The organism is Aeromonas sp. ASNIH4, assembly GCF_002934425.1.
Taxonomy (GTDB): domain Bacteria; phylum Pseudomonadota; class Gammaproteobacteria; order Enterobacterales; family Aeromonadaceae; genus Aeromonas; species Aeromonas hydrophila.
In genome coordinates, this window is the sequence record NZ_CP026217.1 from 545001 (window position 1) to 600663 (window position 55663).

Genomic DNA, 55663 nt, shown 5'->3' on the forward strand with positions numbered 1-55663 from the left:
TGGAGCAGTTGGGAGTCGCAGTGACCAGATGGCTGGGACTGTTTATCAAAAACACAGCACTCTGCAAACACGAAAGTGGACGTATAGGGTGTGACACCTGCCCGGTGCCGGAAGGTTAATTGATGGGGTTAGCGCAAGCGAAGCTCTTGATCGAAGCCCCGGTAAACGGCGGCCGTAACTATAACGGTCCTAAGGTAGCGAAATTCCTTGTCGGGTAAGTTCCGACCTGCACGAATGGTGTAACCATGGCCATGCTGTCTCCACCCGAGACTCAGTGAAATCGAATTCGCCGTGAAGATGCGGTGTACCCGCGGCTAGACGGAAAGACCCCGTGAACCTTTACTACAGCTTGGCACTGAACATTGAACCTACATGTGTAGGATAGGTGGGAGGCTTTGAAGGCGTGACGCCAGTTGCGCTGGAGCCGTCCTTGAAATACCACCCTTGTATGTTTGATGTTCTAACGCAGGCCCATGAATCTGGGTCGCGGACAGTGCCTGGTGGGTAGTTTGACTGGGGCGGTCTCCTCCCAAAGAGTAACGGAGGAGCACGAAGGTTGGCTAATCCTGGTCGGACATCAGGAGGTTAGTGCAATGGCATAAGCCAGCTTAACTGCGAGACGGACAGGTCGAGCAGGTACGAAAGTAGGTCATAGTGATCCGGTGGTTCTGAATGGAAGGGCCATCGCTCAACGGATAAAAGGTACTCCGGGGATAACAGGCTGATACCGCCCAAGAGTTCATATCGACGGCGGTGTTTGGCACCTCGATGTCGGCTCATCACATCCTGGGGCTGAAGTCGGTCCCAAGGGTATGGCTGTTCGCCATTTAAAGTGGTACGCGAGCTGGGTTCAGAACGTCGTGAGACAGTTCGGTCCCTATCTGCCGTGGGCGTTGGATGATTGAAGGGAGTTGCTCCTAGTACGAGAGGACCGGAGTGAACGAACCTCTGGTGTTCGGGTTGTCACGCCAGTGGCACTGCCCGGTAGCTAAGTTCGGAATCGATAACCGCTGAAAGCATCTAAGCGGGAAGCGAGCCCTGAGATGAGTCATCCCTGACCCCTTGAGGGTCCTAAAGGGCCGTTGGAGACCACAACGTTGATAGGTGGGGTGTGTAAGCGCGGCGACGTGTTGAGCTAACCCATACTAATTACCCGTGAGGCTTAACCATACAACACCCAAGAAGTGTTCTAAGGCTTGTAGCAGATACCGAGAACGAACAACAAAATCAGCTTTCTTAGATTGAAGAATTTGCCTGGCGGCCATAGCGCCGTGGAACCACCTGAACCCATGCCGAACTCAGAAGTGAAACGCGGTAGCGCCGATGGTAGTGTGGCATTCGCCATGCGAGAGTAGGACACTGCCAGGCACCTAACACGAGAAACCCCGCTCATTTGAGCGGGGTTTTTTATTGCCTGAAATTCAGCGTGTTGCTGTCTTGGTGTCAGCTCTAATTATTGCTCCCCCTTTGTTGTGAATGCTTCAGTACCGCTGGATTGGTGTTGTTGAACACTCGATATCTCGCTGTTCATCTACTCATATTCAAATCTCACCATTCCCTCCAGCCACTGGATCTGAGCGCTTGTAGCGCTTGGGCTGTGCAGCTATTCCATTCGTCGATGATCACTATTGCTGCTGCGGGGGATGACAAGGAAGGCTGGATCCATAGACTGTCTCTTTCAGGCATAAGGAGCTGTGTATGTTGGGGATCCATGATCTGGCGTTGTTTGTCGTATCCGGTCTGCTGTTGAACATGATGCCGGGACCGGACTCCCTGCTCATCATGTTGCGCAGCGGTTCACAAGGCTGGCGGGCCGGCTCGGTGGCGGCGCTGGGAATAGGGACGGGCACCATGGTGCATGTGTTGGCGGCGGCGCTGGGACTGTCGGCTCTGCTGAGTGCTTCGGCCGAGCTGTTCACTGTCATCAAGTTGATAGGAGCGCTCTACCTGGTCTATCTGGGAGGATCGCTCCTGTGGCAAGGGGCTGACTCACCGGCTGTTTGCGAGCCTGCCGTGCGGCTGCCTGTGCTCTCCTACGGCCGGATCTTCCGGCAAGGGTTGCTGACCAATGTGCTCAACCCCAAGGTAGCCCTGTTCTTCCTCGCCTTTGTTCCCCAGTTTATCGCTCCCGATGCACCGCAGAAGGCGCTGGCCTTCATCGTGCTGGGTTGCATCTTCAATTTCAACGGCATGATCTGGTGCCATCTGCTGGCCTTCTCGACCGCCTATGCGAGCCGTAGGGTGGCCTTGCCTGGCTGGTTGGGCCGCTGGCTCAATCGCCTGATGGGAGGCTTGTTCGTGGGGCTTGGCATCAAGCTGGCCGTGGAGTGAGAGGGTAAACGCCGGGCATAGAAAAAGGCGTATCCCATTGCTGGGATACGCCTTCGTCTGCACTGCAGCAGGCTGACTGAAATCAGTTCATGCCGTATTATCGCACTACCTGTCTAATGCTGTTTTATGTTGTCTGTGAATTGTTCATATCTGATTGATTTATATCATTTAACTTTCCATTCTTGTCTAAAGCCATCTTAGGGGATATAAGACAGGTGTGGGTTCAGGTGTGGGTTCAGGTGTGGGTTCAAAATGGCAATCTCAGATTCAAAACTCAAGGCAATGCTACGTGGTCACGATGATGATACGCCCAGAAAGGTTGCAGACAGGGATGGGCTATCTGTTCTGTGGAGGAATAGCGGAAAAGTCAGCTTCGTGTACCGCTATCGAATTTTAGGCAAGGCAAAAAACCTAACTCTGGGCTCCTATACCGGCCAGGAGGGGGGGCTGTCGCTTTCCGAAGCAAGGAAAAAGGCGGCGCAATGTCGAGCTTGGTTGGAAGAGGGCAATGATCCCGCTTTGATGACGCGGATCGGGAAAGACGAAAGGCTGAAGCCTGTCACGGTTAAAGATGCACTCGAGTATTGGCTCTGCCATCACGCTGATAAGAAAAGGTCCAACAGTGAGAAGCATCGCCAGCAATTTGCTAAGTGGGTCTATCCCCGTATCGGAGATCTTCCTTTGTCAGATTGTGATACTCGTCACTGGTTAAGCGTCTTTGACGAGTACTCGAAGGTAGCACCTGTGGCTAGTGGGTATTGTTTCCAAAACTGTAAGCATGCTCTGAAGTTTTGCCGTGTCAGACAGTTTGCAGTGAGTAATGCGTTGGATGACTTGACTGTTGCTGATGTTGGGCAAAAAGCGAGTAAGCGAGATAGGGTTCTGACGCTAGAAGAACTGCGAACACTATGGGAGTGGGCTGAGAAGCTCGGTCCATATTGCTACTACGGAAATTTGGCCAAGATTCTGTTGTCGTTCGGTGCCAGAACTCAAGAAGCTCGGCTATCAGCACCCGAAGAATGGAATCTAGTCGAAGGTACATGGACAGTACCTGCGTCCAACTCAAAAACAGGTAATAAAATCGTGAGACCAATACCTGATTTTATTCGGCCGACGATAGATCTCTTGCTGAAAGCAGCCGCCGCACAGTCATCCTCATACTTGCTAGGGGAGCTCAAGCGACCAGAAGCGGTAAGTCAGTGGGGAAGGGGGATTTGGAAACGGATTGGGCATAGCGCCCCTTGGACATGGCACGATCTGCGAAGGAGCTTAGCGACCCGTCTTAACGAGGCTGGGATTGCCCCCCATGTCGTGGAGCAAATATTAGGTCATGCTCTGCCAGGTGTGATGGCTCACTATGTTCACACGGTTCGGTTACCGGAACAAAAAATGGCTTTGGAGCTGTGGGGAGGGATTTTAAAGCCATCACTAAAACAGGAAGATAATATCGTGCATCTAAAAGTGAGGTAGGGGAGCAACTGCACTTTTCATCAGTTAGATTCGTTTTGCAAGCTATGCGTCAGGAGGTTACACCAAGTGTAACCTCCATTTATTTTTTACCCATTCCGCACCGCTGAGGCCATTTTGCTAAACCAGTGCTCCGACAGCTTCTGAGCCTGCTTGACCTCGGGTTTGGTCATCATGGCCTCCAGTTCATCGCGGGCTTGCACGGCTTCTGGCATCCCCTCTGTTGCCGCCAGTGACAACCAGGCATAGGCATGTATCCAGTTACGTGGAGCACCCAAGCCTTCTTCCTCTCGCAGTGTTCCCATTCGGTATTGCGCCATGCGGTCACCTTGTTGCGCCGCCAGGCGATACTGCTTGAGAGCCAGCGCGTAATCCTCTTTGCCACCCAGCCCCAAACGAAGCATTTCACCGAAGGTGTACTGCGCGGCAATGTGTCCTTGTTGGGCGGCCTTGGCATAGCTGGCTCTGGCCTGCTCCAGTTCACCTTGCTCCTGCTGTAACTCCGCCAGTGCGAACAACGCGTGGGTTACGCCACCGTCAGCTGCCTTCTCTAACCAGTAGACCTGCTGCTTCTGGTCTACCTGCTGCAAGCTCAGTTGGTACTCTGCTTCGTGGGAACCATGACCAGCAGCAAGCTCCAGCCAGTAACGTCCCAAGGCAGGATCTGTGGGAACCTGTTTCCCTGCCAGATAAGCCTTACCTAGCCAGAGTTCAGCTTCGGCAGAGCCCGCATTGGCTGCTCGTTGATAGGCCGCGAAAGCAATGGCGGGGGGGGGCCTGTTTGGCTTGCAGTAACGAAGCTTCCGGTTGCTGCTGGGCAGCAGCCTTGTCATTCCAGCCTTGGGCGAGATCTGGGCGTTTAGCAACCCCTTTACCTTGCGCATATCGCTCACCCAGCAGGTACTGGGCATCACGGTTACCCAGTTCTGCCGCCTTCTCGAGCCACTTGATGGCATCAGTATCTGCGCCCGGTTGTTTACCGTACCACTTGGCCAGGATCAACTGAGCTTCGGCATGATCCCGCTTGGCAGCTTGCTCGAACCAGTCGAGACATTCACTCACCAACTTGCCTTCATGCTGATCTTGGCACATAAGGCCCAGCCGATAGCTGGCATTGATGTTGCCAAGGCGAGCCGAGCGCTGCCACCACTGTGTAGCGAGCGCCGGATTTTTGGGCTCACCGAGCCCAGCCTGATACCAGTCACCTACTTGTCACGCGGCGCTGGCACGGATCTGCTGATCGGCGGCCAAAGGGCCCGACTGCTCTGCCGCTTGCTGCATCCAGTGCATGGCGTTGGGGTAATCAGGTTGCTTGGCTAGGCGCTTGGCCAGCTCATATTTAGCTCGGCCATCCCCCTGCTTTGCTGCTTGGGATAGCTCGGCGTCAGTGAGTGACGTAGTGGAAGTACAGGCTGCAAGTATGCTGGTCGCCAGCACTAGCCATAAGGCACGGTATCGCACACTGCTGGATGAACACTTCCGTATCAAGGGGAGAACGACCTGGTATGAGTCGGTAGAACAGATGCAGACAGACCTGGATAGCTACCTGGAACACTACAACACCCAGCGGCCACATCAGGGCAGGATGATGGAGGGTCAGACCCCCTACAGCATGTTCAAGAAGGGTCTGAAATTGATACCGAAGGAAGTGCGCACTAAAGTAGCGTAAACAAGACACCGGTTTGAGGCCGGTGTCAGGTGATAACTAAATAACCGTTCCGAAATGTAGATCACTTATCCGGGAAAGAAGGGAACTCGGCGTCGTTTGTGCGATCTGATTAATCGCCAAACCAATCAAACGACAAACGAGCCGAGCCCGAAATGATACTAACACTCCCCGACCATGATGAGCGACGCCGGATCATCAACAAGATGCACCGGACCAAAGATAAAGATCTCTGCCGGAGGCTCAACGCCATCTTGCTCCTTGCTGACGGGCACAGTGTCTCGGCTGTTTCTCGGCTCACAGCCGCCGCCCGGTCATCGATCAATCGCTGGGTGAACTGGTACCCCATCAGCGGCATCATTCAGCTCGATGATGTCTACTGGGGTGGCGAGCGCCGTGGTGGCAAACGGGGTCGGGGCGCGGCAGGCAAGACGCCGTTTGTGGCAGCAGTGGCCCTGAACAAGGAAGGACATCCAATCAAGATGCGGATGACGGTGGTCGATGGTTTCAAAACCAAGTCCGTTGCTGATTGGGCAAAACGGCATATTGCCAGTGGTAGCGCGGTGATATCCGATGGATTGGCCTGTTTCAAAGCGGTCAAGGAGGCCAATTGTGAGCACCTGGGTGTTGTCACCGGGGGCAACCTGGACTGGCTGGATCATCCGGCATTCAACTGGGTAAACACGATGATAGGAAATGTGAAAAACTCGCTGCGGGGCAGTTGCCATACGCTCGGAGCGAAACATTTACCAAGGCATCTTGCGGAATACTGCTTCCGGTTTAATCATCGTTTTGACCTCAAGAGCATGTTGGTTGAATTGGGGCATGCAGTCGTGGCAAGCCCTCCGATGCCATATCGGCTCTTGACGCTGGCTGAGGGTCATGGGTAATCAGGTAAAAATAAGGTCGAAGCCGCCTATCATCGCACTGACTTGCTGGTTCAGCGTCGGCCCATGATGGATGCTTGGGCGGAGTTTGTTACGGGGTCTTCAGTGGATAAATAAGAGGGTGGCCTATTAGGCCACCTATATTTAGTGTGAATATTGTCGCTGATATTCTTGATCGATCATATCTTCTACAACCTGATAGATCCGGCGGTTTGAATCCTTTGCAATCCTCTTTAGCATTTCTTTCCGTTCTTCGGAAAGTGGAATGCTCATAGACTTACGATTTTCTGAGTTGATGCGATTTTTTTGCACAGTTCCACTCTTTCTTATCGAGGCCATTAATATGGTGCGATGATCTATCGATAACAGATCGTAAAGCGTAATCATAGCTTGTTTTGCTTTGTCATTTTTATTTACCCCTGATAAATCAAGCCAAGCAGGAGCTGTGAATGCAAGGTAAGTTTTGAATGTATAATTCCAAGCCCACTCTGCCATCCCCTCATTTTTTATTAACCAATCCTCCATCTTGGATTTATTTTTAATTTCACCCCAAACGTTTACAAAATACTGAAGTTGCCGCTCTTTATCTTGTCGAGAGACCATCCATAGATCAAAGAAATAAATTATACACTCCCTCTTTTCTCGGCTATTAGTTAAGTGAACTGGCAATTTAAGATCAAAGTAGACGCTCTCATTCAGACCAAGCGAAGGCAATACATCAACCATCAGTTTGTTTTTATCATCAATAATAAGTGATTGATTGCATCGAAGGATGCCATCTCTCCTGCCTTTAGTGGCGACTCGCAGATAGGACCAAACAAAATTGCATAACCGTTCATTATCAGGATCAATCCAATCAAAGTTTTTCGTGCCCAGACAATGTTCATTGAACATATCCAGCATCAGTTTTTTTACTGTATTTTCTTCTTCAAACTCCTCCTGATAAGGAGATATACCAATATTATCTAATTCTTTTGCCAATAGCCTTCTTTCTTCTCTTTCATTTATATCAGCAACAACATCACTTATAAACAATTCCAGCCTATTTGCCTGTTCTTCAATATTTGGCACTGAAATTTCTCTGCGGCGCCGATTATCGTCATAAAAAAACAAATGATAGAGAAAGGTGATTTCTCTTTCTTCCTTTTTGGGATGCCATGTCACTTTTGCCATTTGAACCTCGCCGTAAATCAAGCCTGCATTTTAGCTCTGTAAGAGTCTCAACCTGAGAGAACCACATCATGAGGAAGGGGAACTCAGTCCTCTGAAATAAAGATTACTATGTAGATTTTACGCTAAAGAGAGGCGATTTTTCGTTGATTTAGGATAGAAAAGTAGATTGTTTTATGTTGATTTCAGGCTGATTTTATGCTCATGAAAAAACTTGGGTGTCACAACAACCTTGCCTCAGAGAGGTCCGGCTCCCTTTTTTGCGCGCCGAGCTCGTTCGACCAAAAGACGAGCCACCCTCCTTGCTCCTGTTATCGGAAAGCCAACCAAGTATCTGAGTTCGTATAGGCTTACAGATACATTGACGTTTTGATGCTGCTATATAGGCTTATTACTGCCTCTGTAAGCCTATTTTACAAGATGCCTCTGTTGAAATCTGTTTTTTTTAACTGGCCCGCCCTTCTGATGAAACAACCCACCACATCATCAGGAGCACACCATGAACAACACCATCAAAGTCCTGCGCACCAAAGACCTCATCGCCAAGATTGGCATGGCACGTTCTACCATATACGACTGGCTTGATCCAAAGTCACCTCGCCATGACAACACCTTTCCCAAACCGTTCAAGATTGGCAAATCTTCCATCGGCTGGTTTGAGCATGATGTGGACAGTTGGCTCATCCTTCGGAGTCAGTCCTAAGCCAATATATTTTTCACAGCAATTAGGCTCCTTAACTTCCTGTCATCATACGAACCACTTTACTGCTAATGAGACAGTAAAATAGGCTATCTCTTCTTATATTTACTTTTCACTGTCAGCCACCCTTCATGGTAAGTATAGAGTTTAGGTTTATATATTATTTAATACCATTTATTACCATGCACACTAAGTACGCTACGCATCACCACTCAACGCCATGGATACCCCAGCATCCTATTGCTACACCCGCATACCACTACACCCGTATATATAACCACATTCCACTATGAGCAACCATACCCGCTTATACGCGTGTGTCTATCACACCGCGTAGGGGTAACGCTGCCTAAGCGAGACCATCATGTTTAATACCGTTAGACTCTTGGATATCCTGACCCTATCACGCAAACTCCAGCATACGACTTTCCCAGTCGTCATCGTGGCATATACTCCTATCCGCGAGCTGCATATAGATTTAGATTATTCGAATGGACCATTATCGACTTGCCTCTTTAACGTATTGGATACCGTGTGTGATTATTTCTACTGTCACACCGAGATATCATCAGCCCACCCTACCATCGAGCTATTCCTGACTTATATGCGAGCAGTACCAAGGCTACACCTCGCCAAGATGGTTTCTCTCAATAGTCAGACTGCTCATAGACTGGCAGATGCTATCAATAACGCCTTGGAAGCCTTCCTAAGCGAGTTAAAGAGTCAGTCGCACCGTAAGCGTCTCAATAACCTTCGACGCGTTGAGAAACGCAATCAGCGCAGCATAGCGACCTATATCAACAGCCTATTCGCTCAACATGCAAAGCTATTATTCATTCGTTTGGATATTGGGTATCGCGAGGCCCACTATCATCGATTAACCGTGGATAACACCTCCGATAACCTGCGTCATTACCTGAGCGTAATACAACGACGATTCAAACACCTTGTGGGATATATCTGGAAGATAGAATATGGTGCCGACCGGCGTTTCCATTTTCACCTCACCTTTATCTTCAACGGGGCTGAGCATCAGCAGGATATCTCATTGGGGCGATTGCTGGGGGAGCAGTGGGAGACCATCACCGATGGGCAGGGGAACTATTACAACTGCAATAGCAGGCGAGTCCAGTACCAAGAATGGGGGACCGATGGGATTGGTATGGTGCATTACGCAGATACCGGCAAACAGGATCTACTACTGAGTGCTCTTGGTTATCTGACCAAACCCGATGAGCAGATATTGGCTACCCTCCCAGCAGGTCGCCGAACCTTTGGTCGCATGGAGATCTCGGTAGCCCGTCCTCGCGGGGGGAGGCCACGGAGCGTGAGCTATGGAACTGGGGCTATTCAGTTGGCCAACTGATACAGCCCTCAAGGAATCTTGGATTCAGATTGCACTGAGAATGGTGGGAATGTGATGTTTCGCACCCTATAACTGCATGATATTCAATAATCTGGAAGTGATCGCCGACGGAGATAGTTGGGCGACTTTAAAAATGGTTAATAACAATGGAGGTTACATGTTCCTAAACGCTGAACGGAAAAAAGCACTGCAAGACCTTGAAACTGCTGAAACGCGCTGCAAAGCCTACGTTGTGCTGGCCCAGCGAGAGATCACTGCTCTCTATGAGTGGCGCGCCAAATGCAGTAAAGAGTTGATCACTCGAGTTGAGAGTTATATCAACAGAATGAAGAATACCCCCATCGAATTCGATAAATCATTTGCAGAATTCAAAGCTGAAATCGTTGAGTTTGATGACGTCGTCGAAAAGCTTGAGATGGAATATAACAAATCACATGTTGGTAAGGGTACTGCCGCTGTTGGGATTGCTGCAGGTGCTGGCTTCGCAGCTTTTGCACCCACAGCTGCTTTGGCCGTAGCAACTACATTTGGTACAGCATCTACAGGGACTGCTATCGCAACGCTAAGTGGTGCAGCGGCAACTAACGCGGCCCTGGCTTGGTTGGGAGGTGGCGCCCTTGCTGCAGGTGGTGGTGGCATGTCTGCTGGCGGAGCATTGCTGGCACTTGCTGGGCCACTGGGGTGGGGAATAGGTGCGGCTGGCATAGCTGGCGGCGCGTTACTAGCTCGTAACAAAAACAGCAAGATTATTGAAGATACTCGAAGCGAAGAGCGCAAACTACTTGCTCAATGTAGTGAGCTCAATGTTGTCCAGACCACCGTTAAAAAAATGGTTTCGCTTACCTCCGAGCATTATCACGGTACGGAAAGCATTATCGACGTGCTAAGCAAGACTGCGCCTCACGACTACAAAGACTTTGCCCCTGGCCAAAAGCAACAACTTGCCTCACTGATCAATCACATCAACTCGCTGTCTCAGCTAATCAACAAAAAGGTTAAGTAATGGTAGTGAAGCATGCTGAACCAGTGAAGGATCAAGTCACAGGAATTGTTGTTGATCAGCTTAATCAAATGAATCAACAAGCCATGAATATCCAACTTGACGCACAGCACATTGCCTTTGAGGTGGCCACTGAGCAGATGCAGAAGGTGCGGGATTTCATTGCCAATCCCAGTGGCATTCTTGGCTCGATGTCCACTAAGCATGGTGAAATTGCCGAGCAGGTCGAGGTAGGTGTGCGCAATGCTCGCCAAGCTATTGAGGAACGACTGCAAGACGAGTCATTGCTTAAAGCTACGTTCGAGGGGGTGGGTCGCACCGCCCCTGTGGACTACATGATCGATAACGTTGCTGTGCAGTCGAAATTCATAAACGGTGCCAAAGACAATCTCGATCATGTCCTCAGACACCTCGACAAGTACCCAGAATTTGGCCGCAAGGATGAGATTTATCACATACCAAAAGACCACTGGAAAACCATTCGTGATGTTCTGGATGGTAAGCCAGTTGATAACTTAAATGAAAAATCTATCAGGGCAATCCAAGAAAAAGTCGCGGCCATGGAGCAGGCCACTGGACGCTCGTTTGATGACCTAGTCCGCCCTGGAATATCCGATTATCGTGACGTGCAACTAGGGCGGATTGATGACACGCTGGATAAGTATGATCAGGAACTTGCGGATCAAAATCAGGAAAAGAAAACCGAGATTGTTGATGACCACCGGCCATCACTCCAGGGAGCTGCGAATGCTGCAATGATGGGAGCCGCAGTAGCTGGCGCAGTGACTTTGGGTACAGGGATCTACAAGAAATACCGTGAAGGAAGGAACATATTCAAAGGTGAGCTCACAAAGAACGATTGGCAAGAGCTTGGTATGGATACGGCCAATGGTGCTCTAATCGGAGGAGTGTCTGCGGGAGCAATCTACACGCTGACAAACTTTGCCGGTATGGGAGCTCCTTTTGCCAGCGCTCTGGTCACAGCGGCCAAAGGTGTTGGAAGTCTCACCCTGTCACTACAAAGGGGGGAAATTGATATAGAGCAGTTCACCGATCTGGGCATGATTGTGTGTGCAGAAGCAGCTGTTGTTGGCGCCATGACTGTAGCTGGCCAAACAGTCATCCCGATCCCAGTGCTCGGCGCTCTCATCGGTTCAATCTCAGGAAAGATGCTGGTCACTGTTGCCAAAGGTATGAGCGACAAAATGATCGCTGAAATGAATCACAAAAAAGAAGCCTTTATTAAACGGCTAAGCGAGATTGAACAACAGGCTTTGGCACGCATTATGGCTGAGTTTGACGCGCTGGGTGATTTGACAAAGGCCGCATTCAATATACAGACCAACCAACAACTCCTGCTGGCTAGCGTCGAACTGGCCAGAGCTTATGGAGTCAATGAAGCACTCATCATTGCAAGTGAGGACGAGCTCGATAGCTTCATGAATGCCTAACTAATGGGCCACCAAGAAGAGTGGCCCTATTTATTACCGTGAGGTAAGTGCCAGTTGGCTGGCAATCCAATCGTGAATCTGGCCTGGGGTAGTGATTGCGGTTTCTAGCGCAAAGCGTTTACTGCAACACTCTACCTCTGGGTATTCCTGCGCTTGGCCGGTCCAAACTTCATGATCAGCCCAGGGGTAGTCGTGCTCGATAGAGCCCCAGTTATACATGGCATGCTTGGTAAAGCGATATAGATGTACCTCGAGTGAAGAACTGCCGGTGTGAGGGTCGTAATCTATCACCTCTGGTGCCGCTTCGATGAATGCATCATCAATGTTCAAGCGAAAGTAGAGTGCAATATCCCCTTTCTGAGAATTTTCAGATCCACGACTAAGTTGGTAGGGTAATCCCCCCATTTTTAGGGGCATTCAAAAGTAGAGGTCATGCGGCCTGTGCCAGACGCTGTTTCGGCGTGTAGCCACCCAGCGCCATATTGGGCCGCTCATGGTTATAAACCCACAGCCAGTTCGTGGCAAACTCCTGTAGTTCATTCAGTGACTCAAACAGGTAATGGCCCAGCCAGTCGTAGCGCACCGTGCGGTTAAACCGTTCGATGTAGGCATTCTGCTGCGGATTTCCTGGCTGGATATAGCCCAGGGTTATCCCCTCCTGTTTCGCCCATCGCTTGAGCTCTTCGCTGATGTATTCCGGGCCATTGTCACATCGGATAATGGCGGGCTTACCTCGCCACGTGATCACCTGCTCCAGCGCCCGTTTGACTCGTGAGGCGGGTAAGGAGAAATCCACCTCGATGCACAGCGCTTCACGATTGAAGTCATCGATCACATTAAACAGCCGCACCGAGCGGCCATCGCTGAGCTGGTCATGCATAAAGTCCATCGACCAGCACTGATTAGGCTGGTCGGGAACCGCCAACGGCTCTGGCTTAGCCCGAACCAACCGTTTCCTGGGTTTTATCCGCAGATTGAGCTCCAGCGCCCGATAGATCCGGTATACCCGTTTGTGATTCCAGCCAAAGCCTTGGACGTTGCGCAGGTACAAAAAGCATAACCCGAAGCCCCAGTTGCGCTGGCTGGCCGTGATACGTAGCAGCCAATCGGCAATTTCCTGGTTTTCATCGACCAGCACGGGCTGATAGCGATAGCAGCTTTCACTGACCTTGAAGATCCGGCAAGCCAGACGGATGGATATGGCGTAGTGAGTCACGGCTTTGGTCGCCATCTCCCGGCGGGCAGATGGCGTTACCACTTTTTTGCCATGGCCTCGGTGATGATCTCTGCCTTGAGGCGCTCCTCGGCGTACATCTTCTTGAGGCGGCGGTTTTCGTCCTCCAGCTCCTTGAGTCGAGCCATGAGGGAGGCATCCATCCCCCCGAATTTGGAACGCCACTTGTAGAAGGTGGTCGTGCTTATGCCATGCTCGCGGCAGAGCTCCGGGACGGGAGCTCCAGCCTCAGCTTGTTTGAGGATGGCGATGATCTGGGTATCGCTAAAGCGTGATGTTTTCATGTAGAACCTCCTGCGTTCAAGGTACGGGAAAATTCTACTTATGAGCACCCTGGTTTTTCGGGGGGATTACCGTAGCAGTAATAAGATTGGAAAAGCGGCAAGAAACTCCAAGGCGCGCGAGAAGAAGGCCTGGATGTTGCCTTACCGACACCGTCGCCCTCCAGGCTACCCCAGAAACGAAAATCGGCGTCAGCGGCTTCACCAGCCAACTTATCCAGTTGTGGCAGGATCCGTGCGTAAAAGCCTTCTATCAGACGGTGAGCGTGTCTGACTTGGGTGACCAAGGACTGTGCTTGGGATATGTCCATCAGTTATCTCCGAACTAACGCCAATGTTGAAGTTGTTCGAGACCAGCAGCGAGGTCGATAGACCTAGTCATGTCCACCATAGGCTGCCAGCTCGGGATCATCGGAGCCATGCCATACAGCTCGAATGCATTCTGCCAGTCGCGTAGGATCGCTTTATCTTGGCGTGTCGAAAAATGCGCATTCTGTCGAAGCCAGTGACGGAGAGGTTCCCATTCACAGGCTGCCATGGGCTCAAACCTTACAGGCAAGGCTGACTGTTCAAGTGCCTCTGGCCCCACATTGCCCAAAGCGATAAAGTAAATCTTCTCGTACTCGGCATACGCCTCATTACGCTTCACTGCCTCAATTTGATTCAGCCACTGCATGCGAGACTGCGTACCACCAAACGGGGGTTTTACCTCAATGACGAACAGTTCTTGTTCAAAGTGCAGAACAACATCGGGCTCAACTTTATTTCCACTGGAATTCTCCAAATACGGTCATAACTCCAGTTCTTCAAAACCAGATAGCTCAACTGGTCGCCCAACCATAAACCCCAATAAAGCAGAGAGAGCACCATCGGAGAGATAGGGAACACGGCCAAAAAATGTGGCGGTGAGCAGATCCTCACTACGCTGAAACGCCTCACGCCAACTTACTGACTCCCCTTCCAACCCAATGCGACCCGCTTTGCTGCTTAAGATTGCCTGTAGCATCCGTCCTCCAGGATTCAAAAGAACATAAGCATCTATCGTACTACCAGTCGAAGTTAATAATTGCCAAATGGGGCACAATTTGGCCCTGAATGAAAAGAATCTCAGATATATATCATCTCCATGAACCTCGACCGGGGCTGCCTTTGCAGCCCCTTTTTCATTGGAGATTTTTATATGGCTCATCTCATCGACACCATGGCCTACACCGGCCAGACGCCTTGGCATGGCCTCGGCAATCTGTTACCCGCACAGCAATCGCTCGATATCTGGCTACAAGCTGCCGGGATGGATTGGACCATCGAGCAGAGCGACGTGATGTTTAACGTGGCTTCCGATGCCCTGCATATCCGCCCCTACAGCGATAGCAAGGTGCTCTACCGCTCCGATACCCTGACACCGCTCTCGGTAGTCTCCCAGCGCTATAACGTGGTGCAGCCCCACGAGGTGTTGCACTTTTATCAGGATCTAGTGGAAGCTGGCGGCTTTGAATTGGAAACCGCAGGCTCACTCAAAGGCGGTCGCAAGCTGTGGGCGCTGGCCCGTACCGGCCAGGACATGAAACTCAAGGGCGGGGATGTGGTGAAGTCTTACCTGCTGCTCGCCACCAGTTGCGATGGCACCCTCTGCACCACGGCGCAGTTCACTTCCCTGCGAGTGGTCTGCAACAACACCTTACAGATGGCGCTGCGTGACAGCAGCGGGGCCATCAAGGTCCCCCATTCGACCCAGTTCGATGCGACAGCAGTAAAAGAGTCGCTGGGACTCGGACTCTCTCATTGGGATGAGTTCAAAGCCCAGACCAAGGCATTAGCGCAACGCCCGGTCGCTCCTGAAGAGGCCCTGCGCTTCTTTAGTGACCTGCTGACCCAACCGTTGGATGACCAGAACATCATCCTCACCCGCCCAGTACAACGCCTGCACGAGCTCTATCAGGGCGCCGGGATGGGGTCTGATTTATCGAGCTCCTGCAATACTGCCTGGGGGCTGGTCAATGCGGTGACCGAGTACGTGGATCACCATCGCCGTGCTCGCAGTCAGGATCACCGGCTCGACTCCGCCTGGTTCGGACAAGGGGCGCAACTGAAAATCCAGGCGTTAAACCGGGCCCTCAACCTGTTGCAGTGATGGCCGTATCCATCTAAGATATAAACTAAAGATTATATTGGTGCGCTATGTGGACAGTAAAAACGACCGAGCTGTTTAATGCTTGGTTTGATGTGCAAGATGAAGCGACGCAGGAGAAAGTCTTGGCTGGGCTACTCGCCTTGGCACAAGGTGGCCCATCGGTAGGGCGTCCCCTGGTCGATACCATCAAGGGCTCGCGTTTTACAAACTTAAAAGAGCTGAGGGTGCAGCATCAGGGAGAGCCGCTACGTGCATTCTTTGCCTTTGACCCGCTGCGACAAGCCATCGTGCTTTGTGCTGGCAAAAAGGGCGGGAACGAGAAGCGGTTTTACAAAGAGATGCTGCCGTTGGCTGAGGCACAGTACGCCAGGCATCTGGCTGAGTTGGAGGAAAAGTAATGGGAAGAACACTTGACGATTTGCTGGCCTCCCGTTCAGAAGAGAGTCGGCAACGCATCCAGGAAATGGCAACCGAGCTGTTGCTGGAGGTGCGTATACAGGCGCTGCGCGAAGAGCTGGAGGTGTCGCAGGTTGAGTTGGCTAAGGCACTCGGTGTCAGTCAGCCTGCCGTCGTGGCGATGGAGCAGCGTGGCAGTGATATCAAGCTCTCCACCATGAAACGCTATGTTGAAGCGATGGGCGGCAAGCTGCGTGTAGATGTGGAATTGCCTACCGGCCGACACATCGGGTTCAACGTCTGACGCCGTTGCGACGACCCGTTAACAGACATCTAGCGATTTAGCTCGCCCATCAACACCCCATCCTGAGGCTGCAAATGCAGCCTATTTTCATTCCACCAGAAAGCAAAAATCCCCTCACCCGGACTGGCGTAAGCCAATCCGGGCGGGAGCATTTATGCCGTCAAGCAGGAGTCACGATGAAAGCAAAAGCCAAATACGGTCAGGCCATTCGTTTAGCCTCGACCTCCGACCTCCCTCGCGAACAGTGGCTGGCGATCCGCAAGCTGGGGATCGGCTCGTCCGATGCCGCCGTGGCGGTCGGCCTCTCACCCTATAAATGCCCGCTGTCGCTATGGCTGGAGAAAACCGGTCGCAAGGAGCCGGAAGATATCTCCCACAAGGAAGCGGTGCTGTGGGGTATCGAGCTCGAACCGGTCTTGGCGCAGGTCTACGCCAAGCGAACCGGTTACCGGGTACGCCGGGTCAATGCCGTACTACAGCACCCCGAACACACCTTTATGCTCGCCAATCTCGACCGGGAGGTGGTGGGTCACCCCGACGGCCCCGGCATCCTCGAAATCAAGACCGCCAGCTATCACAGTGCCCCGCAGTGGGAGGAAGGTGTGCCGGTCGCCTACCAGTGTCAGGTACTTCATCAGCTCGCCGTCACCGGTCATGCCTGGGCGGAAGTGGCGGTACTGATCGGGGGTCAAGATTTTCGGATTTACCGCATCGAGCGCGACGAGGAGAAGATCCGGGATCTCACCGAGCGTGAGGCGCAGTTCTGGCAGCAAGTCACTAGCAACCAGCAGCCCGAGCCCGATGGCTCGGAGGATGCAGGATCGGCGCTAGCCTGGCTATTTCCCCGTGATGATGGCGAGACGGTGGACTTGTCAGATTCGCCCGAGTTCAACCAGCTGTTCGGGGAGTTGCTGCATCTGCGCGAGCACAAGGAGGAAGTGGAGCTACGTGAATCGCAGATCAAGCAGCGGCTACAGGCCACGCTGGGAGCGGCTACGGCAGGACTCTTTGCCGATGGCAAGATCACTTGGAAACGCAGCAAGGATCGGCTGGCCCCGGACTTGGAACGGCTCGGTCAGGATCATCCCGATTTGCTCAGCCACTATGTCAAACCAGTGCCCGGCTCACGCCGTTTCACCATTCAAGCAGTTCACGCTGTCAGGAGACACACACCATGATCAAAGGACTGGCGATTACCCCGCCCGTGATTGGGCGGATCTGTATTGGCAAGCTGGTACAGAAAGAGGGGAAATGGGTACCGGAGAAGGACGACAGTTTCACCCTCACCACCCAGGTACAGCAGAAAGGGGGATGGTTGCTCCATCCCTTGCATCAACAGTTCGCTCAAGGGCATGAGCAGGCCAAGATCCGCGCCATTCCGGTACGGGTGCTGTTCAATGACAGCGATCTGAACCTGCGGGCAGAGTACAGCGCCTTTGACCGCCAAACCGGACGGCCGCTTTGTGTCGGCAATGGAGAGGTGGCAAAACGGGTGGGGGCGCAAGGGATGGAGGAAGTCAGTTGCCCCGGTCCGGAGCGCTGTCCCTACGGCCAGCAACAGGGCTGCAAGTTGTACGGACGACTGAACCTATTTGTGGAGGGGCAGGGGGATGAGCTCGGCAGCTTTATCTTTCGTACCACAGGCTATAACTCGGTACGGACCCTGGCGGCACGCCTCAAGTACTTCGAGGCGGTGAGTGGCGGCCTGACCCGTTATCTGCCGCTGACCTTACGGCTACGGGCCAAGAGCACCACCCAGTCCTACCGCACCCCGGTCTACTACGTGGATTTGACTCTGCGGGACGAGCTGACTCTGACGGAGGCAGTCGGCCAAGCACGGCAGGAATCGATGCAGGACGATGAGGCCGGGCTGACGATTAGCGAGATGGAAACGGTGGCCCGAGCCTTGCTGCGTAATGGTCAGTTCGAGGATGTGGATGAAGAGGTGCCAATGCTACTGGAAGAGTTTTACCCCCAGGTGGAGGAAGGGGAACATTCGACTGCCGAACCGGCACCGCAAACAGTGGCCCAACCACGGGGAACGCGAGCACGGGCATCCCCGTTAACCAATAAATTGGGTAAAGGTGCTACACCGATACCCGGTGCGCCCTAACTCAGGATTTGGCCAGGCGCTCGACCAACCGTTCAAACGTCTCCAGCAGCAACGCCCGGTCGTCGCTGTCCAGCCGGGCGAGTTTCTGCCCCAAGACGATACCCTGCTCAGTTGGGCGCGGGCTGGTTTCGCGCAAGAAATCGGCCAGCTCGCACCCAAACAGCTGAGCCAGTTCAGCCAGCCGGGCAATGGTCGGCACCACGATACCGCGCTCCATCCGAGAGACGGCTTCCATCCCGATCTTTAGGTGCTCTGCCACCTGTTCCTGGGTCAGTCCTGCCTGCTGGCGCTGCCGTCCAATCGCCTTACCCACGCTTTTAGCCAGCAACTCAACTTTGATGTTCGTCATAAGTCCTCCAATCAACCCATATGGTTGAATGGAGACCCATTGACATGAAGGACCTGTAGGGTTGAATATCAACCTATTAGATCTTTTTCATTGAAATACATGGACCTGAATTGAATGGAGCTCTCCCTACGATCTAACACCTGACTCTCCCACGATGGCTTTGGTCATCTGCCAGCACGCCTGCTGACAACACGTTTATCACGCTCAACCAACCGACCATCTCGTCGGATAGGTTCCTATTGCCAAAAATCATAAAATGGAGAACAAACATGTTAATCCCACTGCTATGGATCGGACTTGCTCTACTGCTAGGTATTGTTGCCTCTGGCAACGGGCGCTCATTCTGGGGTTGGTTCATGCTCGGACTGCTTATCGACCCAATTTTGGCTGGATTATTTTACTGGTTGATTTGCAAAGACTGACATAGCGTTCACCTGATGCACATGCTTATGCGTCAAGGATTAATAATTAAGGTTGACAATATGGGTCTTTTTAAAACACTCACAACAATAAATGGCAATAGCTTAGGTGGTCTTATTATCAAGCTCATTTATAAAGTACCTAAGATGAGCGACGAGGCGATTATTGATATTGTTGCAGGTAGAAAATGGGCTCCTGAATTCATCAAGATTTTAGCTGCCAAAGAAGGCGCGAAGCGTTCTCTGAAGATATAACATCACAGGGTATCGTCATGATGCCCTTTCTTTTTATGGCCCCGACCAATGGGATTCAAAAATATGCAAATAATACGAATGCTACGAGTGGCAACGATGGTAGCTCTGCTAAGTTGCTCGGGCACAACCTTTGCTGCCGATAATGCACTACAGATTGAATCGAAAATCCCCACCACCCTCAGCGGAACACTCGGCTATGCCAGTCTGCAATATTGGATAGAAGTGCCAGGCAAAGGGAATGTGGAATTACTCACCGATGCCGACGATGAGGGAGGGCTTATCGAGCTCGTAGGGAAACCGGTATCGCTCAACGGCGCCATGGTGACCTACTCAAACGGGAGTGTCTATTTCGAACCCAAATTCTCGGCCCCAACCTCACCTGGACTATCCATCAGCCAGCAAGACGACGGCACCATCGAGGTAGCCAATGGCGAGCAGGTACTGTTGAGCACTGACATGTACCATTCCATTACCATCAAACATGAGCAACCACTGGCTCAGGGAAAAGCCGTGTTACTCGAACTCAACACCGGGGGAGTCGCCTGCCCAGTACTCTATCAGCTGGCCGTCATCCGTTCGGATGCACTTCCCCTGCTCACTCCCACCTTCGGCACCTGTAGCGACCTTGGCAAGCTGAAGCATGACACCAACGGCTTCACGTTGGCCCTGCCAGGCAACCCTGCCGAAACCTGGGCCTGGGATTCCCGTACCCTGACGTTGCACAAATAGCGTCGTCACTTTTCCACACTGATAACAGGGCACCCACAAGGTGCCCTGTTTCGTTTTTATGCCTGACCACAAGGAGTTAACTTCATGTCTCGATTCACCCCAGGCGATCATCTGGTGACCGCTCGCCTCGGTTATACCCACCACGGCCTCTATGTCGGGGGCGACCTCGTTATCCACTACCAGGGGCCTAATCTCGGCCTACCCGGTGAAATCGTGATGACCTCTCTGGATGCGTTTTCCGATGGTAAGCCGGTCTGGTGCAAATTTTGCCCTGTCAGGCGGTATGACCGAACAGCGAGCCTCAAACGTGCCCGTACACGGCTGGGCGAGCATCGATACGATGTGTTGTTCAGTAACTGTGAACACTTCGTGATGTGGTGCATCCACGGTATCCACCACTCGACACAGGTTAGTCAGGTAGCAACGGCGGTGGCGAAAGCGGCCCTTCGTACTCCACAGACTACTATCATTCCCCCAGCTATGACTGTGTTGAGCCGCGAGCGCACAACGTCTGATTACATAACGCTCGCCACCTCTGCTATCACCCTGACCACCCTCGCGACATCGCCAAGCTGGGTCCCCCTGGCAACCGGCGCATTAGCCGTTCACGCAGTCAGCCGCCTCTGGTCCTGGCTCACCGACTGAGCCACTGCCTACCCTCGCACAACAAGGAGCACAACCTATGACTATTCCCTTCTACCGGGACGGCTTTGCCCTGCCCGTCACCCCCGCCCTGCTGGCTCTGCTCAGTCAGGAAGCCGAACGAACCGATCTCGATCTGGGGCGCTGCACCCAGCTGACCTTCAACTTCCGTAACCCCGGTTACAGCGCCGAGCAAGGCGGCGTACATCCGGTCGAGATACGCTTGGTGCGCGGTCTTGACGACTGGCTGTTCGATTACGTCACTGATTTCAGCTATCAGGGATTGGGTCAGGATGCAGAGCTCTGCAAGGAGCTTGATTTCAACTTCCTCGACGGCGAACACAGCATGTTGGGCTGGGGACCGCTGCGGCTGGCAGAAGCACGGGAGCTGTTCGATATCTGGCAGCGCAACTTCATTGGCTACTGCCGGTTGGAATGCTTCAGCGTCACGGTTAGCGGCGATTAGGAGGTGTGTGATGACTAACGAACTGCCGCTCTCCCATACCTCACGTCAGTGGTTGGGCCTGGTCGCGGCCAAAGCCAAACTGCAGCCGACTCACCAGGGCGAGCGCTGGTTGCTGCATCTGACTCCTGGTAGCCCAAACGCTCGCACCGTTACACTGCACCTGCGCTGGTATGGGGGGCAGTGGCAACTGCTCTCCCTCACCAATGCCGAGGACTGGCGCACCATGAGCCATCCCGTGGATGAAATCTGCGTTGACCCTAAGCGTCGTTGTTTTTGGCGCAGCCAGGCAGGACCGGTTTCTCTCACCGAGCAACCCCGTGTGTTGGCAAGTTTCCTGGCTGACCTGCAGCGTACCTGCACTAATCACGGTTATCGCGTGGAGAGTGACCCCTTACCGCAAGAGGAGACACACGATGTCCAAACAACCGATAGCCGTTGAGCTGGAAGCCATCAATCGAGAGGGGGAAACTCAGGTGGTGCGTGACAGTGGCCTGACCGTGCAGGACTACAGCGTCTACCTGCGGGCTGTGGAGGGCAGTGGGTTGGCGCTGGCCACCTAGGTAGCTGACTACGACACCATAGGACCGGCCTACCAACTGGCGGAACGGCTGAGCGTTGCGCTCGCTATCCTACTCAACGTACTGGTCCCCGGACCGCTGATGCCGGTGAAGCGCGCCCCTACAGCCGGAACAGGAGCAGAAGCCGCCACCAAGGCCAACTGAACACCCCTCACAGTGAACCAACAACCGCTCTACCTTTAACCCTGACATGCTTTATGTGTGCCGGGGTTTTGTTTATTTGGAGAACCCCACATGCGTTACCACAAACTCAAAGCCGGGGAATGCCCCGGCACCTATGTCGTCACCGAACCCGTGACCGAGCAAGACCTGTTGCGTATCGCCAATCAGATTGCTCGCAAGCGTCTTGCCAAAGGCTCCGCCATCACCAGTACCACAGAGGCCGCTGAGCGGCTGCAGACCCTGCTGCAGGACCGGGAGCACGAAGTGTTTGGTGCACTGTTCCTCGACTCCCAACATCGTGTACTGGCCTTTGAGGAGCTGTTTCGCGGCACCTTGGACAGCGCCAGTATCTACCCACGGGAAGTGGTCAAGCGGGCCATACTGCTCAACAGTGGGGCCATCATCGCGGTGCACAATCACCCCAGCGGTGACCCGGAACCCAGTCAATCTGACAGGGTCTTTACCCAGGCCCTCAAAGAAGCCTTGGCGCTGGTCGATGTGCGATTGCTTGACCATCTGGTGGTCGGTGCTGAGGGCTTAGTCTCGATGGCCGAAAGAGGTCAGCTATGAACCAGACCCCAGGCAAAACCCACCTCACCGCCCTCGATATCCTCATCGAGTTGCGCTGTTGGCTGGCAGACAACGTCGAGATGCAGACCGAGCCCGCCATCGTGGCTCACCTGCCTAACGGCTCCCCGCTCACCCAGGCCGATAGTATCGAGGCTATTGATGCGCTGCTGCATCAGCTGCGCCATTAGTCCGTTCCAAAAGAGAAATGAGCGATGCGATTACCTAACCCCTATTCCCTTGAGGAAACCCTGAGCAAGCTGCGCCATCGTCTGGCTACTGCCTGCAACGAGGAGGCGCTGGCATTACTGGAAAAAGCCGTCACCAAGGCGCGTGATGACGAGGGTTATGCCAGGCAGCTTGAAGAGGCCTTGCAGCGGGGATCCACCATCGAGATCCGCGAATGCCTCAGCTGCTTTGGCGACTACTTCGAGCGCTCCCGAGACGCACCGCCCTATTACCTGCATCACGATGCCGTCAACGGCATTGATTGTGCGCTCTACGCCATCCTGTTTGATGCGGCTTACCCAGACGCAGAGCAGGCGCACGAATAACGCCAGCATCCCCAAACCCGGATCATCCGCGCCAACACCATGATCCGGATATTCCGATCCCCCCAGCAAGGCCACCTCACTACAGGTGGCCTTGTTCATTTCAAGGAGTCACTCAATGTCTGCCTTCATGATTGACCGCAAGGATTACCTAGCCTTTGCCGTGCAGCTACATCGCTTTTGCAATGCCCCCATGCCACCGCACTACACCCTGGAGCTACTGCGCACCCTCTGGTGGCAGCCGCCAGCAGACACGACCAGCACCTGGACGTGGCGGGTTGACCGGCTGGTACGGTTGATGATGCTCGCCAATCGCCGTGCTGTTTGGCATCGCTATCAGCTTGGGCGTCAGCAGGGCCACAAGGAACCACATCAGCACCGCTCGAACAAGCTGGGGCCGCTTAAACCTGCCCATCGTTACCACCAGGCACCACTCACCGATGCCGAACTGGTAGCCCTCTACAAATTCACCTGCTGCGCCCTGTACCAGTCGAGCGAATGGAGCGGGAGTCCTGAGCAGGCCCCACGGCTGGTGAAGGTAATACAGCAGTTGCAGCAGGCGCTGGCGCAAGACGTGCTGACCCGGCTGTCACTGTGGGAGCAAGCACCCTGGGGAGAGATGTGATGGATCTCTACATCACCCTGACAGTGGCAAGCTCGCCACCGAGTTCAATGGCCCACCTAGCCCAACGTGTCGCCGATGACATGGCACACCTGCATCACCGTCTAGGGGATGGGGTGAGCGATGAACTGGGCATCAGTATCAGCTATCTGGTCGAACAGTTTGCGCTGCTGGCAGCTGCTTACCGTTCACCGGAGGAAAAGGAGAAACACCCATGATCGAATTCAACGACAGCTTTAGCCAGGCCTCCGTAGCGGAGGCCATGTGTGCTCACTCAGGGCTTGCCAAGCTCATCAGTCAGCAGTTGATGCTGCCGGGCTTTGCCTATGCCCACGATGTGGAGGGGCGACGTATTGGTGGCCCGCTGGTGGCCCCCAACCCTGTGTTGCACAAGACCACGCTCTTTGTCAGTCCACGGGATATGCGTGAGCACCTGCCACGAGAGATTAACTTCGCCCGCTTTCGCTGCGCCTGTAATGCAGCGGGTCAGCCGGTCGGTGAGTGGCAACGGGTAATTGTCGGGGCCTACGTCAACCACGGTAGTAATGACAAGCCGGATTGGAGTAGTCACACCTGAGCCACGGCCACCAGCACACACCCATGCTCCCATACAGCCCCTCACTCCGAGGGGCTGTTTGCATTTGAAGGAAGCCCAACCATGCACGACCTGCGTGATTACAAGACCCTGACCGCTCGGCAGATCACCACTGCCATCGGTCAGCTCAACCACAACACCGCGCCGAAGATAATGACCCACCTGGGATTGCGGGCCAGGCAGCCGCAACCACTCGGTAATGGCCGTAGTAGAGCCAAAGCCCTCAAGCTGCTGCGCAGAGTCAAGAAGGCCCACAAGGCGGGGCGTATCCCGTTTGAACTTACAGTGACCGGCTGCCGCATCGACCGGGGTAGCCATCAGGCTGACCGCTACTATTACGACCGAACACTGCTGGCTCAGGGCTGGCAGCAGTACGACACCGAAGAAGATGCGTGGTACTTCGGCATCTGGATTAACACAGAAAGGCTGGAGACCTTTACCTACGCCGAGGGCGACACCCACCATGTGATTGCGCCAAACGTTGAGGCGTTTCGTACCGAGCTGGCGCGGCTCTACCAGTACCACCCGCAAGCCCCGGCGTTTATCAGCATCGACCCGGAAGCGGGCACGGTGACCCACCATTTTGAAGCCAAACCGGAGGTGTGAAATGGCTAAGAACATCACCATCAAGGTGCCCGGCAAACATCCGCGAACCGGCGAGATCACCACCTTTGAGCTTAAGGGCCAACGCATCGATATCGGCATCGGCGGCCAGGCCGTGCCTTTCCTCATTCACGGTAGGGGGATAGGAACGTCCCTCACTCACATCCCGAGCGGATACCGCATCGCCCTGCTCGGTGGCTGGCTCACCGCTCGTTACGCAATACCTGAAAATAAGCCCAGCAGAACGGCATGCGCCCAGATGGCCATAGACCGGCTGGTGGCTCAATACGGCTCGCTGCACCTGCTGGACCGGCTGAATGGCAAACTGGTTATCAATGAGATGGCTGACTGCGCTCGTTGACGCCAACCGTCTCGCTCATCCACACACAGCATAAAGGGCCAGCCTTCACAGGCTGGCCCTTTGCAACACTGGAATCATCGAACATGACCCGTCTAATCATCGGGCTCGAAGTGCATCGCTATGCCCCCGAGCTCAATAAACTGCATCTGCGTAACCGGCAGACGTTATCCGCTCCCGGTATCACCACCATCAAAGAGGCCAAAGCCCGTCTATTTGGCCGCTGGCAGCCTGGGCATCAGGTAACCATCACCGTGAGCCATCCCGATTACGTCAATCTCTCCCGGCTCTACCGGGGGCGACTGGCCAGTCTGACAGAACTCCCGGAGCATCTGAACAGACTGCGCCAGCGCCACAATGTGCCCGGCACAATCATCCACACCCAATTGAGGTATCGCTAATCATGACCACGACAACCATCCACACCCAGGACCAACAACCCGCAGCGCCAGACCACCCCACCCGGATTTTTGCGCAGTGGGGTTTGCCCCATAACGTGACGCCGCGCTTTGGGGCTCGTCTCATTCAAGAGCATCATCGCCTGCACTTTCTGTCAGATCGGGCCTCACTGGTAGGCGAATGGCAGGAGGAGGCTATAGACCGGCTGGAGGCTGCCTTACCTACCATCATCAAGGAACTGGAAGCCAAGCTGCTGACCGGCGAACTGGATGCCCAGCGCCAGCAACGTATCACTATCCAGCATGGAGGCTTTACCTGCGAAGCCGATACCCTTGGCAGCCACGGCTATGTCTACTTAGTCATTTACCCAGCGACGAACATGGACGCCAATCCTAAGCGCAAGACGTGACCACCAATCCGCTTGTGGTTACATTTTGGCACCTACTCATCCGTGATTAATGGGATAGGTCGTGGGGAAGGCCAATTCATGGCCTTTCCTTTGTTTTTTTGCCCGCTAACGTGAGACGTTGACCATTTCATCTCTGCAATAACAACGATGCGCAGTGATCACCTTTCGCGTGACATTACGCATAGTGCTGCGGGGTTCATTTGTATAAACTGCCCGCCAGATAATGGATAGACGACTGACGGGCCGGACTTTTTCTCGCCGATGCATCACCTTGGCTGCATCGCCTTCTGTTGACCCACCACCCTGGATAGGTCCCTGCTGCGCCCGCAAGGCTCGGCATGCGCCGTTCCGTCAGTCTGACGACTTGGCCCGCATCCTCACCTTGGCTTTCGCGCAGGTGGGTTATGACGGCAATACGCATAACCGGAGAACCCCATGACCGACCCCAACGAGCTCAGCCAAGCGCTGCTGGCCGCCGTTCCTGAAGATGGCAGCAGTATCGGCAACCAAGCCCTGATGGAAACCTTGAAAGCCCAATTCAGCGACCTGACCGATGAGGACTTTACCGCCGCACGCGAGGCCCTGCTGGAACAGGGCGTTCTGCGCAAGGGGCGCGGGCGGGGCGGTGCTGTACTCCGGGTGTTGGAAGGCGACGCCGCCGTTGCTGCACCACGCAAAGCGAAAGCCAGTGGCAAGGGCAAGCAGGCCAAGGATGCGCCGCAAGCGACAGGTATCGAGGGGCTGAAGAAGACCCTGTGGGCTGCCGCAGACAAGCTGCGTGCCGACATGGACGCCGCCGAGTACAAGCACATCGTGCTGGGCCTTATCTTCCTCAAGTACATCTCTGACTCCTTCGCCGCCCGTCGCGCCGAGCTGACCCGCCGCTTTGCCGATGAGAGCGACGAGTACTTCCTCTACGACTGTGACGATGAGCTGCTGGCCGAGGAGCTGGAAGACCGCGACTACTACCGTGAAGTAAACGCCTTCTGGGTACCGGAAGGGGCCCGTTGGGAGGGGCTACGGGCCCATGCCAAGCAGGCCGATATCGGCAAGCGCATTGACGATGCGCTGACCCTGATCGAACAGGAGAACCCACGGCTCAAGGGCATCCTCGACAAGCGCTACGCCCGAGCCCAGTTGCCCGATGGCAAGCTCGGCGAGCTGGTGGATCTGGTTTCCAAGATTGGCTTTGGCAGTGATGTCGGTGAAGCACGCGACATCCTGGGGCAGGTCTACGAGTACTTCCTTGGCGAGTTTGCCAGTGCCGAGGGCAAGAAGGGGGGCCAGTTCTATACCCCTGCCAGCATCGTCAAGACGCTGGTGGCGGTGCTTGCTCCCCATCATGGCCAGGTTTACGACCCTTGCTGCGGTTCAGGCGGCATGTTCGTGCAGTCGGAGAGGTTTATCGAAGCCCATGGCGGCAAGCTGGGTGATGTCTCCATCTACGGTCAAGAGTCGAACCCGACCACTTGGCGGCTGGCTGCCATGAACCTCGCCATCCAGGGGATGGACTACAACCTCGGGCGCGAAAACGGTGATACCTTCACCCGCAACCAGCACCCTGACTTGCGTGCCGACTTTGTACTGGCCAACCCGCCGTTCAATATCAGCGACTGGTGGCATGGCAGCCTCGAGGGGGATCCGCGCTGGGTCTACGGTACGCCGCCTGCGGGCAACGCCAACTATGCGTGGCTGCAGCATATGCTCTACCACCTCAAGCCCAATGGCCGCGCCGGTATCGTGTTGGCCAACGGTTCGATGAGCTCTAGCCAGAACAGCGAGGGCGACATTCGCCGTGCCATGGTGGAGGCGGACGTGGTGGAGTGCATGGTGGCGCTGCCGGGGCAGCTGTTCTTCAACACCCAGATCCCCGCCTGCCTTTGGTTCCTCGCCAAGAACAAGACCCGCCGCCAGGGCGAGGTGCTGTTTATCGATGCCCGCAAGCTGGGCACCATGATCAGCCGGGTGCAGTGCGAACTCGATGAGAGCGCAATTGCCCGTATCGCCGATACCTTCCACGCGTGGAAAGGGGACGGGGAGTGCGAGCAGTCTTACGAGGATGTAGCGGGCTTCTGCCGCAGCGTAACCCTGGCCGAGATTGCCGAGCACGGCCATGTGTTGACCCCTGGCCGCTATGTGGGCGCCGAAGAGGTGGAGGAGGACGATGAGGCCTTTGCCGACAAGATGGCTCGCCTAACCAAACAACTCGGCGACCAGATGACCAAGGGTGCAGAGCTGGACCAGTTGATTAAGCAGAAGCTGGGGGGGCTTGGTTATGAGCTCTGAAGTTCCTGAATTCAGTCTCAATAGCTTATGTAGCTTAGTGGTCGACTGCCCTCACGCTACCCCTAAGTGGACTGATTATGGCTATGTCGTGTTACGTAACCAGAACATTAAAAATGGGCGTCTTGATCTAAGCTCTCCCAGTTTTACAGATGAAGCTCATTTCAAAGGGCGGATACGTCGAGCTGCACCTCAGCCCGGTGATCTTGTGATTACTCGTGAAGCTCCAATGGGGGATGTTTGCCAAATTCCAGATGGATTGGTTTGTTGTCTTGGTCAGCGGCAGGTCCTTTTACGGCCTGATCCTGAAAAGGTCGATGCTCGCTATCTGCTGTTCGCTTTGCAGTCTCCTTACCTTAAGCACCAAATTGGTTGGAATGAGGGAACCGGCTCGACAGTGAGTAATTTGCGTATCCCTGTTCTTGAAGCACTTAAAATTCCCTGCCCGGCATTAGAACAACAACAAGAAATTGCTATGGTTCTCGGTACCATCGACGACCGTATCGCCTTGCTGCGGGAAACCAATGCCACGTTGGAGGTTATCGCGCAGGCGCTATTCAAGTCGTGGTTTGTTGACTTCGACCCGGTCCATGCCCGTGCTCGTGGCGAGCAACCAGCAGGTCTGCCCCCCGAGGTCGCAGCCCTGTTCCCCGACAGCTTCGAAGAGTCCGAGCTTGGCATGGTGCCGAGGGGGTGGAAGGTTGTGTCGGTTGGCGACGTAGCAGAGGTAGTCAAGGGCAAGTCTTACTCCAGCAAGGATTTGGTCGATTCGCATGACACTGCGCTCGTTACCCTGAAATCCTTTGAACGTGGCGGCGGGTTTCGGTTGGATGGCTTCAAACCCTACAGCGGAGCCTACAAGCCAAGCCAAGTTGTTGTGCCGGGCGATTTGATTATTGCTTATACCGATGTGACGCAGGCGGCTGAACTGATTGGCAAGCCGGCTATCGTGGTTGGCGTTGAAAACCACCAAACGTTGGTGGCATCCCTTGATGTAGGGATCGTCCGGCCGGTTGAGGACAATGTTAGTCGGCAGTTCCTGTATGGCCTGTTCCGAACAGAGCCGTTCCAGAGCCATACGTTTGCTCACACGTCCGGGACAACAGTTCTGCACTTGGCAAAGGATGGCGTTGGCTCGTTCGAGTTTGCATGCCCACCCGTTGAGCTGGTCAAGGCATTTACAGAGATCGCTGATTCACTGGCCGAACGCCGCCAGACTAACATCGACCAAATGCGAACCCTCGCCACCCTGCGCGACACGCTGCTGCCCCGTCTGATCTCCGGTCAACTGCGCTTGTCGGATGCTGAGGCACAACTGAGCGAGACCGGGCTATGTCAGTAACTCAGGAAGGCTACCGGAACTACCTGTTAGCCCGGCCGATGACGGCTAATACCGTGGACTCGTACTGCTCAGGTATTAACCACCTTGCTAGGCACTGTGGGCTGGACCTGTGGTCTATCACCGATATTGTTCAACTAGAGTCACTGCTTGCCAGTTATGACTTAGGGGGGGAGTTGGCTGAGGAGGGCAATTACGGGAATGGGGCTGCACGTAATGCGCTGCGTCAATTTCGTGATTATGTCGTCAGCCAGTTGCAGGATGTTAAAAACGTGGATGGTACATCCGAATATCAGGCATTTTGGGACTCCCTTGGTGCGCGTGAGCGAGAGTGGGCTCAATGGGTGATTGACGAGGCGACTCAGCGTTTCCCTAAAGCGGATCAATGGATTAATAGAGGAGGGCCAAGCTGGGTTCTGGGAATCAAGCCAAAAGGTGCCTCTAAAGCCATTTCGCAAGTATTGAGAATCGCTCGAGACCAAGGAAAAAAATTGTGGTGTACCGTTCTGCTAAAAGGGGAACGCTATGCTGCCATTACGCCTGAGCCAAAGCATGGAGAGCTCCGGTATCAGGCTGACACCAGTGAAAGTGTTTCAGCTTGGTTTGATAGTACCGTGGTGCCCTTGATAAAAAATGAGAATATCAATGTAAACGGACACAGTAATCGGCCTGTCGGTGCGCCTTCAGTTCCACAGAAGTCAGAGACGAACATCATGAATGACCTAGTTCCCCTGAATCAGATCCTCTATGGCCCGCCCGGCACAGGTAAGACCTATCACACCATTAACAAGGCGCTGGCCATTCTGGACCCTGAGTGCTGGTCCCAATACGACAAGGATGAAAGCCCAGAGGCCCGCAAGGCGCTTAAGGCGCGCTTTGATGAGCTGGTCAAGGAGGGACGTATCGACTTTGTGACCTTCCACCAGAGCTTCAGTTATGAGGACTTTGTGGAGGGGATCCGGGCTGAGAGTGATGGAGACAGGGGTCAACTGACTTATGACGTGGTTGATGGTGTCTTCAAGCGCATGTGTGACGCGGTGGCAGCCAAAGTCACGCGCAGCGACAGCCATGAGGCGATGACGCTGGAGGGACGCCGGGTCTGGAAGATGTCACTTGGAAATACCAAGGGGGATGATGCTCATATCTTTGATGACTGTATTGAAGAGGGGGTGATCCGTCTGGGGTATGGAGGCGCGCATGATTACAGCCAATGTAAGAGCCGTGAAGAGGTGCAGGCTCTGCTGGAGCAATCAACTGGCAAGATAGATAACGCATATGACTACACCGTTACCAGCGTGATGACGCTGGTGAACCGGATGAAGGTTGGCGACCTAGTTGTTGTGACTGATGGTAATTTCAAGTTCCGGGCTATTGGTGAGATTAAAGGGGATTACCGACGGGAACTTCATCCCGATTATGATGATGGTTATGCTCAGGTTCGTCCGGTCAAGTGGCTATGCCAGTTCAGTCCCTCGCTCCCATGTAGTGAACTGATCAACGGTCGCTTTAGTCAGATGACGCTCTATGAATTGAAGGCTCCGACCTTGATCCCGGAGAAGCTGCTTGCTCTGGTCAATGCCACTGCATCACAAGCTGGGTCGCAGAGTGAACCTGGTGCCACGCCATCAAACAAACGCGTATTGATCATCGACGAGATCAACCGGGGCAATGTTTCGCGTATCTTCGGTGAGCTGATCACCCTGATAGAACCCAGCAAGCGGGCTGGTGCAAGTGAGGCGCTGACCACTACTCTGCCTTACTCCAAGCGCCCCTTTAGCGTACCGGACAACCTCTACCTTATCGGCACCATGAACACCGCCGACCGCTCCTTGGCCGGACTCGATATCGCGCTGCGCCGCCGCTTTGTGTTTGAGGAGATGCCGCCCAAGCCTAAGTTGCTTAAGGAGGTAGTGGTTAAAGAGAATGGCGTGAGCGTCGACATCCGCGAACTGCTGACGGTAATCAATCAGCGGATCGAGGTGTTGCTGGATCGCGACCACTGTCTGGGTCACGCCTACTTTATGCCGCTAAAAGCCGAGCCAACACTGGAGCGACTGAACGCGATCTTCCAGAACCAGATCTTGCCGCTTCTGCAGGAGTACTTCTTTGAGGACTGGCAGCGTATTGCCTGGGTGCTCAATGACCATCGCAAGAGCAGCGCTGAGGCGATGTTCCTCAAGCCTCCCCAACTCGATATCAAGACCCTGCTTGGTGATATAGCGGTTGGGGGGCAACGCCAACGTTGGACGGTGAACACCGATGCTTTTAAGAATCCTGCTGCCTATGCCCTGACAATTAAGGGTGACCGGGAGGCAAAGTGAAGGCTCCCATTACGGTTCGTGAGTACGACCGACTGGTTGTGAGAGATAACTGCGTGCCAGTTCAGGCACATCCTGATATCGATCAAGTGGATTTTGATTGGCTCTGTCAGTTGAGTCAGCGTTATAAGGTCACCCATGCTCCTGCCCTGATACAGGTGGAAGATAGCCGGACCTTGCAACTGGACAACTACGTGGGGGTGATAGAGACCCCCACCGGGCAGGTGATCGAGATCCTGCCCAAGACCGCCAGTGAGGGTGCCCCACCCGAGCATGGCCGCGAGTTGATCCGCCGGATGCTGGAGCGAGCCCTGGATCTGCCCCCCCGTGAAACGGCGGAGGCGTCGCTGGAACGCTTTGATATGCCGCTCAACGAGTGGGTTATCGCGCGCTTTTTGGCCGAGCTCGATCAGCTGGTCAAACGCGGCGTGCGCAGTGACTATCAGCGCCTTGAGGCGACCGAGCCGTTCTTGCGTGGTCAGCTGGATGTCGCCCGGCAGATGCGCCCGCCACCGGGCCGGGGCCACCACTTTGCGTTACGTTACGACCTCTTCTTGCCCGACCGGGCCGAGAACCGGCTGCTCAAGCGGGCGCTGGAGACCGTCGCCAATGCGACTCAGCATCCGGACAACTGGCGGTTGGCACAGGAACTGCGTCACTTGCTGGCGGATGTGCCTGCCAGCCGTGATGTGGAAGGGGACTTCAGACTGTGGCGACATGACCGCTTGATGGCTCACTATCAAGGTGTTCGGCCGTGGTGTGAGCTCATCCTCTATCGTGCCATGCCGAGTGCCCTGAATGGTGAGTGGCGCGGCATCAGCCTGCTGTTCCCCATGGAGAAGCTGTTCGAGCGCTATGTAGAGTCGTGCCTGCGCGAGCAGCTGTTGCCCGATGCCAACCTCAAAGCCCAGGTGGCCAGTCAGTACCTTTGCACCCAGCAAGGCAGGCAGATGTTCCGGTTACAGCCGGACCTCTTGTTGCAGCACGGCAACAAGCGTTGGGTGATGGATGTGAAGTGGAAGCGGCTCGATAGCAGCGACCGTGACGGCAAGTACGGCATCAGCCAGGGTGACCTATACCAGCTGTTCGCTTATGGCCACAAGTACCTGACCGAGCAAGATTATGGTCATCTGGTATTGATTTATCCATCATGGAGCCAGCTCAAAGTTCCACTCGAACCTTTTTGTTATGATGCCCGCCTGACGTTGTGGGTCTTGCCGTTTGACTTGGCTGCCAGTTCGTCCCACCGGCTGATATTGCCTTGCCAGCCGAGGGCGGATTCTGCGTGCGAACTGCGTTTGCCACTGAGGCCCACCGAGCCCGCCTGACGGGCGTTTCTCCTTGTTGATGAGTGATGGTGCATGACCGAAGATCAGTTGGAACAAGAGGTGCTGGGGTGGTTGGCCGAGGTGGGCTATCGCGTGGTGTGTGGCTACGACATTGCCCCCGATTCTGATAACCCGTGGCGTGAGCAGTTCCAGCAAGTGCTGCTGCGCGAGCGCTTGCGGGAGGCGATTGCCCGGCTCAACCCCTCCGTGCCGCTGGTGGCGCGTGAAGATGCGCTGACCCAAGTGGTCAACCTCGATACCCCGGCGCTGCTGTCGGCCAACCGGGCATTTCACCGCTTGCTGGTGAATGGAGTGCCAGTCCAGTACCAGCGCGATGGCGAAACGGTGGGGGACTTTGTCCGCCTCGTTGACTTCGAGCAGCCCACCGCCAACGAGTGGCTCGCCATCAACCAGTTCTCTATCAAGGGGCCCAAACACACCCGCCGCCCCGACATCATCCTCTTCATCAACGGGCTGCCGCTGGTGGTGCTGGAGCTCAAGAACCCGGCCGACGTGCATGCCGACATCTGGAAGGCATTCGACCAACTGCAGACCTACAAGGAGCAGATCCCCGACCTGTTCCAGTACAACGAGATCATGATTGCCTCCGATGGTAGCGAGGCGCGGATGGGATCGCTGTCTGCGGATGCCGAACGCTTTATGCAGTGGCGCACTGTGGATGGGGTCAACCTCGACCCCTACGGCGAGTTTGGCGAGCTGGAGACCATGGTGCGCGGCATTCTGACCCCGGCCATGTTGCTCGATTACCTGCGCTTCTTCGTGCTGTTTGAAGATGATGGCCGGTTGGTCAAGAAGATCGCCGGTTACCATCAGTTCCATGCAGTCAGGGCGGCCATCGAGCAGGTGGTGCTCGCATCGCGTCCAGACGGCAGCCACAAGGGCGGGGTGGTGTGGCATACCCAGGGCAGTGGCAAGAGCATCACCATGACCTGCTTTGCGGCCCGGGTGATGCGAGACGCCGCGATGGAGAACCCGACCATCGTCGTCATCACTGACCGCAATGACCTTGATGGCCAGCTGTTCGGGGTCTTCTCACTCTCGCAAGATCTGCTGCGCGAGGAGCCGGTGCAAGTGAGTACGCGAGGTGACCTGCGTGACAAGCTTGGCAACAGGCCCTCCGGTGGCATCGTGTTCACGACCATCCAGAAGTTCATGCCCGGCGAGGATGAGGACACGTTCCCTGTGCTCAGCGACCGCGCCAACATCGTGGTCATCGCGGATGAAGCACATCGAACCCAGTACGGTTTCAGCGCCTCGCTCAAAGCGCCAGGCAAGGTTGCAGAAGGGGCTGCGCGCTATCAGGTCGGGTATGCACAGCACTTGCGCGACGCGCTGCCCAACGCGACGTTCGTGGCCTTTACCGGTACGCCCGTATCAGCGGAAGACCGCGACACTCGCGCCGTCTTTGGCGACTACATCCACGTCTACGACATGCAGCAGGCCAAGGACGATGGTGCCACGGTTGCCATCTACTACGAGTCACGCTTGGCCAAGTTGTCACTTAATAACGAAGAGCTTCCCCACATCGACGACGAAGTGGATGAGTTGGCCGAGGATGAGGAAGAGAGCGAGCAGGCCAAGCTTAAGTCACGGTGGGCAGCCTTGGAGAAGGTGGTTGGCAGCAAGCCAAGAATTGAGCGGGTTGCCGCCGATCTGGTGGCCCACTTCGAAGAGCGCAATCAGGCGCAGCATGGCAAGGCCATGGTGGTCGCCATGAGCCGCGAGATTTGCGTGCACTTGTATGATGCCATCGTGGCCCTGCGCCCCGACTGGCATGACCCGGACCCCGACAAGGGGGCCATCAAGATCGTGATGACCGGTAGCGCTTCTGACAAGGCATTGCTGCGGCCCCACATCCATGCCACCCAAGTGAAGAAACGGCTGGAGAAGCGGTTCAAAGACCCGAGTGACCCGCTCAAGCTGGTCATCGTGCGTGATATGTGGCTGACCGGCTTCGATGCGCCCTGCGTGCATACCCTCTATGTGGACAAGCCGATGAAGGGCCACAACCTGATGCAGGCGATTGCACGGGTGAACCGGGTGTTCAAGGACAAGCAAGGCGGGCTGGTGGTCGATTACATCGGGATCGCCAACGAGCTCAAGAGCGCCATCAAGGAGTACACCGCCAGCAAAGGACGGGGCAAGCCGACCGTCGATGCCCATGAGGCCTACGCGGTGTTGGAGGAGAAACTCGATATCCTGCGTGCCCTGCTGCATGGCTTTGATTACAGCGACTACCTCACCGGTGGCCACAAGCTGCTCGCCGGGGCCGCCAACTTTATTCTTGGCCTTGAGGATGGCAAGAAGCGCTTTGCCGACAACGCGCTGGCGATGAGCAAGGCGTTCACGCTCTGCTGCACCCTTGACGAGGCCAAGGCAGTGCGGGAAGAAGTGGCCTTCTTGCAGGCGGTCAAAGTGTTGTTGACCAAGAAGGCGATCTCCCAAAAGAAGAAAACCGACGAAGAGCGCGACTTGGCCATTCGCCAGATCATCGGCAATGCGGTGGTATCGGGCGATGTGGTCGATGTGTTTGAAGCGGTGGGGCTCGACAAGCCCAATATCGGCCTGCTCGATGATGAGTTTCTGGCCGAGGTGCGCAACCTGCCGGAGCGCAATCTTGCGGTGGAGTTGCTGGAGCGACTGCTGGAGGGGGAGATCAAGTCGAAGTTCGCGACCAACCTCTCCCAGGAGAAGAAGTTCTCGGAGATGCTGACCAAGGTGATCGCACGCTATCAGAACCGCTCCATCGAAACCGCACAGGTGATCGAGGAGCTGATCGACATGGCCAAGAAGTTTGCCGCCGTAAGCAAGCGGGGGCAGGCCTTGGGCCTTAACGATGACGAGCTCGCCTTCTATTGGCTAATAACATCATGTCGATCAGCCAATAACATCATGCCGATCACTTTTTTTCTGCCCGCGTTTATAGCGTCTTCCTTTTACTCCGCCTGATCGGCATCGGTCAAGTTGGCGCCCTGTTTTCTCATCGATTCTCCCGTTAAGGTCACGCGCACCGCTCTGTGGATCAGTCGGTCCAAGATCGCCTCGGCGAAGGTTGCCTCTCCGATCATCCCGTACCACTTCTCCACCGGCAATTGGCTCGCCACTATCGTTGAGACGTTGCCGTAGCGGGTATCGATGATCTCCAGCAGGTTGCTGCGTTCGCTCGCGTCCAGCATCTCCATGCCCCAGTCATCCAGGATCAGTACCCCTATGTTGCTTACCCGCTCCAGCAGTTTCGGATAGCTGCCATCCGCTTGGGCCAGTCGCATCTCTTCAAGTAGGGTTTTCAGCCGGTAATACCGCACGCCCACTCCTTGCCGGATAAAGTAACGGCCCAGGGCACACGCCAGGTAACTCTTGCCACAGCCTGCCGCGCCCGTCAGCAGCAGATTTTGTTGATGACTCAGCCAGTGTCCTTCCAGCAGTTGGCGGATCTGCGCTTTGCTCACGCCTCGACCCGCCCGATAGTCGAGCTGCTCCACCTGTCCGGCTAGCCGGAACCGGGCTTGCTTCTCCAGGCGGTTGGTTTTCCTCTGCTCCCGCTGCACCAGCTCATGGCTCAGTAATAGTTGCAGCCGCTCTTCAAAACCCATATCCAGGTACAGCATGCTCTGGGCCTGCTGCTGGTTCAGAGCCTGTTTCATGCCGCTCAAGTGCAGGCGGCTTAGTTGTTCATCGAGGTGTAATTGCATCGGCTTCTCCTGATCCGTGGGGTTAGTGGAAGTAGTGCTCGCCATGGACATTGTCATGACGGATGTCTTGCAGCGGATCCTGTCGCTCGTTGGCAATGAGTTGTTGCTCCTCCAGGCCATGCTTGAGCATGCTGCGGATGTTGTGCAGCCGGTTGGCGCCGGTCAGGTGCCCCCGGAGGCAGGCCGCTTCCAGCCGCTCCTTGCCATAGGTTTTGCTCTGCCCCAGCAAGGCCAGGCAAGGGCGCACCGCTTGCGTCGAATGCTCTGCCTGCCGGATAAAGCCATCCACCCAATGCGTGGTGTAGGGGCCGATGGACGCCGCCCAGCCAAGCAGTCGCTCCGGCGACCACTCCAGCAGTGCCTGATGATGCGCGGGCATGTGTTCACGCAGGCTGCTGTGCTGGCCTTTGTGATGACTCCGCTGGTGTTCGGCCACGATCTTGCCCGCGTGGTACAGCGTGACGGTATGCTCGGCCAGATGCGCCTCCAGCCGCTTGCCCTGCAAGGCATAGGGCACTGAGTAATAGTGCTTTTCCAGATCGACGTGGTAGTCCTTACCAACCAGCACCGGCACTACTTTGGTGTAGTGATAGGGATAATCCGGCAACGGCTTGAGCGCCGGTGCATCGAGCTCGGCAAACAGTGAGGCACGGCAGCCAGGCAGCTTCTGGAAGGATTTCTGGTTGAGCCGGGTCAGCAGTTCACCCATTCGCTGATTGAGCTGGGCCAGGCTATGGAAGGTTTCATGACGCAGCACCGCCAGGATCCAGCGGGTGACGATCTGCACGCCCACCTCCGCCTTGGACTTATCCTTCGGCTTGCGGGGCCGCGCGGGCATGATCGCCGTACCGAAATGGGCCGCCAGCATCTGGTAGGTAGGGTTGAGATCCGGATCGGTATTGCGCGCCACGCTGACGGCACTCTTGAGGCAATCAGGTACCACCAATTGCGGCACACCGCCAAAGAACTCGAAAGCGCGCTTGTGGCTCATCACCCAGTCATCGAGCTGCTGGGAGCGGGTGGCCTCGGCAAAGGTGTAGTTGGAGGCCCCCAGCACGGCGACAAAGATCTGGGCCCGGTAAAGGATCTCGCCGGTATGCGGATCGACAATGGGCATGGTCTGGCCGCAGTAGTCGACAAAGAGTTTTTCGCCCGCAATATGGGTCTGCCGCATCGAGGGTTGCAGCAGGGCCGCCCACTCTTTATAGAGCCGACAGAAGTGGTTGTAGCTGTAGTGGGAGCCTGGATGGCGCTCGGCGTACTCCTGCCATAGCAGCTCGAGGGTCACGCCTTTTTGACCTGGTTTTTTGAGTTCCTGATGCAACAAGGCCCAGTTGGGAGTGGGTTTGTGCTGAGTTTTATGGACAGAGCAGGTCTTGAGAAATGCGCGCTCCAGGGAGACATCATCCCAGGACTCAGACAGGGGCCAGGTCATGATACCCAGTTGAGCCGCCCGGTTGAGGTAATAGGATACGGTGCTAGGAGAGATATGCAGGCTGAGGGCGATCTGCCGATGAGCCAGTTGAGCCTGATATTTAAGGCGAAGAATTTCTTTGAGTTTTCTCACAGTGATAGGCCTCGCAGACATGCACGTTCCTCTGTTGGAGCAGATGGGAAAGTGCGGGTTTAACGAAGCGGGGAGAAAAAGTCACCAATAACATGGATGCCGATCATGGTTTCCCATCGAGGGTAAAAAGTGATCGGCGTGGGATGTTATTGAGTGATCGGCATGGATGTTATTACGTGATCGGCATGAATGTTATTGAGCGATCGCCATGCGTGGGAATATGCATCTATGATGCGTTGGCCAACAACGAGGCGTCAGTGCGTGAGCTGGGGGACGAGATACTGGCCAAGATAGCCCATGAGCTGACAGCCAACCTGCGCCGTAGCGTGACCGTGGATTGGAGCAGCCGCGAAAGCGTGCGCGCCAAACTGCGGCTGATGGTCAAGCGCATCCTGCGCAAGTACAAGTACCCGCCAGACCAGCAGGAAGAGGCTGCTCAGCTGGTTCTGGCGCAGGCAGAGAGCTTGTGTGAGGTGTGGTGTTGAGTGGGGGAGGCGCGAGCCTCCCTCACCTTATCTATCAAGATGTGTAGATATGGCTTACTTCAGTATGACGCTGCCTGAAGGTATCTGGTTGGCCTCTTCGAGGCTCAGGTAGCGTGGGCCTTGTACGCTGGCCAGTGACTTGAATAACCACGGATGCGGCTTTAGCCAAGCTTTGGTGTCTTCGTAAACGTCTCCACCGACCACGAAGTAACGACCATCACACCCGTCATCGTGTAGTTCATTGGCATCAGGTGCCGAGAGTTTCAGCTGGCAGCCTTCGATGACAACCACGACTTGAGACTTGTAAACCCCAATGACGGTGGAGATTTTGTTGGCCATATCACTTGAAACCCGCCAAGCGCTAATGGCGCCCTTGTAAGCACCTCGGCTGGAGTAGGTCTCTACCAAGTTGGCTACCAATGCCGTCACAATACGTACCTCGTTAAGTTGTTTGGAATGCGGTTTGTTGCTAGTGACCTGCATAGCCACCGATGAACGTGTTGATAGGGTCAGCGCGACTTGAAGTAGGCGACCTTTTCAAGGAAGTAGCGACCCAGTTCACCTTGATGTTGGTTCGCTTCGCTTTCTGCGTGGCCAAGTGACCGTTGCGCTCCTTCCATACCGCATATGCGGCGGCCTTCTCGACCTCGACCCGTTCTTGCTGCTCTTTCGGTAGGGCACACAGATTGTGACTCATACTGACATCTTTGTTATTTGTTGGCGCCATGGTACGCCATCACTGGCATGCGGGACTTGCGCTGGTTCAAAGGTGGTGCGCTATAATGCCTGTATATAAACACAGGTATTTTGCCATGAAGCTGTTAACCCCAGACCCATCACCCGCCGAGGTGACCATCCCGCTGTTCTTGCACCGCGCCTCTTGCGGCTTTCCCAGCCCAGCCAGCGACTATCTGGAAGGGAAGTTGGACCTCAACACCCACTGCGTGTCGCACCCTGCAGCAACCTTCTATCTGCGTGCTGAGGGGGAGAGCATGACCGGGGTCGGCATCTTTCCCGGTGACTTGCTGGTGGTCGATAAGAGCCTCACCCCGCGCCATGGTGATGTGGTGATTGCACAACTCGATGGCGGCTTCACGGTAAAGACCTTGCAGCTCAAGCCGAGGTTGCGGCTGTTGCCAGCCAATCCGGCGTTCGCGCCTATCGACCCTTGTATGAGTCTCTCCCTGGAGTTGTTCGGAGTGGTCACCCATGTGATTGGCAATCTGAGGCAGCGTGATGGCTATAGCGCTCGTTGATGTAAACAACTTCTACGCCAGCTGTGAGCGGTTGTTTCGCCCTGAGCTGCGTGGCCGCCCGATCGTGGTGCTCTCCAACAACGATGGATGCGTGGTGTCGCGCAGCCCCGAAGCCAAGGCGATGGGTATCAAGATGGCCGGGCCCTACTTCAAGATCCGCGAGCAGTTCGAGGCGCATGGCGGTGTGGCATTCAGCTCCAACTACGCGCTCTATGGAGACATGTCTGGCAGGGTGATGAGCACGTTGGAGACCATGGCCCCCGAGCTGGAGGTCTACTCTATCGATGAAGCATTCCTGTCACTGTCGGAGTCGTTTGCCGGGGACCTCATAGCCTATGGGCAACAGATCCGGCAGCGAGTGTGGCAGTGGACCGGCCTAACGGTAGGGGTTGGGATCGGCCCCACCAAGACCCTTGCTAAGCTGGCCAACTATGCAGCCAAAAAATGGCCTGCCACAGGCGGCGTCGTGGATTTGCGTGACGAGCTGCGCCGCGCACGGCTGATGGCTATCACCCCGGTGGACGAGGTGTGGGGCATAGGACGGCGCTTGGGAGCCAAGTTGGTGGCACAAGGCATCAACACCGTTGCTGACCTGGTGGCTAGCGACGCCAAAGGGTTACGCGCCCAATACGGCGTGGTGGTCGAGCGAATCGTACAGGAGCTGCGTGGCCTGCCTTGCGCAGAGCTGACCGTTGAACCGGCGGCGAAGCAGCAGATCCTCTCGAGCCGTTCCTTTGGTGAGCGCGTGACTGACCGTGGAGAAATGGCCCAAGCGTTGTCAGGCTTTATGGCTCGCGCAGCCGAGAAGTTGCGGGCCGAGGGGATGTGTTGCCAACGGGTGCACCTGTTCGTGCGAACCAGCCCCTTTGACGAACGAGCTCCTTACTACAGTGAGCAGGCTGGCGTCCGACTGGTCTGCCCTAGCGATGATACCCGGTTGCTGCTGCAGCAAGTGAACGTGCTGCTACCGCAGATTTGGCGCGACGGTTACCGCTATCAGAAGGGGGGCGTCATGCTGAGTGAGTTCACCCCCAAGGGGCAGCAACAGGCCGATCTGTTTGCCCCGTCCTCCGCTCAATCAGATGCGCTGATGGCAGTGATGGACCAGATCAAAGCCAAGGGATTGGGGCGCGTAGGCTTTGCCAGCCAAGGCACGGGGTCGCCTGAGTGGATGATGCGACAAGAGCACCTGAGCCCCTGTTACACCACCCGCTGGGAGGACCTGCCGGTGGCCAGGTAAGTGGATACAGTAATGTGCCTACCGTTTGCTAGATGTGGTACCCCACGTGGTACCCCAATACGAGGTTTTAGGATGATTTCTCAAGATCGACAAGTCGCGGCAGCAGAGCTTAAAGAAGGTGCAACCGCAACCCGATTTGCTATCAGCTCTAAACATGGTAACGGGTTTGCATATTCCGGCCGATCATGAACACCGATTCTGGTTCAACGTGAACACCATTTCCGGACCAACGTGAACGCTCATTCCGGTTCAACCTGAACACTTTGCACCTCCTTTCCGGAAACAGTGTTCAACATCCCGGAATCACTGTTCACATTCACCAGAATCATCCTTAACGCATTGATTTAACAACCTTTGATACGCTCTCCCTTTTGCCAGGGAAGAGCCTATGTCTGCCAAGAGGATTGCAATGCGTAAAATTCGTGAAGTGCTGCGACTGCGGCTGGAAGCTGACCTCTCTGTTCGCCAGATAAGTTGCTGCACCAAGGTCAGCGTTGGCTCCATCCAGAAACTCCTCAAAAGTGCCCAGACGCTCGGCCTGACCTGGCCTTTACCTATCGAGCTTGATGATGGCCAACTGGCGGCCCTGTTCTATCCGCAGGCCGATACCACCATCTCGGCCCGCCATGTTGTACCGGATTGGCCCTCTGTCCATCAGGAGCTCAAGCGCAAGGGGGTCTCCAAACAGCTGCTCTGGGAGGAGTACACCCAGCGCTATCCCAATAGCTGTTACAGCTACTCCCAGTTCTGTGACCGTTACAAGTCCTGGTGTCAGTTGCAAAAGCGCTCCATGCGCCAGATCCATAAGGCGGGGGAAAAGCTCTTTATCGACTACTGCGGGCCCACGGTGCCCATCGTCTCGCCGACTACGGGTGAGGTCCGTCAGGCCCAGATCTTTGTCGCCGTGCTTGGTGCGTCCAACTACACCTTTGCCGAGGCCACCTGGTCCCAGTCACTGCCGGACTGGCTGCAAAGCCATGTCCGTGCCTTTGAGTTTTTCGGTGGTACACCGGCACTACTGATCCCCGACAACCTCAAGAGCGGTGTCAGCAAGGCTTGCCGATACGATCCCGAGCTCAACCCCAGCTACCAGCAGTTGGCCGAGCATTATCAGGTGGCGGTGATGCCAGCTCGTCCTTACAAGCCCAAGGACAAAGCCAAGGCCGAGGTGGGTGTGCAGATCGTCGAGCGCTGGATCCTGGCCCGTCTACGCCATCAGACCTTCTTCTCGCTTGCCGAGCTCAACCAGTGCATCCGGGCTTTGTTAAATGAGCTCAACGAGCGCCCGTTCAAGCAACTGCCCGGTAACCGACGTGACGCATTTGAGCAGTTGGACCGCCCGGCACTGGGGTCACTACCGGTGCATCCCTATCGCTATGTCGCCATCAAAACGGTCAAGGTCAACATCGACTATCACGTCAGCTATGAGCAGCACCATTACTCGGTGCCGCACCAGTATGTGGGTCAGCAACTGGAGCTCCATGCGGGCGATACCCTGCTTCAGGTTTATCACCAGCAACAGCTGGTCGCGAGCCATCCGCGTAAAACCATCCCGGGAATGAGCACACTCCCTGAGCACATGCCGGAACGTCACAGCAAGCAGCAACGCTGGACGCCAGGGCGTCTTAAGCAGTGGGCTGCCGACATCGGACCGGGCACCTTGTGCTGGGTTAGCGAACGGCTGGCAGAGAAAGCCCATGCCGAGCAGGCATACCGACTCTGCCTGGGACTGCTGAGTCTTAGCCGGGAGTATCCGCCATCACGAGTCGAAGCCTGTTGCCAGCTGGCCAACCGGGAAGGACTGGTGCGGCTCAAGCAGCTCAAGCCGGTGCTGACCAGTGGCCGCGACCAACTGCCCGCAAGTCCGCTCAGTTATCCAGAACTGCCGCAAGAGCACGAGAACATCCGCGGCCCCCAGAGCTTCCACTAGAGAGGATACGTCCCATGACCCAACAAACGCTGACCCGCTTGAGACACCTGAAACTGACTGGCATGGCGGATGCCGTGCAACAACAACTGGAACAGGCAAGTACCTACGAAGGGCTGCCCTTCATCGAGCGGCTAAGCCTGCTGGTCGAACACGAACAACTGAGCCGGGAGCAGCGTAAACAAGCTCGGCTGGTCAAGCAGGCGAGGCTCAAACTCCAGGCCACGGTGCAAGAGGTGGACTACCAGTCTGCACGCAACCTGGAGCGGTCACAGGTGGCAAACCTGGCCCAAGGAGAGTGGCTGCGCCGGGGCCAGAACCTGCTCATTACCGGCCCCTGTGGCTGCGGAAAAACCTACCTAGCCTGTGCGCTGGGCTACCAAGCCTGTCAGCAGGGGCACAGCACTCGTTACTACCGGCTGCCGCGTCTGCTACTTGAGCTGAGCCAGGCCAAGGTAGATGGCAGTTACGCCAGACTGCTGGGTCAACTGGCAAGGATAGAGCTGCTGATCCTGGATGACTGGGGACTGGAAGCGGTGAATGCCGAGCAGCGCAACGCCCTGCTGGAGATCATGGATGATCGGTACGGGAAATACTCGACGGTCGTGGTCAGTCAGCTGCCAACGGAAGAGTGGTACGCGAGCTTGGGGGACAACACTCTGGCAGATGCGATCCTGGACCGGCTGATGCACAACGCTCACCGGCTGTCACTGAAGGGAGAATCGATGAGAAAGAGGAGAAGTGAGTTGACCCAATCTGAACACTCGAGTTAGAAACGGGGTGACGTGAGCGCGTTAAGGATCAGGGTGTTCACGTTGGCCGGAATGGCTGTTCAACTTCGCCGGAATACGCAGAATGTGAAGAACTCGCTGCGGGGCAGTTGTCATAAGCTCGGAGCGAAGCATTTACCAAGGCATCTTGCGGAATACTGCTTCCGGTTTAATCATCGTTTTGACCTCAAGAGCATGTTGGTTGAATTGGGGCATGCAGTCATGGCAAGCCCTCCGATGCCATATCGGCTCTTGAAGCTGGCTGAGGGTCATGGGTAATCAGGAACCGAAATTGTCCGTCGCGTAGAACAACTCTTTGCCTATGCCGATACCATCGAGCAGCAGGCCAAGACGGCCAAAGCGCGGGTCGATAAGCTGACCCAGGCCATTCTGGCCAAGGCGTTTCGTGGCGAGCTCACCGCCGACTGGCGCGCCGCCAACCCGGACCTGATCAGTGGCGACAATAGCGCCGCCGCCCTGTTGGCTCGCATTCAAGCCGAGCGGGCCACTGCCAAGCCGCGCAAACGGGCAACCAAAACATCCGCGACGTAGGTTCGATTAGCGAAGCGTAATCGGACGCACGAGAAACCGCCGCCCTGCTGGCCCGCATTCAGACCGAGCGGGCCACCGCCAGCGGCAAAAAAGGTAAGTGTGGGCCCCGCAAGCCTCGCGCAACGGCCTGACCCGCTCGTATGATGTGCAGTCAGCGGCAACATTCGACGGGTTGTAAGCCAAGTGCAGGCGAGATAAGGTCGTGTTGGCAGCAAAATTAGGAATAGAGCATGGAAATCAAACAACTCACCCTCGAAAATCTGGGGCGTTTTGAGCGTCTTGCCATCGAGTTTGCCCCCACGGAGCGGGTCAACTCGAATGTGACCGTGCTGATTGGCAACAATGGTGCAGGCAAAACCTCGGTACTCAAATCGTTGGCGACCTCACTCAGCTGGTTTGTTGCCCGTTTGCGCAGCGACAAAGGCAGCGGCAGCCCCATCCCGGAAGAGGTCATCCTCAATGGCGCCAATACCGCGGTGGTCTCTCTTCAACTACACGATCAGCTGAAGGAATACATCTGGTCTCTCACCAAAACTCGCGCCGGTCGCAAGAGCAACGAGCAATCCATATTGACCGACGCTAGCAAACTAGCCGATGAGTATCGAGCACGATTGACAGAGCAGGAAAATGTCAGCTTACCCCTGATCGCCTTCTACCCAGTCGAGCGGGTGGTGCTGGATATTCCGCTAAAGATCAAAGAGAAACATTCATTTCGCCAACTCGATGGTTATGACAATTCGCTGAGTCAAGGAGTCGATTTTCGTCGTTTCTTTGAGTGGTTTCGCGAGCGGGAAGATAGCGAAAACGAGTCGGTAATCCCTACTGAAGTTCTTAATGAACTTCAAGATTTACTCGGTCCTGATCTTTGGCAAAAGTTGCAACAGACACAGGCATCAGCCAGAGATCGTCAGTTGACGGCGGTGCGCACAGCTATTGCCAACTTTATGCCCGGATTTAAAAATCTGAAGGTCCGCCGTAAGCCGCGTCTGCATATGTCCATCGACAAGGAGGGTCAGACCCTCAATGTGTTGCAACTGTCGCAAGGGGAGAAATCCCTGATGGCACTGGTGGGCGATATTGCCCGCCGCCTCGCAATGATGAATCCGGAGCTGGAAAATCCGCTGCACGGCGATGGGGTGGTGCTGATCGACGAGGTGGACATGCACCTGCATCCCCAGTGGGCACGTACTATCATCCAGCGGCTCACTGATACCTTCCCCAACTGTCAGTTTGTGCTGACCACCCACTCCCCCCTGGTGATCAGCGATTGCAAGGATGTACTGGTCTATTCGCTCGATAATGGCGAGTTGACTGAAGTGCCATCCCAATATGGTCAGGATGCCAACTCGGTGCTGCTGGAGGTGATGGATACCGCTATTCGCAATGAGCGGGTGGCGAGCCGACTGAATGACTTACTCGATTTAATTCAAGATCGGCAATTTGATAAGGCCAATGCCCTGCTGGCCGCGCTAAGAGCCGAGCTGCCAGCCAACAACCTGGAGCTGACCAAGGCTAGCCTGCTGCTGCGCAAAGAGGAGCTGCGCCGTGCGCAAGATTTATAAGGGACAAGAACCTGCAAGTCTGGCGGCATTCAAACGTCAAAATCCTCATGCTCGATATCACGACCTACCCAACGATGAAGAGGGTCAGGCAATTCGCCAGCAGATCCGGGAGGCTTGCACTACTGAGCAATTCCATCTCTGCGCCTACTGTTGCCAAGCCATCAGCGGCACCAGTGAAGACACCATGAACGAGCATGTTGAGGCTAGGGATCTCGCCCCTAAGCGCACCATGGATTTCAGCAATCTGGTAGCCAGTTGCAAAACACCGAAACAGTGCGATGCCGCCCATGGCTCGCAGCCTCTGCCGTTGACCCCGCTGATGCCTGAGTGCGAAACCGAGTTGCGCTTTAAATGGAGTGGTCGGGTTGAGGGGTTGACGGAAAGAGCCAAAGAGGCGATCCGGGTACTCAATCTGGGTGATACGGAGCAAAGCAACAAGGTGCTGGTTGCCAAGCGCAAACAGCTGGTGGATAGCCTGATTTGGACCCACTATGGCGATGATCAGCAGGCACTGGCGCTGGAAGATGATGCACAATTGCTGACAATGCTGATCGAAGATCTGAGCCAGCCCAAACAAGGCAAGCTGGAGCCCTTCGCACCTGTACTGGTGAACATACTGCGCAGTCAGCTCTAGCGATTGCGTGCCTGCCCGGGTGACTCGGGAGCCACAACCTCGGTACACCTCGTGCGCTTTTCTCCGGCAGCAGACCGCGAGGATAGGCGCATCTCCTCCCCTCTGATAATCTGCCGTGGCCACGGTAGCCAACTATCCCGTTTTCATTTGGAGTTTTCATGTCACTGACCAAGAGTAAAACCTCGGCCAAGCGAAAAAAAGCCGAGCCGCGCCACGAGAGTCCGGCCCTTGCCTATTTTCATCGCCAGTGGCAGGCCATCGAAAAGCTGCAGGCCAAGCTGGCCAAACAGGAGCAAGAGGGGGCGGATATCTATCAGCGCTTTGTCAGCGACATTGAGCCTCTGGAGCGTGAGCAGTGTGGGCTGATTTTTCAGCTTTGCCAGCGGCTGGCCGGTTTCACCGCCCGCAAAAGTTTTACCCAGTGGCAGCGCGAGATGCTCCATGGCTGGATTGATGAATTGATGGGGTATCTTGAATCCAACCCGTTTCGGGGGGAGCTGGATCTGGAGTCACTCTATATGGCGGTGCAAGCGGGCAGCGTCAGCCAGCTCGATGATGATCAGCTCGAGGCGAGCTGCGATTTTATCACTGACATGCTGCAAGAGGCGTTTGGCGAGAGCCCCGATGATATCGAGCTGCTGCGCGAGATGGTCAGAAATCCCGAGAAGCTGCGCGACTATATGCAAGCCCAGGCCCAAAAACAGGGCGGTGATGAGCATGAGTGGGACGACGACGCGCCGGACTGTGGCGATGACCCCTTTGCCAATGACGAGGCTTTCGCACGTTGGCAGGATCATCATGACATGGCCGATCCGGATGAGGTTGCCAGGGTTGAGCAACTGCTCGATAACTCAAGCCTTAAGCAGCTCTATCGCAAGCTGGCTATGACGCTGCACCCGGATCGGGAGCAAGACCCGGTCAAGCGTGAAGAGAAGAGCCGCCTGATGGGCGAGCTCAGCCATGCGTGGGAAACGCGGGATATGTTTACTCTGTTGCACCTGGCTCACACCCATCTGCCCGAGGCAGACAAGCTGCTGAGTGAAGAGAATCTGGTGGCCATCAATCCGGCGCTCTGGCAGAAAAAACGTGAGCTCGAGATCTGCTTTTATAGTGGCCCGGAGGGAGTGCAAGGGGTTATCTTGCACAAGTTTAAACAGCGCTCGAAGAAGAAGACCGATCTCGCGTTCGAGGAGCATCAGCACTATCTACAGCGGGATATCAAGCAGTTGCATGGACAACTGGCGACCATCACCACCCTTGCAACCCTCAAACCCTATCTGGCCGAGCGCTGGGACGCACGTCAGCACGCCATCTGGGATGAAGAGCCGGACTTTGATGAGATCTTCTTTCGATAACACTTTTTTCGAAAACACATTTTTTGAAAACACCTATTTCGAAAACAAGAGAGAGCCAATGGCTCTCTCTTGTTTTGGGTAGCTTGAAGGATGTCGTGGCAATGAGACATCCAGATGAGTGCTATCGAGGCGCTGGACAGCCAAGGGCGCATGGAACACCAGCACAAGCTGACTGACCGAGTGAAAGGTGTTAGCGCCTTATTTATTCTCGGCCTGATACTGCACACCGCTCGCCGACATGGTAATGGCCGGTAGCTTTTGACGAACCGCCTCCCAAAAGCTGCTCTTGCGTTTGTGCTGCTGATAAAGCTGATTCAGATACTCCTGTGGCGAACAGAGAGGTCTCTCTCCATCCTCTTGTTCTACCTTTAAGGCCGCCTGATAATCCAGGCTCTTTTTCAGATCCGAGGCTGCCCCCGTGTAGTAGGTGCTCTTGCCCTGATTAACGACATTGGCCACCAATTGACGACGTAGCCGCACTGCCACCACGATAAATCCCTGCTGATAGAGGCGGCTCGACCAGGTTCGTACGGTTGAACCAGCAAGGAGTGAGAGATCCTCCTGCAAGTCTGCATCTGTACATTGCTCAAGCCGTTGTGCCAGTTGTGGCCATGCATCAACCTCCTCCAACAGCAACAAGACCTCGCGTAGCCCCCATGATTCGGCAATGGCAACAAACTGGCCTAATGCTACTTCTCTAGGCTCATCTCCACTTTGGCAATAACTCGCAAAAAACGAGTTTGCCCGTGTGCTAGCAAACGCGCGTAATGCCTGAGCATGAGCGTCAGCTCGGCGTCCCTCTTCCAGATAGGCCCGGATCAACACTTGATGCCACAGGTTCAATTGGCGGTGGCGCTGCAACAGAGCCGAGTCCATTGCCTCTAATACCGCGATGGCTTGATCGGCGCGTAATTCGTCGGTCAGCAGTCTGGCATAGTCAATCTGCTGACGGGGGTGGCTAAAGAGACCAGCCTGTTGCACCGAGTCAAAGAATGCAATATCACGCAACTCAAAGCTCAACCCCAACGCCTCTGGCAATAGACCTGCCGCCGCATAGTTATCGCGCAAGGCTCGCATCATTGGGGAGCCGAGCACATCACGGTAATCAAACAGGCAAGTAATGCTGATCGATGGATCAATGTCTGACAATCCGTCACGCAATCGACGAGCCAGCACCTCTGGGGGGACAGACTCTCGTTGAGCAGCGATCGCCATCAACCACTGTTCGACCAGCGCAAGATGGTAGTCCTCCCAGCTGCCACTGGATGTATCCATCTTTTCATACAAGGCTCTGGCATTCGCCAGCAACTCGAGGGCGAAGAGTTCTCCCTCCCTTGGAGAGGCGACGATCCCCTTGGCCAGCAACGGAATAAACTGATTTTGCAAGGTATCGAAGAAGGCATCCACCTCCTTATAATCCCAGGAAGGGGGGCGACGAGTGAGCTTGCTATACTCTTTTTTTGCCAATGCCAATAAGGCATCCTCAGCAGTAAGGTACTGGTTAATCAGGTGCTTTTTTGCGAGGGGAAGATGCGTTGCCAGGTCAAGCACGATAGCCAACAGCTCGGCTTGGCTTTTGCTTTCCAGTTTACTCAATTGCGCTTTGGTTAATATTCGTGCCATCAGCTGAACTACCCATTATCAGGTCTATCTAATCGAACATTGTGCCTGAGACCGATATAGATGCCTATCCATTGGAGCGACATCCCCCGGATGACAGAGACCATAAAGAACACATGGTTAAGAAACCATGTCTACGTCGCTGGAGGCGCTCAGCAATGAACACTTGCAAGAGCAAGCCACCAAGGCCCGATTTGCTGCTCGTATCCTTCATGCCCACTTTCTGGCACAACGTAGCGAACACCAGTGGTGGTACCCATCAAGATTGGCCGCAACGAGCCGTGTCCCTTTGGCTGCGGCTAGAAGTACAAGCAGTGCTGTTTGCACTGACCAACAACATAGATAGCAAGAGAGGGCCATTGGCCCTCTCTTGCATTAGGCAACATGGGGAGGATAGGTACAGTTATGTGGTCAACGCTGTTCATCAGGCTAGTCCGAGTTGAGTCGTCGACAATGATAACTAGTCTTGTAGGTGTGGGTTCAAATGTGGGTTCAAAACGAAAAAGGCACTATCAATAAAATGATGGTGCCTTTATTTTCAATAGCTTAGCTGTTATGGCTTAGTTCATGCCGTAGCGCTTGAGTTTCTTGCGCAGAGTACCGCGGTTGATGCCCATCATCACGGCGGCGCGAGTCTGGTTACCACGGGTGTACTGCATGATCACGTCCAGCATGGGAGCTTCGACTTCGGAGAGAACCATATCGTACAGATCAATCACTTCCTGACCGTTCAACTGGGCCAGGTAGTTACGCAGGGCCTGTTGCACAGAGTCACGCAGGGGGCGCTGGGTCGGCTCGGCAGCGTGATTGTGAGTAGTTGTTACCAATGCATCAGAAGTCAGGGTTTGTTCGAACATATTCGGTCGGCTCTTTAGTTATGCGTTAACCTAATCCATCGAAATACGCTTCGAGTGCCTCGAGTTGTGCATCTGCACAATCCAGGGCATTGAAGTGCTTACGGAATTCTCGGCCCGTCTCTTCTTCATCCAGATACCAGCCCACGTGTTTACGGGCAATGCGCGCTCCCAGATATGCACCATAAAACTGGTGCAGGTTGGTTACATGCTCGTTCATCAGGGTGCGAACCTCTTCCCTTTCGGGAGGCGGCAGCTTGGTGCCCGTCTCAAGAAAATGACGGATTTCCCGGAAAATCCAGGGTCGTCCTTGCGCAGCACGGCCGATCATCACGGCATCAACGCCGGTATAGTCGAGGACATACCGGGCCTTCTCCGGGCTGTCTATGTCGCCATTGGCGACAACAGGAATCGATACGGCCTGCTTAATCGCCCTGATAGTGTCGTACTCCGCTTCGCCCCGATAGAGGTCGGTACGGGTACGACCATGCACGGCAAGGGCCGCGATACCGCAATCTTCGGCGATTCGGGCGATCTCCTCGCCATTGCGGTTATCCGGATCCCATCCTGTGCGGATCTTCAAGGTGACAGGTACCTCCACCGCGTCCACTACGGCCCGGCAGATGGTTCTGACCAGGTCGGGTTGGCGCAGCAGGGCGGAACCTGCCAGCTTCTTATTCACTTTTTTTGCCGGACATCCCATGTTGATGTCGACGATCTGAGCGCCCTGCTCCACGTTGTAGCGGGCAGCAAACGCCATCATCTCGGGGTCGGCTCCGGCAATCTGGACCGATCGCAAGCCACCTTCTGCAGAGTGATCCATTCTCATCCTGGTTTTCTGGGTATCCCAGACATCCGGGTTGGCCAGCAGCATCTCGGAAACGGCCATGCCGGCGCCCAATCGCAAACAAAGTTCACGAAATGGTCGGTCTGTTACACCGGCCATGGGAGCCACAATCAGGGGAGTTTCAAGCGTGTGGGGACCTATCTGCATTCCACGGTTACCATCGGCTTAGGGCGGCGTATATTACGCATTTTTTAGTCAGGAGAAAAGGTTAGTATTTGAGCGTCAGCCATTTTTTTCTGAAAAAAACGTCGCGCCAAGGCTTGCAAATTCAGGAGTGCTTGAAAATTAGACATATTGTCGAGCCGGACTGGCGGGGCCAAATGGGTGAGGGGAGAGGCGATTTGCCTGTCCCCATCCCGGACCGGTTTGCGTTATGATAGCGAGCTTGTATCGAGCAAAGGCTCCAAACAATTTCATTACAAACAGATTGGGGATGTATGACGGCAAGGTTCATCAAATCTCTCTACCCGTGTCTGCTTGGTGCCGTGCTGGGCTCGGCCCAGGCCCAGACGGTCAGTTTCAGCGAAGCCTGGAGTCGGGTCATCCGCCAGGATGACGGGCTGGCGGCCGAGCAGGCCGGGGTGGAGCGGGCGCAGCAACTGCGCGAGGCGGCCAAGGCCATGTATCTGCCCAAGGTGGATGTGGGGGCCAGCTATACCCACCTCGATCAGCCAATGGAACTGGACATGATGGATCTCAACCCCATCGCCAACCATCCGGAATTCGGCAAGGTGCTGGCGCCCATCATGCAGGCGCTCAAGCTGACGCCCAACGACTTCGTCACCCCCCTCACCAAACAGAACGTGGTGACCAGCTCGGTCAAGATGCTGTGGCCGCTGTTTACCGGTGGCCGCATCGATGCGGCGCAGGATATTCGCCAGGCCCAGGTGAGCGAGGCGCAGCAGTTGCTGGTGCTCAAGCAGCAGTCCACCTTCGAGAGCCTCTCCCAGACCTACTTCGGCGTGGTGCTGGCGGCCCAGGTGGTGCAGACCAAGCAGGAGATCGAGCAGGGGCTGTCCCACCATCTGGAGCATGCCAAGAAGCTGGAGGCCCAGGGCCAGATTGCCCGGGTCGAACGCCTCTCCGCCCAGTCGGCCTATGACCGCGCACGCATCGATACCCAGAAGGCAAGGCGCAGCCTGGAGATCGCCCAGTTGGCCCTTGGCCACATGCTCAAGCTCAAACAGGCCGAGCCCAATACCCAGCTCTTCATTAACCAGCAGATGCCTGAGCTTGACACCCTGGTGCAGGAAACACTGGCGGTGCATCCCGGTCTCAAGCTGCTGACGGCCAAGAAGGAGCAGGCGCAGGGAATGATCAAGCTGGAGAAGGGCAAGTACGCCCCCGAGCTGTTCCTGTTCGGCAACTACAACCTCTATGAGGATGACTCGCTGGCCTCCAAGACCACGCCGGACTGGCTGGTCGGGGTGGGTGTCAGCATGCCGCTGGTGAGCCGTGACGGCCGCTCCGAGACGGTACAGGCGGCCAAGAGCGCCGAACTGCAGGTCAATCTGCTGCAGGCCAAGACCCGCCAGGATCTGGAACTGCTGGTCGAGAAGACCTGGCGCGAGGCGGCGCAGGGGCTGGAGGAGTTCCAGTCGCTCTCTTCCACCCAGGCACTGGCCGAAGAGAACGTGCTGCTGCGGGACAAGGCGTTTGGGCAGGGACTTTCTACCTCCCTCGATGTGGTGGATGCCCGCAACCAGCTGGCCGGGGTCAAGACCCAGCGCGCCGCTGCCGCCTATCAATACGTGATCTCGCTGGCCCGCCTGTTGGCGCTCTCCGGTCAGATGAACAGTTTCAATCAATATCAGCATGGGCAAGTGATCGAGGTGAATTCATGATCGCGCGCCACTCTGCTCCTTTTTTCATGTCTGTTTCGACCGCCAAGGGTCGCCCGTTTGCCGAGGTGAATGCATGAGTCATCCCCCCATCAAGAAGAAGATGAGCCAGGCCAAGCCGCTGTTGCTGCCACTGGCGCTGGTGCTGCTGGTCATCTGGCTGGGCTGGCGTTTCTGGCTGGCCTATCAGCCGGAGCCGGTGCGCCTGCAGGGGCAGATCGAGGCGCAGCAGTACTCCGTCTCCTCCAAGGTGGCGGGCCGCATCGACGAGGTGCTGGTCAAGAAGGGTGATCAGCTTGCCAAGGATCAGCTGGTGTTTACCCTGGCCAGCCCGGAAATCGAAGCCAAGCTGAGCCAGGCCAAGGCGGGCCAGGCGGCAGCTGGCGCCATGGCCGAGGAGGCCGAGAAAGGGGCGCGCGCGCAGCAGATTGCGGCCGCCAAGGATCAGTGGCAAAAGGCCAAGGCGGCCGCGTTGCTGCGTGGCAAGACCTACGAGCGCATCGCCAGCCTGCATCGGGATGGCGTGATGCCGCTACAAAAACGCGATGAGGCCTGGACTGCCTGGCAGGCTGCCAAGTACAGCGAAGGCATGGCCTGGCAGCAATACCAGATGACCCTGGAAGGGGCGCGGGAAGAGACCAAGATCGCGGCGCGCGAGCAGGCCAAGATGGCCGCCGGCGGCGTGGCCGAAGTGGAGGCCTACCTGGCCGATACCCGCATCGCCAGCCCGCACACCGGGGAAGTCTCCCAGGTGCTGCTGCGCAGCGGCGAGCTGGCCCCGCAGGGCTTCCCGGTGGTGACCCTGCTCGACATGAGCGATGCCTGGGCCCAGTTCCACGTGCGCGAAGATCTGTTGCCCCGCTTTGCGCTGGGGACCGAGTTCGATGCCCGTATTCCCGGCCTGGGCGAGCAGACGGTGCGCTTCAAGGTGACCCATGTGGCCGTGATGGGGGATTTCGCCACCTGGCGTGCCACCGATACCCGCCAGGGCTTTGACATGAAGAGCTTCCAGGTAGAGGCGCGCCCGCTGCAACCGGTTGAGGGGCTGCGGGTCGGCATGAGCGTGCTGGTCGAACTCTGATGGGACGTGAATGGCGGTTGCTGTGGCAGGATCCGTTCGGTCGAGCGCTGGCAAGCTGGCTCCCCCTGTTGCTGATAGGGATCCTCTGCTGGGTCTTCTCGGCAGGACTGGCGCGGGATCTCAAGATAGGTCTGGTGGATCTGGATCAGAGCCTGCTGTCACGCGAGCTGGCCTTCTCGCTGGATGCTTCCGCCGGACTCAAGGTAGCCCAGCAGTTTGATTCCATCGATGCAGGGGCCAGGGCGCTGCGAGGGGGGGATATCTACGCCCTGGTCGTGCTGCCGAGCCACCTGGAGCGGGATGCCCGGCAAGGCACTCAGCCGCAGGCCACCGTGTTCAACAACGGCCAGTTCATCCTGATCGCCAAGCTGGTCAACTCGGCGCTGGCCCAGGTGGTCGGGACGCTCAACGGTCAGGTGGGCGTGCTCTCGGCCATGGCTGGCGGCAAGGCGCTGCCCGGTGCGCTGGGGCAGGCGGTGCCCATCGCCAGCCAGGTGACGGCGCTCTACAACATCAACTCCAGCTACGCCCAGTTTTTGCTGAGCGCCCTGTTGCCGGCGGTGTGGCAGATCCTGGTGGTGCTCTACGGCATCAATGCGCTGGCCCGCACCGATAGGCTGGGGCTGGACTGGACCACCAAAGGGGTCTGGTTCGGTCTGTGGCGCACCCTGCTGCCCCACGTGTTGATTGGCTGGGGTTGGGGGCTGGGCTGGAGCCTGCTGCTGTTCAAGGGGTTTGGTTACCCGATGCAGGGCAGCTGGCTGGTACTGACGATGGGGTTGGGGCTGGCGTCGGCCGCCTGCGTCAGCATGGGAGCCTTCTTCTACGGCATCATCCGGGATCCGGCTCGCGCCCTGTCGCTGGCCGGTGCCTACACGGCGCCGGGGTTT

General features: G+C 55.7%; 57 protein-coding genes, 2 rRNA genes and 3 pseudogenes (2 of these 62 only partly in view). 48 read left to right on the forward strand and 14 right to left on the reverse strand.

The features are described 5' to 3' along the window. The 4 genes from C2U40_RS02540 to C2U40_RS02555 form a co-directional block, all read left to right on the forward strand. Positions 1-1170: ribosomal RNA gene (locus tag C2U40_RS02540) — 23S ribosomal RNA — on the forward strand (it extends 1719 nt beyond the left edge of the window). A gap of 83 nt (positions 1171-1253) precedes the next feature. Beyond that, positions 1254-1368, forward strand: a 5S ribosomal RNA gene (gene rrf / locus C2U40_RS02545). Positions 1369-1698: 330 nt separating this feature from the next. After that, positions 1699-2331, forward strand: a complete 633-nt coding sequence (locus tag C2U40_RS02550) for a LysE family translocator (protein ID WP_103829274.1) — start codon at positions 1699-1701, stop codon at positions 2329-2331. A gap of 252 nt (positions 2332-2583) precedes the next feature. Then, positions 2584-3801 (forward strand): tyrosine-type recombinase/integrase, encoded by a 1218-nt coding sequence (locus C2U40_RS02555; RefSeq protein WP_103829275.1) that lies wholly within the window; start codon positions 2584-2586, stop codon positions 3799-3801. Between the two features lie 86 nt (positions 3802-3887). Here C2U40_RS02555 and C2U40_RS02560 read toward each other — a convergent pair. Continuing rightward, positions 3888-5259, reverse strand: a pseudogene (locus C2U40_RS02560) (tetratricopeptide repeat protein). On the opposite strand from C2U40_RS02560, the pseudogene C2U40_RS02565 reads away from it, so the two are divergent. After that, positions 5252-5467 (forward strand): annotated as a pseudogene (locus C2U40_RS02565) (integrase core domain-containing protein); the annotation flags it as partial. The pseudogenes C2U40_RS02560 and C2U40_RS02565 sit on opposite strands and share 8 nt — an antisense overlap. Before the next feature lie 152 nt (positions 5468-5619). Beyond that, a complete protein-coding gene (locus C2U40_RS02575) occupies positions 5620-6354 on the forward strand; it encodes an IS1595 family transposase (protein WP_146054414.1) in 735 nt (244 codons plus the stop codon). A gap of 141 nt (positions 6355-6495) precedes the next feature. Here the strand turns inward: C2U40_RS02575 and C2U40_RS02585 are convergent, their stop codons facing one another. Further along, complete coding sequence (locus tag C2U40_RS02585) at positions 6496-7524, reverse strand: hypothetical protein (protein WP_146054415.1); 1029 nt, start codon at positions 7522-7524, stop codon at positions 6496-6498. Between the two features lie 496 nt (positions 7525-8020). Here C2U40_RS02585 and C2U40_RS02590 point away from each other — a divergent pair, with 496 nt between their 5' ends. From C2U40_RS02590 to C2U40_RS02605, 4 genes are all read left to right on the forward strand, one after another. Next, positions 8021-8224, forward strand: coding sequence for a helix-turn-helix transcriptional regulator (locus tag C2U40_RS02590; protein WP_103829277.1), 204 nt, complete (start codon positions 8021-8023; stop codon positions 8222-8224). A 361-nt stretch (positions 8225-8585) separates the two neighbouring features. Continuing rightward, on the forward strand, positions 8586-9587 hold the full coding sequence (locus C2U40_RS02595) for a YagK/YfjJ domain-containing protein (protein WP_181014974.1): 1002 nt from the start codon (positions 8586-8588) through the stop codon (positions 9585-9587). Between the two features lie 76 nt (positions 9588-9663). Continuing rightward, positions 9664-10590, forward strand: coding sequence for a hypothetical protein (locus tag C2U40_RS02600; RefSeq protein ID WP_199773234.1), 927 nt, complete (start codon positions 9664-9666; stop codon positions 10588-10590). Next, positions 10590-12038 carry a hypothetical protein gene (locus tag C2U40_RS02605; RefSeq protein ID WP_103829278.1) on the forward strand — a complete coding sequence of 483 codons (1449 nt, stop codon included), beginning with the start codon at positions 10590-10592 and terminating at the stop codon, positions 12036-12038. The genes C2U40_RS02600 and C2U40_RS02605 overlap by 1 nt, the downstream gene beginning before the upstream one ends. 430 nt (positions 12039-12468) lie before the next feature. On the opposite strand, the gene C2U40_RS02610 is transcribed toward C2U40_RS02605, so the two are convergent. The 3 genes from C2U40_RS02610 to C2U40_RS25980 all read right to left on the reverse strand — a co-directional run bounded on the left by C2U40_RS02610 (position 12469) and on the right by C2U40_RS25980 (position 14742). Further along, a protein-coding gene (locus C2U40_RS02610; protein WP_099368947.1) for an IS3-like element ISKpn10 family transposase occupies positions 12469-13556 on the reverse strand; the annotation gives its coding sequence in 2 pieces (ribosomal slippage) (positions 12469-13304 and positions 13304-13556; 1089 coding nt in all). Positions 13557-13878: 322 nt separating this feature from the next. Then, the gene (locus C2U40_RS02615; RefSeq protein ID WP_103828989.1) at positions 13879-14337 is read right to left on the reverse strand and encodes a hypothetical protein; all 459 of its coding nucleotides are present in this window, start codon (positions 14335-14337) and stop codon (positions 13879-13881) included. A 6-nt stretch (positions 14338-14343) separates the two neighbouring features. After that, positions 14344-14742: a hypothetical protein gene (locus C2U40_RS25980; RefSeq protein ID WP_146054403.1), complete on the reverse strand. Its 399-nt coding sequence runs from the start codon at positions 14740-14742 to the stop codon at positions 14344-14346. On the opposite strand from C2U40_RS25980, the gene C2U40_RS02625 reads away from it, so the two are divergent. The 5 genes from C2U40_RS02625 to C2U40_RS02645 all read left to right on the forward strand — a co-directional run bounded on the left by C2U40_RS02625 (position 14734) and on the right by C2U40_RS02645 (position 18497). Further along, positions 14734-15684: a DUF932 domain-containing protein gene (locus C2U40_RS02625; protein ID WP_103828991.1), complete on the forward strand. Its 951-nt coding sequence runs from the start codon at positions 14734-14736 to the stop codon at positions 15682-15684. The genes C2U40_RS25980 and C2U40_RS02625 overlap by 9 nt on opposite strands. A gap of 47 nt (positions 15685-15731) precedes the next feature. Next, on the forward strand, positions 15732-16082 hold the full coding sequence (locus tag C2U40_RS02630) for a type II toxin-antitoxin system RelE/ParE family toxin (protein WP_103828992.1): 351 nt from the start codon (positions 15732-15734) through the stop codon (positions 16080-16082). After that, positions 16082-16384, forward strand: a complete 303-nt coding sequence (locus C2U40_RS02635) for a helix-turn-helix domain-containing protein (protein ID WP_042046566.1) — start codon at positions 16082-16084, stop codon at positions 16382-16384. Before C2U40_RS02630 ends, C2U40_RS02635 begins: the two co-directional genes overlap by 1 nt. A gap of 176 nt (positions 16385-16560) precedes the next feature. Further along, the gene (locus C2U40_RS02640) at positions 16561-17562 is read left to right on the forward strand and encodes a YqaJ viral recombinase family nuclease (RefSeq protein WP_103828993.1); all 1002 of its coding nucleotides are present in this window, start codon (positions 16561-16563) and stop codon (positions 17560-17562) included. Continuing rightward, a complete protein-coding gene (locus tag C2U40_RS02645) occupies positions 17559-18497 on the forward strand; it encodes a recombination directionality factor (RefSeq protein WP_029303610.1) in 939 nt (312 codons plus the stop codon). The genes C2U40_RS02640 and C2U40_RS02645 overlap by 4 nt, the downstream gene beginning before the upstream one ends. 1 nt (position 18498) lies before the next feature. Here the strand turns inward: C2U40_RS02645 and C2U40_RS02650 are convergent, their stop codons facing one another. Next, positions 18499-18846, reverse strand: coding sequence for a helix-turn-helix domain-containing protein (locus C2U40_RS02650; protein WP_029303609.1), 348 nt, complete (start codon positions 18844-18846; stop codon positions 18499-18501). Between the two features lie 482 nt (positions 18847-19328). Here C2U40_RS02650 and C2U40_RS02660 point away from each other — a divergent pair, with 482 nt between their 5' ends. The 21 genes from C2U40_RS02660 (at position 19329) to C2U40_RS02760 (ending at position 36439) form a co-directional block, all read left to right on the forward strand. Then, a complete protein-coding gene (locus C2U40_RS02660) occupies positions 19329-19520 on the forward strand; it encodes a hypothetical protein (RefSeq protein ID WP_146054404.1) in 192 nt (63 codons plus the stop codon). A 96-nt stretch (positions 19521-19616) separates the two neighbouring features. Then, positions 19617-20249, forward strand: a complete 633-nt coding sequence (locus C2U40_RS02665) for a hypothetical protein (protein ID WP_233768813.1) — start codon at positions 19617-19619, stop codon at positions 20247-20249. 84 nt (positions 20250-20333) lie between these two features. Beyond that, positions 20334-20894 (forward strand): lecithin retinol acyltransferase family protein, encoded by a 561-nt coding sequence (locus C2U40_RS02670; RefSeq protein ID WP_029303605.1) that lies wholly within the window; start codon positions 20334-20336, stop codon positions 20892-20894. A gap of 37 nt (positions 20895-20931) precedes the next feature. Beyond that, complete coding sequence (locus C2U40_RS02675; RefSeq protein WP_029303604.1) at positions 20932-21357, forward strand: DUF2787 domain-containing protein; 426 nt, start codon at positions 20932-20934, stop codon at positions 21355-21357. Positions 21358-21367: 10 nt separating this feature from the next. Then, entirely contained in the window at positions 21368-21796 is a 429-nt protein-coding gene (locus tag C2U40_RS02680; protein ID WP_080706231.1) for a hypothetical protein, read from the forward strand. Next, on the forward strand, positions 21771-21917 hold the full coding sequence (locus C2U40_RS26670; RefSeq protein ID WP_225159555.1) for a hypothetical protein: 147 nt from the start codon (positions 21771-21773) through the stop codon (positions 21915-21917). The genes C2U40_RS02680 and C2U40_RS26670 overlap by 26 nt, the downstream gene beginning before the upstream one ends. A gap of 252 nt (positions 21918-22169) precedes the next feature. Continuing rightward, positions 22170-22667: a RadC family protein gene (radC, locus tag C2U40_RS02690; protein ID WP_042045083.1), complete on the forward strand. Its 498-nt coding sequence runs from the start codon at positions 22170-22172 to the stop codon at positions 22665-22667. Next, complete coding sequence (locus C2U40_RS02695) at positions 22664-22855, forward strand: hypothetical protein (RefSeq protein ID WP_029303518.1); 192 nt, start codon at positions 22664-22666, stop codon at positions 22853-22855. The genes radC and C2U40_RS02695 overlap by 4 nt, the downstream gene beginning before the upstream one ends. A gap of 24 nt (positions 22856-22879) precedes the next feature. Further along, positions 22880-23218, forward strand: coding sequence for a hypothetical protein (locus C2U40_RS02700; protein WP_181014944.1), 339 nt, complete (start codon positions 22880-22882; stop codon positions 23216-23218). 115 nt (positions 23219-23333) lie between these two features. Beyond that, positions 23334-23840 carry a hypothetical protein gene (locus tag C2U40_RS02705; RefSeq protein WP_077098445.1) on the forward strand — a complete coding sequence of 169 codons (507 nt, stop codon included), beginning with the start codon at positions 23334-23336 and terminating at the stop codon, positions 23838-23840. Further along, positions 23840-24055, forward strand: coding sequence for a hypothetical protein (locus C2U40_RS02710; protein ID WP_029303599.1), 216 nt, complete (start codon positions 23840-23842; stop codon positions 24053-24055). The genes C2U40_RS02705 and C2U40_RS02710 overlap by 1 nt, the downstream gene beginning before the upstream one ends. Continuing rightward, positions 24052-24414, forward strand: coding sequence for a hypothetical protein (locus tag C2U40_RS02715; RefSeq protein ID WP_043170869.1), 363 nt, complete (start codon positions 24052-24054; stop codon positions 24412-24414). The genes C2U40_RS02710 and C2U40_RS02715 overlap by 4 nt, the downstream gene beginning before the upstream one ends. 81 nt (positions 24415-24495) lie before the next feature. Beyond that, a complete protein-coding gene (locus C2U40_RS02720) occupies positions 24496-25038 on the forward strand; it encodes a hypothetical protein (protein ID WP_103828994.1) in 543 nt (180 codons plus the stop codon). Position 25039: 1 nt separating this feature from the next. After that, positions 25040-25396, forward strand: a complete 357-nt coding sequence (locus C2U40_RS02725; RefSeq protein WP_043850493.1) for a hypothetical protein — start codon at positions 25040-25042, stop codon at positions 25394-25396. Positions 25397-25479: 83 nt separating this feature from the next. After that, a complete protein-coding gene (locus C2U40_RS02730; protein ID WP_043850492.1) occupies positions 25480-25794 on the forward strand; it encodes a hypothetical protein in 315 nt (104 codons plus the stop codon). A gap of 2 nt (positions 25795-25796) precedes the next feature. Beyond that, positions 25797-26201: a type IV toxin-antitoxin system YeeU family antitoxin gene (locus tag C2U40_RS02735; RefSeq protein ID WP_103828995.1), complete on the forward strand. Its 405-nt coding sequence runs from the start codon at positions 25797-25799 to the stop codon at positions 26199-26201. Positions 26202-26636: 435 nt separating this feature from the next. Further along, on the forward strand, positions 26637-28487 hold the full coding sequence (locus C2U40_RS02740) for a class I SAM-dependent DNA methyltransferase (RefSeq protein WP_103828996.1): 1851 nt from the start codon (positions 26637-26639) through the stop codon (positions 28485-28487). Beyond that, entirely contained in the window at positions 28477-29826 is a 1350-nt protein-coding gene (locus tag C2U40_RS02745; RefSeq protein ID WP_103828997.1) for a restriction endonuclease subunit S, read from the forward strand. The genes C2U40_RS02740 and C2U40_RS02745 overlap by 11 nt, the downstream gene beginning before the upstream one ends. Then, a complete protein-coding gene (locus C2U40_RS02750; RefSeq protein WP_233768814.1) occupies positions 29817-32144 on the forward strand; it encodes an AAA family ATPase in 2328 nt (775 codons plus the stop codon). The genes C2U40_RS02745 and C2U40_RS02750 overlap by 10 nt, the downstream gene beginning before the upstream one ends. Positions 32145-32254: 110 nt before the next feature. After that, a complete protein-coding gene (locus tag C2U40_RS02755) occupies positions 32255-33469 on the forward strand; it encodes an McrC family protein (RefSeq protein WP_233768815.1) in 1215 nt (404 codons plus the stop codon). A gap of 33 nt (positions 33470-33502) precedes the next feature. After that, the gene (locus C2U40_RS02760) at positions 33503-36439 is read left to right on the forward strand and encodes a type I restriction endonuclease subunit R (protein ID WP_233768816.1); all 2937 of its coding nucleotides are present in this window, start codon (positions 33503-33505) and stop codon (positions 36437-36439) included. Here the strand turns inward: C2U40_RS02760 and istB (C2U40_RS02765) are convergent. Together istB (C2U40_RS02765) and istA (C2U40_RS02770) are read right to left on the reverse strand one after the other, a co-directional pair. Next, a complete protein-coding gene (gene istB / locus C2U40_RS02765; protein ID WP_043851824.1) occupies positions 36427-37182 on the reverse strand; it encodes an IS21-like element ISAs27 family helper ATPase IstB in 756 nt (251 codons plus the stop codon). The genes C2U40_RS02760 and istB (C2U40_RS02765) overlap by 13 nt on opposite strands. A 22-nt stretch (positions 37183-37204) precedes the next feature. Beyond that, positions 37205-38770, reverse strand: a complete 1566-nt coding sequence (istA, locus tag C2U40_RS02770) for an IS21-like element ISAs27 family transposase (protein ID WP_043851823.1) — start codon at positions 38768-38770, stop codon at positions 37205-37207. 191 nt (positions 38771-38961) lie between these two features. Between istA (C2U40_RS02770) and C2U40_RS02775 the strand changes: the two genes are divergently transcribed. Then, positions 38962-39234: a type I restriction enzyme endonuclease domain-containing protein gene (locus tag C2U40_RS02775; RefSeq protein WP_199773235.1), complete on the forward strand. Its 273-nt coding sequence runs from the start codon at positions 38962-38964 to the stop codon at positions 39232-39234. 54 nt (positions 39235-39288) lie between these two features. Here C2U40_RS02775 and C2U40_RS02780 read toward each other — a convergent pair whose 3' ends face one another. Both C2U40_RS02780 and C2U40_RS26965 read right to left on the reverse strand, forming a co-directional pair. Beyond that, on the reverse strand, positions 39289-39723 hold the full coding sequence (locus C2U40_RS02780) for a hypothetical protein (protein ID WP_146054405.1): 435 nt from the start codon (positions 39721-39723) through the stop codon (positions 39289-39291). Next, positions 39704-39961, reverse strand: a complete 258-nt coding sequence (locus C2U40_RS26965) for a DUF3283 family protein (RefSeq protein WP_442778420.1) — start codon at positions 39959-39961, stop codon at positions 39704-39706. The genes C2U40_RS02780 and C2U40_RS26965 overlap by 20 nt, the downstream gene beginning before the upstream one ends. An 85-nt stretch (positions 39962-40046) precedes the next feature. On the opposite strand from C2U40_RS26965, the gene umuD reads away from it, so the two are divergent. From umuD to C2U40_RS02810, 5 genes and pseudogenes are all read left to right on the forward strand, one after another. Further along, positions 40047-40490, forward strand: coding sequence for a translesion error-prone DNA polymerase V autoproteolytic subunit (gene umuD, locus C2U40_RS02790; protein WP_077097232.1), 444 nt, complete (start codon positions 40047-40049; stop codon positions 40488-40490). Further along, on the forward strand, positions 40471-41730 hold the full coding sequence (umuC, locus tag C2U40_RS02795; RefSeq protein ID WP_029303585.1) for a translesion error-prone DNA polymerase V subunit UmuC: 1260 nt from the start codon (positions 40471-40473) through the stop codon (positions 41728-41730). Before umuD ends, umuC begins: the two co-directional genes overlap by 20 nt. 388 nt (positions 41731-42118) lie before the next feature. Further along, positions 42119-43660, forward strand: a complete 1542-nt coding sequence (istA, locus tag C2U40_RS02800; protein WP_103829338.1) for an IS21-like element ISAs29 family transposase — start codon at positions 42119-42121, stop codon at positions 43658-43660. A gap of 14 nt (positions 43661-43674) precedes the next feature. Further along, the gene (gene istB, locus C2U40_RS02805) at positions 43675-44430 is read left to right on the forward strand and encodes an IS21-like element ISAs29 family helper ATPase IstB (RefSeq protein WP_000194037.1); all 756 of its coding nucleotides are present in this window, start codon (positions 43675-43677) and stop codon (positions 44428-44430) included. 81 nt (positions 44431-44511) lie between these two features. Continuing rightward, a pseudogene (locus C2U40_RS02810) lies at positions 44512-44706 on the forward strand (IS1595 family transposase); the annotation flags it as partial. Here C2U40_RS02810 and C2U40_RS25985 read toward each other — a convergent pair. Continuing rightward, positions 44707-44922: a hypothetical protein gene (locus C2U40_RS25985; protein ID WP_052815571.1), complete on the reverse strand. Its 216-nt coding sequence runs from the start codon at positions 44920-44922 to the stop codon at positions 44707-44709. Positions 44923-45209: 287 nt separating this feature from the next. Between C2U40_RS25985 and C2U40_RS02820 the strand changes: the two genes are divergently transcribed. The 3 genes from C2U40_RS02820 to C2U40_RS02830 all read left to right on the forward strand — a co-directional run bounded on the left by C2U40_RS02820 (position 45210) and on the right by C2U40_RS02830 (position 48530). Next, positions 45210-46541 (forward strand): AAA family ATPase, encoded by a 1332-nt coding sequence (locus C2U40_RS02820; RefSeq protein ID WP_042649077.1) that lies wholly within the window; start codon positions 45210-45212, stop codon positions 46539-46541. Next, positions 46525-47175 carry a hypothetical protein gene (locus C2U40_RS02825; protein WP_042649078.1) on the forward strand — a complete coding sequence of 217 codons (651 nt, stop codon included), beginning with the start codon at positions 46525-46527 and terminating at the stop codon, positions 47173-47175. Before C2U40_RS02820 ends, C2U40_RS02825 begins: the two co-directional genes overlap by 17 nt. 158 nt (positions 47176-47333) lie before the next feature. Next, positions 47334-48530, forward strand: coding sequence for a J domain-containing protein (locus C2U40_RS02830; protein ID WP_042649079.1), 1197 nt, complete (start codon positions 47334-47336; stop codon positions 48528-48530). Positions 48531-48728: 198 nt separating this feature from the next. Here C2U40_RS02830 and C2U40_RS02835 read toward each other — a convergent pair whose 3' ends face one another. From C2U40_RS02835 to dusB, 3 genes are all read right to left on the reverse strand, one after another. Beyond that, the gene (locus C2U40_RS02835) at positions 48729-50153 is read right to left on the reverse strand and encodes a hypothetical protein (protein ID WP_103829016.1); all 1425 of its coding nucleotides are present in this window, start codon (positions 50151-50153) and stop codon (positions 48729-48731) included. A 557-nt stretch (positions 50154-50710) separates the two neighbouring features. Next, positions 50711-51007 (reverse strand): DNA-binding transcriptional regulator Fis, encoded by a 297-nt coding sequence (gene fis, locus C2U40_RS02840; RefSeq protein WP_005309538.1) that lies wholly within the window; start codon positions 51005-51007, stop codon positions 50711-50713. Between the two features lie 25 nt (positions 51008-51032). Then, on the reverse strand, positions 51033-51998 hold the full coding sequence (gene dusB, locus C2U40_RS02845; protein WP_011707259.1) for a tRNA dihydrouridine synthase DusB: 966 nt from the start codon (positions 51996-51998) through the stop codon (positions 51033-51035). Between the two features lie 290 nt (positions 51999-52288). Between dusB and C2U40_RS02850 the strand changes: the two genes are divergently transcribed. The 3 genes from C2U40_RS02850 to C2U40_RS02860 all read left to right on the forward strand — a co-directional run. Continuing rightward, the gene (locus tag C2U40_RS02850; protein ID WP_060389814.1) at positions 52289-53695 is read left to right on the forward strand and encodes a TolC family protein; all 1407 of its coding nucleotides are present in this window, start codon (positions 52289-52291) and stop codon (positions 53693-53695) included. Between the two features lie 73 nt (positions 53696-53768). After that, the gene (locus tag C2U40_RS02855) at positions 53769-54773 is read left to right on the forward strand and encodes an HlyD family secretion protein (protein ID WP_017410991.1); all 1005 of its coding nucleotides are present in this window, start codon (positions 53769-53771) and stop codon (positions 54771-54773) included. After that, positions 54773-55663, forward strand: partial view of an ABC transporter permease gene (locus C2U40_RS02860; protein WP_103829017.1) — the 5' portion only. 246 nt of this gene lie beyond the right edge of the window; 891 of the gene's 1137 nt are visible here — the first part of the coding sequence; its start codon is at positions 54773-54775; its stop codon lies beyond the right edge, outside the window. Before C2U40_RS02855 ends, C2U40_RS02860 begins: the two co-directional genes overlap by 1 nt.

What these genes read in the sequence shown, in the direction of transcription:
- C2U40_RS02550 (WP_103829274.1), top strand. Translation starts at nt 1,699, where the DNA reads ATGTTGGGGATCCATGATCTGGCGTTGTTTGTCGTATCCGGTCTGCTG.
- C2U40_RS02555 (WP_103829275.1), top strand. Translation starts at nt 2,584, where the DNA reads ATGGCAATCTCAGATTCAAAACTCAAGGCAATGCTACGTGGTCACGAT.
- C2U40_RS02575 (WP_146054414.1), top strand. Translation starts at nt 5,620, where the DNA reads ATGATACTAACACTCCCCGACCATGATGAGCGACGCCGGATCATCAAC.
- C2U40_RS02585 (WP_146054415.1), bottom strand. Translation starts at nt 7,524, where the DNA reads ATGGCAAAAGTGACATGGCATCCCAAAAAGGAAGAAAGAGAAATCACC.
- C2U40_RS02590 (WP_103829277.1), top strand. Translation starts at nt 8,021, where the DNA reads ATGAACAACACCATCAAAGTCCTGCGCACCAAAGACCTCATCGCCAAG.
- C2U40_RS02595 (WP_181014974.1), top strand. Translation starts at nt 8,586, where the DNA reads ATGTTTAATACCGTTAGACTCTTGGATATCCTGACCCTATCACGCAAA.
- C2U40_RS02600 (WP_199773234.1), top strand. Translation starts at nt 9,664, where the DNA reads ATGATATTCAATAATCTGGAAGTGATCGCCGACGGAGATAGTTGGGCG.
- C2U40_RS02605 (WP_103829278.1), top strand. Translation starts at nt 10,590, where the DNA reads ATGGTAGTGAAGCATGCTGAACCAGTGAAGGATCAAGTCACAGGAATT.
- C2U40_RS02625 (WP_103828991.1), top strand. Translation starts at nt 14,734, where the DNA reads ATGGCTCATCTCATCGACACCATGGCCTACACCGGCCAGACGCCTTGG.
- C2U40_RS25980 (WP_146054403.1), bottom strand. Translation starts at nt 14,742, where the DNA reads ATGAGCCATATAAAAATCTCCAATGAAAAAGGGGCTGCAAAGGCAGCC.
- C2U40_RS02630 (WP_103828992.1), top strand. Translation starts at nt 15,732, where the DNA reads ATGTGGACAGTAAAAACGACCGAGCTGTTTAATGCTTGGTTTGATGTG.
- C2U40_RS02635 (WP_042046566.1), top strand. Translation starts at nt 16,082, where the DNA reads ATGGGAAGAACACTTGACGATTTGCTGGCCTCCCGTTCAGAAGAGAGT.
- C2U40_RS02640 (WP_103828993.1), top strand. Translation starts at nt 16,561, where the DNA reads ATGAAAGCAAAAGCCAAATACGGTCAGGCCATTCGTTTAGCCTCGACC.
- C2U40_RS02645 (WP_029303610.1), top strand. Translation starts at nt 17,559, where the DNA reads ATGATCAAAGGACTGGCGATTACCCCGCCCGTGATTGGGCGGATCTGT.
- C2U40_RS02650 (WP_029303609.1), bottom strand. Translation starts at nt 18,846, where the DNA reads ATGACGAACATCAAAGTTGAGTTGCTGGCTAAAAGCGTGGGTAAGGCG.
- C2U40_RS02660 (WP_146054404.1), top strand. Translation starts at nt 19,329, where the DNA reads ATGGGTCTTTTTAAAACACTCACAACAATAAATGGCAATAGCTTAGGT.
- C2U40_RS02665 (WP_233768813.1), top strand. Translation starts at nt 19,617, where the DNA reads ATGGTAGCTCTGCTAAGTTGCTCGGGCACAACCTTTGCTGCCGATAAT.
- C2U40_RS02670 (WP_029303605.1), top strand. Translation starts at nt 20,334, where the DNA reads ATGTCTCGATTCACCCCAGGCGATCATCTGGTGACCGCTCGCCTCGGT.
- C2U40_RS02675 (WP_029303604.1), top strand. Translation starts at nt 20,932, where the DNA reads ATGACTATTCCCTTCTACCGGGACGGCTTTGCCCTGCCCGTCACCCCC.
- C2U40_RS02680 (WP_080706231.1), top strand. Translation starts at nt 21,368, where the DNA reads ATGACTAACGAACTGCCGCTCTCCCATACCTCACGTCAGTGGTTGGGC.
- C2U40_RS26670 (WP_225159555.1), top strand. Translation starts at nt 21,771, where the DNA reads ATGTCCAAACAACCGATAGCCGTTGAGCTGGAAGCCATCAATCGAGAG.
- radC (WP_042045083.1), top strand. Translation starts at nt 22,170, where the DNA reads ATGCGTTACCACAAACTCAAAGCCGGGGAATGCCCCGGCACCTATGTC.
- C2U40_RS02695 (WP_029303518.1), top strand. Translation starts at nt 22,664, where the DNA reads ATGAACCAGACCCCAGGCAAAACCCACCTCACCGCCCTCGATATCCTC.
- C2U40_RS02700 (WP_181014944.1), top strand. Translation starts at nt 22,880, where the DNA reads ATGCGATTACCTAACCCCTATTCCCTTGAGGAAACCCTGAGCAAGCTG.
- C2U40_RS02705 (WP_077098445.1), top strand. Translation starts at nt 23,334, where the DNA reads ATGTCTGCCTTCATGATTGACCGCAAGGATTACCTAGCCTTTGCCGTG.
- C2U40_RS02710 (WP_029303599.1), top strand. Translation starts at nt 23,840, where the DNA reads ATGGATCTCTACATCACCCTGACAGTGGCAAGCTCGCCACCGAGTTCA.
- C2U40_RS02715 (WP_043170869.1), top strand. Translation starts at nt 24,052, where the DNA reads ATGATCGAATTCAACGACAGCTTTAGCCAGGCCTCCGTAGCGGAGGCC.
- C2U40_RS02720 (WP_103828994.1), top strand. Translation starts at nt 24,496, where the DNA reads ATGCACGACCTGCGTGATTACAAGACCCTGACCGCTCGGCAGATCACC.
- C2U40_RS02725 (WP_043850493.1), top strand. Translation starts at nt 25,040, where the DNA reads ATGGCTAAGAACATCACCATCAAGGTGCCCGGCAAACATCCGCGAACC.
- C2U40_RS02730 (WP_043850492.1), top strand. Translation starts at nt 25,480, where the DNA reads ATGACCCGTCTAATCATCGGGCTCGAAGTGCATCGCTATGCCCCCGAG.
- C2U40_RS02735 (WP_103828995.1), top strand. Translation starts at nt 25,797, where the DNA reads ATGACCACGACAACCATCCACACCCAGGACCAACAACCCGCAGCGCCA.
- C2U40_RS02740 (WP_103828996.1), top strand. Translation starts at nt 26,637, where the DNA reads ATGACCGACCCCAACGAGCTCAGCCAAGCGCTGCTGGCCGCCGTTCCT.
- C2U40_RS02745 (WP_103828997.1), top strand. Translation starts at nt 28,477, where the DNA reads ATGAGCTCTGAAGTTCCTGAATTCAGTCTCAATAGCTTATGTAGCTTA.
- C2U40_RS02750 (WP_233768814.1), top strand. Translation starts at nt 29,817, where the DNA reads ATGTCAGTAACTCAGGAAGGCTACCGGAACTACCTGTTAGCCCGGCCG.
- C2U40_RS02760 (WP_233768816.1), top strand. Translation starts at nt 33,503, where the DNA reads ATGACCGAAGATCAGTTGGAACAAGAGGTGCTGGGGTGGTTGGCCGAG.
- istB (WP_043851824.1), bottom strand. Translation starts at nt 37,182, where the DNA reads ATGCAATTACACCTCGATGAACAACTAAGCCGCCTGCACTTGAGCGGC.
- istA (WP_043851823.1), bottom strand. Translation starts at nt 38,770, where the DNA reads ATGTCTGCGAGGCCTATCACTGTGAGAAAACTCAAAGAAATTCTTCGC.
- C2U40_RS26965 (WP_442778420.1), bottom strand. Translation starts at nt 39,961, where the DNA reads ATGGCGCCAACAAATAACAAAGATGTCAGTATGAGTCACAATCTGTGT.
- umuD (WP_077097232.1), top strand. Translation starts at nt 40,047, where the DNA reads ATGAAGCTGTTAACCCCAGACCCATCACCCGCCGAGGTGACCATCCCG.
- umuC (WP_029303585.1), top strand. Translation starts at nt 40,471, where the DNA reads ATGGCTATAGCGCTCGTTGATGTAAACAACTTCTACGCCAGCTGTGAG.
- istA (WP_103829338.1), top strand. Translation starts at nt 42,119, where the DNA reads ATGTCTGCCAAGAGGATTGCAATGCGTAAAATTCGTGAAGTGCTGCGA.
- istB (WP_000194037.1), top strand. Translation starts at nt 43,675, where the DNA reads ATGACCCAACAAACGCTGACCCGCTTGAGACACCTGAAACTGACTGGC.
- C2U40_RS02820 (WP_042649077.1), top strand. Translation starts at nt 45,210, where the DNA reads ATGGAAATCAAACAACTCACCCTCGAAAATCTGGGGCGTTTTGAGCGT.
- C2U40_RS02830 (WP_042649079.1), top strand. Translation starts at nt 47,334, where the DNA reads ATGTCACTGACCAAGAGTAAAACCTCGGCCAAGCGAAAAAAAGCCGAG.
- C2U40_RS02835 (WP_103829016.1), bottom strand. Translation starts at nt 50,153, where the DNA reads ATGGCACGAATATTAACCAAAGCGCAATTGAGTAAACTGGAAAGCAAA.
- fis (WP_005309538.1), bottom strand. Translation starts at nt 51,007, where the DNA reads ATGTTCGAACAAACCCTGACTTCTGATGCATTGGTAACAACTACTCAC.
- dusB (WP_011707259.1), bottom strand. Translation starts at nt 51,998, where the DNA reads ATGCAGATAGGTCCCCACACGCTTGAAACTCCCCTGATTGTGGCTCCC.
- C2U40_RS02850 (WP_060389814.1), top strand. Translation starts at nt 52,289, where the DNA reads ATGACGGCAAGGTTCATCAAATCTCTCTACCCGTGTCTGCTTGGTGCC.
- C2U40_RS02855 (WP_017410991.1), top strand. Translation starts at nt 53,769, where the DNA reads ATGAGTCATCCCCCCATCAAGAAGAAGATGAGCCAGGCCAAGCCGCTG.